Source organism: Pseudomonas syringae, assembly GCF_021605415.1.
Classification (GTDB): domain Bacteria; phylum Pseudomonadota; class Gammaproteobacteria; order Pseudomonadales; family Pseudomonadaceae; genus Aquipseudomonas; species Aquipseudomonas syringae_S.
Genome location: NZ_WKEQ01000013.1, coordinates 1 through 56,397 on the forward strand (window position 1 = coordinate 1; position 56,397 = coordinate 56,397).

At 60.3% G+C, this 56,397-nt stretch carries 54 protein-coding genes and 1 pseudogene (1 of these 55 only partly in view); 30 read left to right on the plus strand and 25 right to left on the minus strand.

What is annotated here, in order from left to right:
• The 5 genes and pseudogenes from GIW69_RS11460 to GIW69_RS11480 all read left to right on the plus strand — a co-directional run.
• Positions 1–180 (plus strand): annotated as a pseudogene (locus GIW69_RS11460) (IS110 family transposase); the annotation flags it as partial.
• 132 nt (positions 181–312) lie between these two features.
• On the plus strand, positions 313–1,110 hold the full coding sequence (locus tag GIW69_RS11465; protein ID WP_236482588.1) for a hydroxymethylpyrimidine/phosphomethylpyrimidine kinase: 798 nt from the start codon (positions 313–315) through the stop codon (positions 1,108–1,110).
• 18 nt (positions 1,111–1,128) lie between these two features.
• Positions 1,129–1,758 carry a thiamine phosphate synthase gene (thiE, locus tag GIW69_RS11470; RefSeq protein WP_236482590.1) on the plus strand — a complete coding sequence of 210 codons (630 nt, stop codon included), beginning with the start codon at positions 1,129–1,131 and terminating at the stop codon, positions 1,756–1,758.
• Between the two features lie 10 nt (positions 1,759–1,768).
• Entirely contained in the window at positions 1,769–3,052 is a 1,284-nt protein-coding gene (hemL, locus tag GIW69_RS11475) for a glutamate-1-semialdehyde 2,1-aminomutase (RefSeq protein WP_236482591.1), read from the plus strand.
• Positions 3,053–3,277: 225 nt separating this feature from the next.
• Positions 3,278–3,832 carry a tetratricopeptide repeat protein gene (locus GIW69_RS11480; RefSeq protein WP_236482593.1) on the plus strand — a complete coding sequence of 185 codons (555 nt, stop codon included), beginning with the start codon at positions 3,278–3,280 and terminating at the stop codon, positions 3,830–3,832.
• A 112-nt stretch (positions 3,833–3,944) separates the two neighbouring features.
• Here the strand turns inward: GIW69_RS11480 and GIW69_RS11485 are convergent, their stop codons facing one another.
• Positions 3,945–4,274 carry a DUF1820 family protein gene (locus GIW69_RS11485; RefSeq protein WP_003185742.1) on the minus strand — a complete coding sequence of 110 codons (330 nt, stop codon included), beginning with the start codon at positions 4,272–4,274 and terminating at the stop codon, positions 3,945–3,947.
• A 132-nt stretch (positions 4,275–4,406) separates the two neighbouring features.
• Between GIW69_RS11485 and miaB the strand changes: the two genes are divergently transcribed.
• The 5 genes from miaB (at position 4,407) to lnt (ending at position 9,834) form a co-directional block, all read left to right on the plus strand.
• The gene (miaB, locus tag GIW69_RS11490; RefSeq protein ID WP_236482596.1) at positions 4,407–5,735 is read left to right on the plus strand and encodes a tRNA (N6-isopentenyl adenosine(37)-C2)-methylthiotransferase MiaB; all 1,329 of its coding nucleotides are present in this window, start codon (positions 4,407–4,409) and stop codon (positions 5,733–5,735) included.
• Positions 5,736–5,962: 227 nt separating this feature from the next.
• The gene (locus GIW69_RS11495; RefSeq protein WP_236482597.1) at positions 5,963–6,970 is read left to right on the plus strand and encodes a PhoH family protein; all 1,008 of its coding nucleotides are present in this window, start codon (positions 5,963–5,965) and stop codon (positions 6,968–6,970) included.
• Positions 6,963–7,457: an rRNA maturation RNase YbeY gene (gene ybeY, locus GIW69_RS11500; RefSeq protein WP_236482599.1), complete on the plus strand. Its 495-nt coding sequence runs from the start codon at positions 6,963–6,965 to the stop codon at positions 7,455–7,457. Before GIW69_RS11495 ends, ybeY begins: the two co-directional genes overlap by 8 nt.
• 5 nt (positions 7,458–7,462) lie before the next feature.
• Positions 7,463–8,302, plus strand: coding sequence for a CorC family transporter (locus GIW69_RS11505; RefSeq protein ID WP_236482600.1), 840 nt, complete (start codon positions 7,463–7,465; stop codon positions 8,300–8,302).
• Between the two features lie 8 nt (positions 8,303–8,310).
• Entirely contained in the window at positions 8,311–9,834 is a 1,524-nt protein-coding gene (gene lnt, locus GIW69_RS11510; RefSeq protein WP_236482602.1) for an apolipoprotein N-acyltransferase, read from the plus strand.
• Positions 9,835–9,900: 66 nt separating this feature from the next.
• Here lnt and GIW69_RS11515 read toward each other — a convergent pair whose 3' ends face one another.
• Complete coding sequence (locus GIW69_RS11515) at positions 9,901–10,662, minus strand: YdcF family protein (protein WP_236482604.1); 762 nt, start codon at positions 10,660–10,662, stop codon at positions 9,901–9,903.
• Positions 10,663–10,768: 106 nt separating this feature from the next.
• Positions 10,769–11,092: a hypothetical protein gene (locus GIW69_RS11520; protein ID WP_236482606.1), complete on the minus strand. Its 324-nt coding sequence runs from the start codon at positions 11,090–11,092 to the stop codon at positions 10,769–10,771.
• A 368-nt stretch (positions 11,093–11,460) separates the two neighbouring features.
• On the opposite strand from GIW69_RS11520, the gene leuS reads away from it, so the two are divergent.
• The 5 genes from leuS (at position 11,461) to GIW69_RS11545 (ending at position 17,562) form a co-directional block, all read left to right on the plus strand.
• The gene (gene leuS, locus GIW69_RS11525) at positions 11,461–14,067 is read left to right on the plus strand and encodes a leucine--tRNA ligase (RefSeq protein WP_236482608.1); all 2,607 of its coding nucleotides are present in this window, start codon (positions 11,461–11,463) and stop codon (positions 14,065–14,067) included.
• Between the two features lie 87 nt (positions 14,068–14,154).
• Positions 14,155–14,760: an LPS assembly lipoprotein LptE gene (locus GIW69_RS11530; RefSeq protein ID WP_236482610.1), complete on the plus strand. Its 606-nt coding sequence runs from the start codon at positions 14,155–14,157 to the stop codon at positions 14,758–14,760.
• A 39-nt stretch (positions 14,761–14,799) separates the two neighbouring features.
• Complete coding sequence (gene holA, locus GIW69_RS11535) at positions 14,800–15,837, plus strand: DNA polymerase III subunit delta (RefSeq protein WP_236482612.1); 1,038 nt, start codon at positions 14,800–14,802, stop codon at positions 15,835–15,837.
• A 176-nt stretch (positions 15,838–16,013) separates the two neighbouring features.
• A complete protein-coding gene (gene arfA, locus GIW69_RS11540; RefSeq protein ID WP_047602548.1) occupies positions 16,014–16,178 on the plus strand; it encodes an alternative ribosome rescue factor ArfA in 165 nt (54 codons plus the stop codon).
• Between the two features lie 61 nt (positions 16,179–16,239).
• Positions 16,240–17,562, plus strand: a complete 1,323-nt coding sequence (locus GIW69_RS11545; protein WP_236482614.1) for a lytic murein transglycosylase — start codon at positions 16,240–16,242, stop codon at positions 17,560–17,562.
• Between the two features lie 109 nt (positions 17,563–17,671).
• On the opposite strand, the gene GIW69_RS11550 is transcribed toward GIW69_RS11545, so the two are convergent.
• From GIW69_RS11550 to GIW69_RS11610, 13 genes are all read right to left on the minus strand, one after another.
• Positions 17,672–18,622 carry an LD-carboxypeptidase gene (locus GIW69_RS11550; RefSeq protein WP_236482615.1) on the minus strand — a complete coding sequence of 317 codons (951 nt, stop codon included), beginning with the start codon at positions 18,620–18,622 and terminating at the stop codon, positions 17,672–17,674.
• A gap of 174 nt (positions 18,623–18,796) precedes the next feature.
• Positions 18,797–19,795, minus strand: a complete 999-nt coding sequence (gene lipA, locus GIW69_RS11555) for a lipoyl synthase (RefSeq protein WP_161986515.1) — start codon at positions 19,793–19,795, stop codon at positions 18,797–18,799.
• Between the two features lie 25 nt (positions 19,796–19,820).
• Positions 19,821–20,468 (minus strand): lipoyl(octanoyl) transferase LipB, encoded by a 648-nt coding sequence (gene lipB, locus GIW69_RS11560; RefSeq protein WP_236482617.1) that lies wholly within the window; start codon positions 20,466–20,468, stop codon positions 19,821–19,823.
• The gene (locus tag GIW69_RS11565) at positions 20,468–20,743 is read right to left on the minus strand and encodes a DUF493 domain-containing protein (protein ID WP_236482619.1); all 276 of its coding nucleotides are present in this window, start codon (positions 20,741–20,743) and stop codon (positions 20,468–20,470) included. The genes lipB and GIW69_RS11565 overlap by 1 nt, the downstream gene beginning before the upstream one ends.
• 85 nt (positions 20,744–20,828) lie before the next feature.
• Entirely contained in the window at positions 20,829–21,986 is a 1,158-nt protein-coding gene (locus GIW69_RS11570; RefSeq protein ID WP_236482621.1) for a D-alanyl-D-alanine carboxypeptidase family protein, read from the minus strand.
• A 189-nt stretch (positions 21,987–22,175) separates the two neighbouring features.
• Positions 22,176–23,186, minus strand: coding sequence for a septal ring lytic transglycosylase RlpA family protein (locus GIW69_RS11575; RefSeq protein ID WP_236482623.1), 1,011 nt, complete (start codon positions 23,184–23,186; stop codon positions 22,176–22,178).
• Positions 23,186–24,196: a lytic murein transglycosylase B gene (gene mltB, locus GIW69_RS11580; protein WP_236482625.1), complete on the minus strand. Its 1,011-nt coding sequence runs from the start codon at positions 24,194–24,196 to the stop codon at positions 23,186–23,188. Before mltB ends, GIW69_RS11575 begins: the two co-directional genes overlap by 1 nt.
• A 17-nt stretch (positions 24,197–24,213) precedes the next feature.
• Positions 24,214–25,317: a rod shape-determining protein RodA gene (gene rodA, locus GIW69_RS11585; protein WP_236482804.1), complete on the minus strand. Its 1,104-nt coding sequence runs from the start codon at positions 25,315–25,317 to the stop codon at positions 24,214–24,216.
• Between the two features lie 31 nt (positions 25,318–25,348).
• A complete protein-coding gene (mrdA, locus tag GIW69_RS11590) occupies positions 25,349–27,244 on the minus strand; it encodes a penicillin-binding protein 2 (RefSeq protein WP_236482626.1) in 1,896 nt (631 codons plus the stop codon).
• Positions 27,245–27,254: 10 nt separating this feature from the next.
• Positions 27,255–27,722 (minus strand): 23S rRNA (pseudouridine(1915)-N(3))-methyltransferase RlmH, encoded by a 468-nt coding sequence (gene rlmH / locus GIW69_RS11595; RefSeq protein ID WP_003185785.1) that lies wholly within the window; start codon positions 27,720–27,722, stop codon positions 27,255–27,257.
• A gap of 9 nt (positions 27,723–27,731) precedes the next feature.
• Positions 27,732–28,226 carry a ribosome silencing factor gene (gene rsfS, locus GIW69_RS11600; protein ID WP_236482628.1) on the minus strand — a complete coding sequence of 165 codons (495 nt, stop codon included), beginning with the start codon at positions 28,224–28,226 and terminating at the stop codon, positions 27,732–27,734.
• Between the two features lie 70 nt (positions 28,227–28,296).
• Positions 28,297–29,019 carry a nicotinate-nucleotide adenylyltransferase gene (gene nadD / locus GIW69_RS11605; RefSeq protein WP_496570912.1) on the minus strand — a complete coding sequence of 241 codons (723 nt, stop codon included), beginning with the start codon at positions 29,017–29,019 and terminating at the stop codon, positions 28,297–28,299.
• Entirely contained in the window at positions 28,988–30,259 is a 1,272-nt protein-coding gene (locus GIW69_RS11610) for a glutamate-5-semialdehyde dehydrogenase (RefSeq protein ID WP_236482632.1), read from the minus strand. Before GIW69_RS11610 ends, nadD begins: the two co-directional genes overlap by 32 nt.
• 177 nt (positions 30,260–30,436) lie before the next feature.
• Here GIW69_RS11610 and GIW69_RS11615 point away from each other — a divergent pair, with 177 nt between their 5' ends.
• Positions 30,437–31,132 carry a DNA-3-methyladenine glycosylase gene (locus GIW69_RS11615; RefSeq protein ID WP_236482634.1) on the plus strand — a complete coding sequence of 232 codons (696 nt, stop codon included), beginning with the start codon at positions 30,437–30,439 and terminating at the stop codon, positions 31,130–31,132.
• 56 nt (positions 31,133–31,188) lie between these two features.
• A complete protein-coding gene (locus GIW69_RS11620) occupies positions 31,189–32,505 on the plus strand; it encodes a bifunctional DedA family/phosphatase PAP2 family protein (protein ID WP_236482806.1) in 1,317 nt (438 codons plus the stop codon).
• A 39-nt stretch (positions 32,506–32,544) separates the two neighbouring features.
• On the opposite strand, the gene GIW69_RS11625 is transcribed toward GIW69_RS11620, so the two are convergent.
• Together GIW69_RS11625 and GIW69_RS11630 are read right to left on the minus strand one after the other, a co-directional pair.
• Positions 32,545–33,102, minus strand: coding sequence for a hypothetical protein (locus GIW69_RS11625; RefSeq protein ID WP_236482635.1), 558 nt, complete (start codon positions 33,100–33,102; stop codon positions 32,545–32,547).
• Positions 33,103–33,140: 38 nt separating this feature from the next.
• Entirely contained in the window at positions 33,141–33,371 is a 231-nt protein-coding gene (locus GIW69_RS11630) for a hypothetical protein (protein ID WP_236482638.1), read from the minus strand.
• A 291-nt stretch (positions 33,372–33,662) separates the two neighbouring features.
• Here GIW69_RS11630 and GIW69_RS11635 point away from each other — a divergent pair, with 291 nt between their 5' ends.
• Together GIW69_RS11635 and GIW69_RS11640 are read left to right on the plus strand one after the other, a co-directional pair.
• Positions 33,663–36,803, plus strand: coding sequence for a calcium-binding protein (locus GIW69_RS11635; protein ID WP_236482640.1), 3,141 nt, complete (start codon positions 33,663–33,665; stop codon positions 36,801–36,803).
• 43 nt (positions 36,804–36,846) lie between these two features.
• Positions 36,847–38,541: a hypothetical protein gene (locus tag GIW69_RS11640; protein WP_236482641.1), complete on the plus strand. Its 1,695-nt coding sequence runs from the start codon at positions 36,847–36,849 to the stop codon at positions 38,539–38,541.
• 39 nt (positions 38,542–38,580) lie between these two features.
• On the opposite strand, the gene GIW69_RS11645 is transcribed toward GIW69_RS11640, so the two are convergent.
• Genes GIW69_RS11645 through GIW69_RS11655 form a run of 3 tightly spaced genes read right to left on the minus strand, consistent with a single transcriptional unit; the run spans position 38,581 to position 40,261 of the window.
• The gene (locus GIW69_RS11645; protein ID WP_236482643.1) at positions 38,581–39,171 is read right to left on the minus strand and encodes an LON peptidase substrate-binding domain-containing protein; all 591 of its coding nucleotides are present in this window, start codon (positions 39,169–39,171) and stop codon (positions 38,581–38,583) included.
• Between the two features lie 11 nt (positions 39,172–39,182).
• Positions 39,183–39,899, minus strand: coding sequence for an LrgB family protein (locus GIW69_RS11650; RefSeq protein WP_236482645.1), 717 nt, complete (start codon positions 39,897–39,899; stop codon positions 39,183–39,185).
• Complete coding sequence (locus tag GIW69_RS11655) at positions 39,899–40,261, minus strand: CidA/LrgA family protein (protein ID WP_236482647.1); 363 nt, start codon at positions 40,259–40,261, stop codon at positions 39,899–39,901. The genes GIW69_RS11650 and GIW69_RS11655 overlap by 1 nt, the downstream gene beginning before the upstream one ends.
• Positions 40,262–40,520: 259 nt before the next feature.
• Here GIW69_RS11655 and GIW69_RS11660 point away from each other — a divergent pair, with 259 nt between their 5' ends.
• The 3 genes from GIW69_RS11660 to GIW69_RS11670 all read left to right on the plus strand — a co-directional run bounded on the left by GIW69_RS11660 (position 40,521) and on the right by GIW69_RS11670 (position 43,474).
• Positions 40,521–40,976 (plus strand): MaoC family dehydratase, encoded by a 456-nt coding sequence (locus tag GIW69_RS11660; protein ID WP_236482650.1) that lies wholly within the window; start codon positions 40,521–40,523, stop codon positions 40,974–40,976.
• A gap of 101 nt (positions 40,977–41,077) precedes the next feature.
• Positions 41,078–42,805 (plus strand): C13 family peptidase, encoded by a 1,728-nt coding sequence (locus GIW69_RS11665; protein WP_236482652.1) that lies wholly within the window; start codon positions 41,078–41,080, stop codon positions 42,803–42,805.
• A gap of 27 nt (positions 42,806–42,832) precedes the next feature.
• Positions 42,833–43,474 (plus strand): oxidoreductase, encoded by a 642-nt coding sequence (locus GIW69_RS11670; protein ID WP_236482654.1) that lies wholly within the window; start codon positions 42,833–42,835, stop codon positions 43,472–43,474.
• Positions 43,475–43,608: 134 nt separating this feature from the next.
• Here GIW69_RS11670 and GIW69_RS11675 read toward each other — a convergent pair whose 3' ends face one another.
• From GIW69_RS11675 to GIW69_RS11690, 4 genes are all read right to left on the minus strand, one after another.
• On the minus strand, positions 43,609–43,893 hold the full coding sequence (locus GIW69_RS11675) for a YceK/YidQ family lipoprotein (protein ID WP_236482656.1): 285 nt from the start codon (positions 43,891–43,893) through the stop codon (positions 43,609–43,611).
• Positions 43,886–44,518, minus strand: a complete 633-nt coding sequence (gene ubiX / locus GIW69_RS11680) for a flavin prenyltransferase UbiX (protein ID WP_236482658.1) — start codon at positions 44,516–44,518, stop codon at positions 43,886–43,888. Before ubiX ends, GIW69_RS11675 begins: the two co-directional genes overlap by 8 nt.
• The gene (gene mpl, locus GIW69_RS11685; RefSeq protein WP_236482660.1) at positions 44,515–45,864 is read right to left on the minus strand and encodes a UDP-N-acetylmuramate:L-alanyl-gamma-D-glutamyl-meso-diaminopimelate ligase; all 1,350 of its coding nucleotides are present in this window, start codon (positions 45,862–45,864) and stop codon (positions 44,515–44,517) included. Before mpl ends, ubiX begins: the two co-directional genes overlap by 4 nt.
• 68 nt (positions 45,865–45,932) lie before the next feature.
• Entirely contained in the window at positions 45,933–47,864 is a 1,932-nt protein-coding gene (locus GIW69_RS11690; protein ID WP_236482662.1) for a sigma-54-dependent Fis family transcriptional regulator, read from the minus strand.
• 350 nt (positions 47,865–48,214) lie between these two features.
• Between GIW69_RS11690 and exaC the strand changes: the two genes are divergently transcribed.
• The 8 genes from exaC to ppa all read left to right on the plus strand — a co-directional run.
• Positions 48,215–49,735, plus strand: a complete 1,521-nt coding sequence (gene exaC / locus GIW69_RS11695; protein WP_236482664.1) for an acetaldehyde dehydrogenase ExaC — start codon at positions 48,215–48,217, stop codon at positions 49,733–49,735.
• A 226-nt stretch (positions 49,736–49,961) separates the two neighbouring features.
• Complete coding sequence (eat, locus tag GIW69_RS11700; protein WP_236482666.1) at positions 49,962–51,332, plus strand: ethanolamine permease; 1,371 nt, start codon at positions 49,962–49,964, stop codon at positions 51,330–51,332.
• A gap of 114 nt (positions 51,333–51,446) precedes the next feature.
• Positions 51,447–52,841 carry an ethanolamine ammonia-lyase subunit EutB gene (locus GIW69_RS11705; RefSeq protein WP_236482667.1) on the plus strand — a complete coding sequence of 465 codons (1,395 nt, stop codon included), beginning with the start codon at positions 51,447–51,449 and terminating at the stop codon, positions 52,839–52,841.
• An 8-nt stretch (positions 52,842–52,849) separates the two neighbouring features.
• Complete coding sequence (eutC, locus tag GIW69_RS11710; RefSeq protein WP_236482669.1) at positions 52,850–53,674, plus strand: ethanolamine ammonia-lyase subunit EutC; 825 nt, start codon at positions 52,850–52,852, stop codon at positions 53,672–53,674.
• 116 nt (positions 53,675–53,790) lie between these two features.
• Positions 53,791–54,252: a GNAT family N-acetyltransferase gene (locus GIW69_RS11715; protein ID WP_003228592.1), complete on the plus strand. Its 462-nt coding sequence runs from the start codon at positions 53,791–53,793 to the stop codon at positions 54,250–54,252.
• A 222-nt stretch (positions 54,253–54,474) separates the two neighbouring features.
• Positions 54,475–55,131, plus strand: a complete 657-nt coding sequence (locus GIW69_RS11720) for a DedA family protein (RefSeq protein ID WP_236482671.1) — start codon at positions 54,475–54,477, stop codon at positions 55,129–55,131.
• Positions 55,132–55,135: 4 nt separating this feature from the next.
• On the plus strand, positions 55,136–55,948 hold the full coding sequence (locus GIW69_RS11725; protein WP_236482673.1) for a M90 family metallopeptidase: 813 nt from the start codon (positions 55,136–55,138) through the stop codon (positions 55,946–55,948).
• Between the two features lie 112 nt (positions 55,949–56,060).
• Positions 56,061–56,397 carry the 5' portion of an inorganic diphosphatase gene (gene ppa / locus GIW69_RS11730; protein ID WP_003205933.1) on the plus strand. Its footprint extends 191 nt past the window's final position, so 337 of the gene's 528 nt are visible here — the first part of the coding sequence; it begins with the start codon at positions 56,061–56,063; the stop codon falls past the right edge of the window.

The window sequence follows — 56,397 nt, forward strand, 5'->3', positions numbered from 1 at the left end:
CCAGGCCTGGTTGCGTTGAAGCATAACCAGGCGATCATCGCCATGAAGGATCGCCTGAAGGCCAACGGCAAGGCTCCTAAGCAGATCATCTGTGCAGCGATGCGCAAACTGCTGCACTTCGTATACGTAGTGCTCAAATCGGGTCAACCATATGACCCAAATCTTGCAGTTGCGCGGTGAGATTTAAGACGGTATCTACAAGGTATCGGCGCCGACACAATCTACTGTAGCTGCCGAAGGCTGCGATCTTTTGATCTTCGTTATCAGGCGCCCACACCCGAAAAAACATGTTTGGTGGTAAGCTCGCGCACCATGAATATCTATAGCTCACGCCCCGTTGTCCTCTGTCTTTCCGGCCACGACCCCAGTGGTGGCGCCGGTCTGCAGGCAGATATCGAAGCCCTGCTCGCTCAGGGTTGCCATGCGGCTCCGGCCGTCACTGCACTGACCGTGCAAGACACTGTCAACGTCACTGACTTCCGCGTCCTCGACCGTGAGTGGGTGATGGCGCAAGCCAATGCCGTGTTCAACGACTCCGAAGTTGCTGCCGTCAAACTGGGCATGCTCGGTTCGCTGGAGATGGTCGACACCGTCGTCGAGCTGCTGTCGGCGCACCCGCACTTGCCGGTGGTCTGCGACCCGGTGCTGCGCGCCGGCGGCGGCGGTCGCCTGGGCAAGGACGAAGTCGGCTACGCCATGCGCGAGCGACTGCTGCCGCTGTCGATCATCGCCACACCGAACCTTCCCGAAGCGCGGATCCTCGCTGAACTGCCTGAAGGCACCGCAGACGAGTGCGCTGAAAAACTCCTGCCCTTCGTCAAAAACCTGCTGATTACTGGCGGGCACGGCGATGAAACCGAAATCCACAATCGCCTGTACAGCCGCGACGGCCTGCGCGAAACCTTCTATTGCCAGCGTCTGCCCGGCAGTTATCACGGTTCCGGCTGCACGCTGGCCAGCGCCCTGGCCGGTCGTCTGGCGCAGGGCGAAAATCTCGCCAGCGCCGTGCGCAGTGCCCTCGATTACACTTGGCGTACATTGCGCGATGCCGAACAACTGGGCAAAGGCCAGTTTGTGCCGCGTCGCTTGCCGCTGGATTTTTGCTCGTAACGCGATGAGGCCTGTCCAATGAAACTACGTGGCCTGTATGCCATCACCGACAGCGAATTGCTGGCCGGTAAATTTCTGCCGTATGTACAAGCGGCGCTGGACGGTGGCGTCACCCTGCTGCAATACCGCGACAAAAGCAGCGACGAGGCCCGCCGTCTGCGCGAGGCCGAAGCGTTGCGCGATCTGTGCGAGCGCTACAAGACGCAACTGATCATCAACGATGACGCCGAACTCGCCGCGCGCCTGAACGTCGGCGTGCACTTGGGCCAGACCGACGGCCCGCTGTCGCCGACCCGCGCCCTGCTCGGCTCCAAAGCGATCATCGGCTCGACCTGCCATGCGCAACTGGCGCTGGCCGAGCAAGCGGCCAAGGAAGGCGCGAGTTATGTCGCCTTCGGCCGCTTCTTCAATTCGAACACCAAACCCGGCGCACCGACCTGCAGCCTTGATCTGCTTGATCAGGCACGCCGTACGCTGCACCTGCCGATCTGCGCCATCGGCGGCATCACCCTCGACAACGCCGCGCCACTCGTCGCCCATGGTGTCGACCTGCTCGCTGTTGTCCACGGCCTGTTCGGTGCCGACAGCACCGCCGAAGTGACCCGCCGCGCCCGCGCCTTCAACGAATTGTTCAAATCTGAAATTTGAGAGCCCGATCATGTCTCGTTCCGAAACCCTTTTTGCCAACGCCCAGAAACACATTCCCGGTGGCGTGAACTCGCCGGTTCGCGCCTTCAAAAGCGTCGGTGGCACACCGCTGTTCTTCAAACACGCCGAAGGCGCCTACGTCACCGACGAAGACGACAAGCGTTATGTGGATTACGTCGGCTCCTGGGGCCCGATGATTCTCGGCCACAGCCATCCAGACGTGCTGGACGCGGTGCGCAATCAGCTGCAACACGGCCTGTCCTACGGCGCGCCGACCGCCATGGAAACCGAGATGGCCGACCTGGTCTGCTCGCTGGTGCCGTCGATGGACATGGTGCGCATGGTCAGCTCCGGCACCGAAGCGACCATGAGTGCGATTCGTCTGGCCCGTGGCTTCACCGGTCGCGATAGCATCATCAAGTTCGAAGGCTGCTACCACGGCCACTCCGACAGCCTGCTGGTCAAGGCCGGTTCCGGCGCATTGACCCAAGGCGTGCCAAGTTCGGCCGGCGTGCCGGCGGCGTTCGCCAAACACACGCTGACCCTGCCATTCAACGACATCGATGCCGTTGAAAAAATGCTCGCTGAAGTCGGCCAGGAAGTGGCGTGCATCATCGTCGAGCCCGTGGCCGGCAACATGAATTGCGTACCACCGGCGCCGGGGTTCCTCGAAGGCTTGCGTAGCCTGTGCGACAAACATGGCGTGGTGCTGATTTTCGACGAAGTGATGACCGGGTTCCGCGTTGCCCTCGGTGGTGCTCAAGCCCACTACGGGGTGAATCCGGATCTGACCACCTTCGGCAAGATCATCGGCGGCGGCATGCCGGTCGGCTGCTTCGGCGGCAAACGCGAAATCATGGAGCGCATCGCGCCGCTGGGCCCTGTCTATCAGGCCGGCACGCTGTCGGGCAACCCGTTAGCGATGGCGGCCGGTTTGACTACCCTGCGCCTGATCAGTCGCCAGGGTTTTCACGCCGAGCTGACCGACTACACCACTCGCCTGCTCGATGGCCTGCAACAACGCGCCGACGCAGCGGGTATTCCGTTCGTGACCACACAGGCCGGTGGCATGTTCGGCCTGTACTTCAGCGGCGCCGACGACATCGTCACCTTCGAAGACGTCATGGCCAGCGATGCTGCGCTGTTCGGCCGCTTCTTCCACCTGATGCTGGACGGTGGCGTGTACCTGGCGCCGAGCGCCTTCGAAGCCGGTTTCACCTCGATTGCCCACGGCGAAGTCGAGCTGAAGCTGACTCTGGACGCTGCTGAACGCGCCTTCGCTGCGTTGAAATAATCGCTGCGCCGCTGACGTCGGCCATTGCCGGCGTCAGCATTCACCTACATCCAAAGGCTTTTTCCGACACCGTTGCGATAAATTGCCCCTGAATCGGGCGATATGTTTCCCATGCAGCAGAAAATCGAGTAAAGACTTTGTAAGGTTGGCCCCGCTTATTTCATAATGCGCGCTAATTGGATCCCTCGACGGGTCCGCGCGCCCTTCAGAGGTAAGTCGATTCCCATGAACCGCACCGGCCGCACCCTTGCATTGGGCTGCCTGTTGCTCCTTCAGCCCCTGCTCGCGCATGCACAAGCAGGCGGCAACTCGTTGTTGATCCCGGCGATGGGTCGTTGCACCCTCAATACTCAGCCGCAAGACGTCACGCAGGCCCTCGCTGCCTGCCAGAAAGCGGCGGATGAAGGGGATGCGCAAGCGCAATACGAGTTGGGTGAGTTCTACTACGAGGGCAAAAACGCGCCACGCGACCTCAATCAAGCCCTGAGCTATTTCGAAAAGGCCTCTCTGCAAGGCCACGCCCAGGCGCAATTCAAGCTCGGCACCATGTTCTTCCACGGCGAAGGCGTGCAGGCCAACAATGTTCAGGCATACATCGTCTTGAAGATGGCGGCGGTCAACGGTGCCGAAGAGGCGCTGGACACAGCCGACGAAGTCGCCGAGAAAATGCCTCGCGAAGATCTCGAGACTGCCACGCAGGTGCTCGGCCAGATCTTCCGTAAATACCTGATGGAATTGCAGAGCGCTGACGGGCGTACGCCGTTTGCGCCATTGCCCTGACCTCTGCATCAACGTGACCGGCCCCTTCGCGAGCAGGCTCGCTCCTGCAATGGGAATGCGTTTCCCTGCAGGAGCGAGCCTGCTCGCGATTGAGGCGCTGCGGTCTTGAGCCTTACTTCTCAGGCATCGGCATCGGAAACGGCATCACATTGCCGACCGCGCCACGGGCTTCGCTGATTTTCGGTGTACCCAGACGCTCGACCTCGTCGATACGCACGATCGAATGCATCGGCACAAAGCTGCGCACCACGCCCTCGAACTGCGCCTTGAGCTTCTCTTCGCTCGGGTCGACGACCACCTGCGTGCGCTCGCCAAAGACGAATTCTTCCACTTCCAGAAAACCCCACAGATCACTTTGATAGATCTGCTTGGCGTACATTTCGAACACCTGGCCCTGGTTGAGAAAAATCACTTTGTAGATTGGAGCTTCGCGTTTGGTCATGGCGGGCGGACAACATCGGGGTAAAAATGAGGGCGCGAACTATAGCATAGCCGCCGGACGCGCAACGGTAGGAACCTGAGGACATGTTCCCTATAATGCGCGGTTCTTTGAACCACGTGACGACCCTATTCCATGGCCAAGAAGCTTTACATCGAAACCCACGGTTGCCAGATGAACGAGTACGACAGCTCGCGCATGGTCGATCTGCTGGGCGAACATCAGGCCCTGGAAGTCACGGCGCGCGCCGAAGACGCCGACGTGATCCTGCTCAACACCTGCTCGATCCGCGAGCGCGCCCAGGATCGCGTGTATTCCCAGCTCGGCCGCTGGCGCGAGCTGAAACTGGCCAACCCGGACATGGTGATCGCCGTCGGCGGTTGCGTGGCCAGCCAGGAAGGCGCGGCGATCCGTGATCGCGCACCGTACGTCGACGTGGTCTTCGGCCCGCAGACGCTGCACCGCCTGCCGGAAATGATCGACACCGCGCGCATTACCAAACTGCCGCAAGTCGACGTTTCGTTCCCGGAAATCGAAAAATTCGACCACTTGCCCGAGCCGCGCATCGATGGCCCGAGCGCCTATGTATCGGTGATGGAAGGCTGCAGCAAGTACTGCACGTTTTGCGTGGTGCCTTACACCCGAGGTGAAGAAGTCAGCCGACCGTTCGACGACGTGCTGGCCGAGATCATCCACCTGGCCGAAAACGGTGTGCGTGAAGTGACGCTGCTGGGCCAGAACGTCAACGGCTATCGTGGCCTGACCCACGACGGGCGCCTGGCGGATCTGGCGGAATTGATCCGCGTAGTGGCCGCCGTCGACGGCATCGACCGTATTCGTTACACCACGTCGCATCCGCTGGAATTTTCCGACAGCCTGATCCAGGCCCACGCCGATGTACCGGAGCTGGTGAAGCACCTGCATTTGCCGGTGCAATCGGGTTCGGACCGGATTCTCGCGGCGATGAAACGCAACCACACGGCGTTGGAATACAAATCGAAACTGCGCAAATTACGCGCCGCTGTTCCAGGCATCAGCATCAGTTCGGATTTCATCGTTGGATTCCCGGGTGAAACCGAGAAGGATTTCGAACAGACCATGAAGCTGATTGCCGACGTCGGTTTCGATTTTTCCTACTCGTTCGTCTACAGCCAGCGCCCCGGCACGCCGGCCGCCGACCTTGCCGACGAAACACCGGAGGCGCTGAAAAAAGAACGGCTGAACGCTCTGCAACATCGTTTGAACCAACAAGGCTTCGAAATCAGCCGACAGATGGTCGGCTCGATCCAGCGGATTCTGGTCACCGATTATTCGAAGAAAGACCCGGGCGAGCTGCAAGGGCGCACCGAGAATAACCGTATCGTCAACTTCCGTTGCGACACGCCTACGCTCATCGGCCAGTTCGCCGACGTGCACATCGACGCGGCGCAACCGCACTCGCTGCGCGGCTCGCTGGTGCAATAGAGCCTTTCAGAAACAATGCAGAATATGTGGGAGCTGGCTTGCCAGCGATGACGGTGTGGCAGGCAACATCATTGCCGGACTTGTTGGCCTCATCGCTGGCAAGCCAGCTCCCACAGTGACTGCATTGTTCTCGAGAATGGCGTCATCCATTTAAGTGCTTTCGCCCCCAGGCCTCTGGCGTTATCCTTCATTTCATCCCAATTGCCTAAGGGCGGCTAAATACGACCTTGAACGCATCTATAGAACCCCATCGTTTCATGCTTGAGCCCTTTGAGGCTCGCCGCTTCGCTAATCTGTGCGGGCAATTCGACGAGCATTTGCGCTTGATCGAACAGCGCCTGAGCATTGAGATCCGTAACCGCGGAAACCAATTCGAGCTGATCGGCGACCCCAAACACACCACCTCCGCAGAAAACCTGCTGCGCCGCCTGTACCGGGAAACCAAGGGTACCGAGCTGTCGCCGGACATGGTGCACCTGTTCCTGCAGGAATCAGCCGTCGTCGAGCTGGACAATCACGCCCCTGCCGAAGCCTCCGTCGCCCTGCGTACCAAAAAAGGCATGATTCGCCCTCGCGGCCTGAATCAGTTGCGCTACGTGAAGGAAATCCTCGGCAACGACATCAATTTCGGCATCGGCCCGGCCGGTACCGGCAAGACCTATCTGGCTGTCGCCTGTGCCGTGGACGCGCTTGAACGCGAGCAGATCCGCCGCATCCTGCTGGTGCGTCCGGCGGTCGAGGCGGGTGAAAAACTCGGCTTCCTGCCTGGCGACCTGTCGCAGAAGATCGACCCGTACCTGCGCCCTCTCTACGACGCGCTCTATGAAATGCTCGGCTTCGAATACGTCGCCAAGCTGATCGAACGTCAGGTTATCGAAGTTGCGCCGCTGGCCTACATGCGCGGCCGTACGCTGAATAACAGCTTCATCATTCTCGACGAAAGCCAGAACACCACGGTCGAGCAGATGAAAATGTTCCTGACCCGGATCGGCTTCGGCTCAACCGCCGTCATTACCGGCGACATCACCCAGGTCGACCTGCCGCGCGGCACCAAGTCCGGGCTGCACCATGTGATCGAAGTGTTGAAAGACGTACCGGGCATCAGCTTCACGCATTTCATGCCCAAGGACGTTGTGCGTCATCCATTGGTGCAACGCATCGTCGAAGCCTACGAGCGCTTCGAAACTCGTGTGGCCGACGAAGCTTCCGCCAAGGAAAGCCGCCGCGATGCTTGAGCTGGATCTGCAAATCGCCACCGAAGCGTGCGCGCCGAGTGAAGCCGACTTCCGCCGATGGTGCGAACTGGCCTTGCGCCAGCGCACCGCCGACTCGGAAATGACCATCCGTCTGGTCAACGAGGACGAAGGCCGCGAGCTCAACCACACCTGGCGACAAAAAGATTACGCAACCAACGTCCTGTCGTTTCCCGCTGACGTGCCGGATGAGTTCCTCGACATCCCGTTGCTCGGCGATCTGGTGATCTGCGTGGCCGTGGTCGAACGAGAAGCCGCCGAACAAGGCAAGGAACTTCAGGCCCACTGGGCGCATCTGGTGATGCACGGCTGCTTGCATCTGCTCGGATACGACCATATAGATGACGACGAAGCCGAAGAAATGGAAGCGCTGGAACGACAGTTGCTTGCCGAACTGGGCTATCCGGATCCGTACGCGGACGACGAAACCGAACCATCCCCTATCGTTACAACAAAGGATTCAGAGTAATCGCTATGAGCGAAGATCGATCGAGCAACGGGCAGAAGTCATGGCTGGGTAAACTGACCCAGGCTTTTGCCCACGAGCCGAAAAACCGCCAGGAGCTGCTTGAGCTGCTGCGCGATGCACATCAGAACAAACTGCTGGACAGCGAAGCGCTGGCCATCGTCGAAGGCGCCATTCAGGTGGCTGACCTGCAAGTTCGCGACATCATGGTGCCGCGTTCGCAGGTGATCAGCATCAAGGCGACACAGACACCCCGCGAGTTCCTTCCGGCCGTGGTCGACTCGGCTCACTCGCGCTACCCGGTCATCGGCGAAAGCCATGACGACGTGATGGGCGTGTTGCTGGCCAAGGATCTGCTGCCGCTGATCCTCAAGGAGAACGGCGACAGCTTCAACATCAAGGATCTGCTGCGCCCGGCCACGTTCGTGCCGGAGTCCAAGCGCCTCAACGTATTGCTGCGTGAATTTCGCGCCAACCACAACCACATGGCCATCGTCATCGACGAATACGGCGGCGTGGCCGGTCTGGTGACCATCGAAGACGTGCTGGAACAGATCGTCGGCGACATCGAAGACGAGCACGACGTCGAAGAAGACAGCTACATCAAGCCGCTGCCCAGCGGTGACTTCCTGATCAAGGCCCTGACGCCGATCGAGAACTTCAACGAGTTCTTCGACAGCGAATTCTCCGACGACGAGTTCGACACCGTCGGCGGTCTGGTGATGAGCGCGTTCGGACACCTGCCCAAACGCAACGAAATCACTGAAATCGGCGCCTATCGCTTCCGCATCCTGAACGCCGACAGCCGTCGGATTCACTTGCTGCGTCTGACACCTATCGCTCGCTAAGGACTGAAATGCATCGTCTGACCCGCCCCGGCTGGCCCGGTAATCTGCTGGCCGTGGCGGCCGGTGCAATCACCACTTTCGCCCTCGCCCCCTTCAACATCTGGCCGCTGGCATTGCTGGCGGTCGGCCTGTTTTATGCCGGGCTGCGCGAGCTGAGCCCGCGTCAGGCGCTGGGCCGTGGCTGGTGCTTCGGTTTTGGTCTGTTCGGCGCCGGCACCAGCTGGATTTATTACAGCATCCACCATTTTGGCGGTGCCTCGGTGCTGCTGGCCGGGTTCCTGATGCTGTTGTTCACGGCGGCGATTGCCTGGTTTTTCGCCCTGCCCGCCTGGCTGTGGGCGCGCTGGCTGCGGCGTAACGAGGCGCCAGTGGCCGATGCACTGGCATTTGCTGCACTGTGGGTCGGTCAGGAAGCATTTCGTGGTTGGTTTCTTACCGGTTTCCCTTGGTTGTATTCCGGTTATAGCCAACTCGATGGCCCGCTGTCGGGACTCGCGCCGGTGGGTGGCATGTGGCTGGTGTCGTTCGTGCTGGCGCTGACCGCGGCGCTGATTTACAACGCACCGCGCTTGTTGCGCAATGGCCGCAAAGGTTTTGTCGCGGCTGGCGTCTTGCTGCTGATCGGGCCGTGGGTGGCGGGCATCGCGCTCAAGGGCCACGCCTGGACCAGCCCGGCAGGGCCGGCCCTGAGCGTCGCCGCCATTCAGGGCAACGTCGCCCAGAGCATGAAATGGGATCCTGCGCAGCTCAACGCGCAACTGGCGATGTACCGCGACCTGAGTTTTCGCTCCAAACCAGTGGATCTGCTGATCTGGCCGGAAACCGCCGTGCCGGTGCTCAAGGAGTCAGCCGAGGGTTACCTGAGCATGATGGGTAACTTCGCCGCCGAGCGGAAATCGGCGCTGATTACCGGTGTGCCGATTCGCCAGGTGGTGCATCAGGAAAGACGCTTTTTCAACGGCATTACCGTGGTCGGCGAAGGCGATGGCACGTATCTGAAGCAGAAACTGGTGCCATTCGGCGAGTACGTGCCGTTGCAGGACATCCTGCGCGGGCTGATCGCGTTCTTCGATTTGCCGATGTCCGACTTCGCACGCGGCCCGGCGGATCAGGCACTGTTGCAGGCCAAGGGCTACCAGATCGCGCCATTCATCTGCTACGAAGTCGTCTATCCGGAATTTGCCGCCAGCCTCGCCGCCCGCAGCGATCTGTTGCTGACCATCAGCAATGACACCTGGTTCGGCACTTCCATCGGCCCGTTGCAGCATCTGCAAATGGCGCAGATGCGAGCACTGGAGGCGGGCCGCTGGATGATTCGCGCCACCAACAACGGCGTGACCGGTCTGATCAACCCGTTCGGGCAGATCACCGAGAGCATTCCGCAATTCGAGCAGGGCGTGCTGTACGGCGAAGTGGTGCCGATGCACAACCTGACGCCGTACCTGCAATGGCGTTCATGGCCGCTGATTATTCTGTGTCTGGTGCTGTTCGGCTGGGCGCTGATGGCGAGTCGGATGTCCAAAACCGTCTAAGCCAAATAGATCGCAGCCTGCGGTCAGCTTCTGCAGGAGCTGCCGAAGGCTGCGATCTTTTGTTTTTCAGCGATAAAACATCGAATACCCGACCTGCCCCACCGCCTCGTTCAACAACTGCCCGCTCTGCCAGATCGACTTGAATTCCGGCATCCAGCCGCCCAACGGCCTTGCATTGTCAGTACCGAGAAATCCTACAGGCGCCGGCACCACATCAAATCCGGCCTGCTGAAAACTCCACACCGCACGCGGCATATGCCAGGACTGGGTCACCACAACGACACGCTTGATCCCCTGCGGCAACAGCAGGTCGGCAGTGAATTTCGCGTTTTCCCATGTCGTCCGGCTCGCGCCCTCCTGCCAGCGCACGGTCACGCCAAAATCATCGCGCAGCGAATCCGCCATCAATTTCGCTTCCGTCGGCGGCGTACCGTAATGCAGGCCACCGCTGGTGAGAATGGGCAAACCGGACGCCTTCGCCAGCCGCGCTGCGTAGCGCTGCCGCTCCAGCCCTACACCCGTCGGCTGATCCTCTCCCCAGGCCAGATCACCTCTTTCACGCCCCGATCCCAACACCACGATCGCATCGGCACGTTGCGCCAGCGTCGCCCATTCTTCCCGGGCCAGCGGCGGTTCACGCTCGAGCGCCTTGGCGCCCCACTGAACCACCACCGGCAAGCTCATCAGCCAGAACCCGCCCAGTCCGAGGGCGAAAAGCAGTCCGGCCAAGCGTGGGCGGGAGCGGCGTAGCCACCAGGCCGCCAGCAACAACAGCAAGAGAATGCCGGGCGGCAATAAAAGTTGTTTTATGAAGTAACGAAAAGGCATCGGGGCATCTCCAAAATGCCCCGAAGCCTAAATGGGTTAATGCTGTGCTTCAACAGTAGGTGGGATCCCTTTTTCAAAGGACCCATTTCAATGACCTGCCATGCGCTTACTTGGCCTGCAGCGAGCGGGCTTTCTCTACTTCTCTGCGCGGCGCCTTGTCCTTGAGCCAGATGACCTTGGCTGAATGTGCTGCGTCGAGTTGCTTCACTGCTTGCGACAAGCATCCCTGCGTTTCACGTTCGCTACGATCCAGATAGGCCTTGACCAGTTTGAACTCGGCGGGGCTCAAGCCACGCAATTCCAGTTCCAGGGGGCGCTCATCGCGCAGCCGGCCAGCGGTTTTTGCAGCGTCCAGGGCCACGCCCAGACGATCGATCAACCTCTCGTACAACTCGGGTGTCGTTACATTCTTTTGCCGTGACTCAACCATCCCTCACCTCATTGAAGATAAGACTCACTCCCCAGTTAGAGCTTAGCCTCGCAGAGCAAACCGGCTGTGCGCCGCGACAAACGGCCCCGCCATGGCTCCCTCGGGATGTAACCCATAAGCACACCGGCCCCCTGTAGGCGTTGCCGAAGGCTGCGATCTGCTGAACTTGAAAAGCCACATCAAAAGATCGCAGCCTGCGGCAACTCCCGCACGGATCGGGGTTGGGCATTGCAATCAGGGTTTCCCTAGGCCAAGCGCGGTCATGTATGCTACGGCGCTTCCTGTAACTCCACTTCCAGCTCTTCCGGGCCACCCGGAATGTCGCGTTGAAGAGGATTAGGCCACCCCTATCCAGTACAAAAGTAGCCATGCACGAACAATATCAGCCCCGTGAAATCGAAGCCGCCGCCCAGTCGTTCTGGGACGAGCAAAAGTCCTTTGAAGTCAGTGAACAGCCAGGCAAGGAGACTTACTACTGCCTGTCGATGTTCCCTTACCCCAGCGGCAAGCTACACATGGGGCATGTGCGCAACTACACCATCGGCGACGTGATCTCCCGCTATCAGCGCATGCTCGGCAAGAACGTCCTGCAACCGATGGGTTGGGACGCCTTCGGCATGCCGGCGGAAAACGCCGCGATGAAGAACAACGTGGCGCCCGCCAAGTGGACTTACGAAAACATCGCCTACATGAAAACCCAGCTGCGCAGCCTGGGCCTGGCGGTGGACTGGTCGCGGGAAGTGACCACGTGCAAGCCAGATTACTACCGCTGGGAACAATGGCTGTTCACTCGCCTGTTCGAAAAAGGCGTGATCTACCGCAAGAACGGCACCGTGAACTGGGATCCGGTGGATCAGACCGTTCTGGCCAACGAGCAAGTGATCGACGGTCGCGGCTGGCGCTCTGGCGCGCTGATTGAAAAACGCGAAATTCCGATGTACTACTTCAAGATCACCGCCTACGCGGATGAACTGCTGGAGAGCCTCGACGAGCTGACTGGCTGGCCTGAACAGGTCAAAACCATGCAGCGCAACTGGATCGGCAAGTCGCGCGGGATGGAAGTGCAGTTCCCATACAACGTCGATTCCATTGGCGCAGCCGGCACCCTCAAAGTCTTCACCACCCGTCCGGACACCCTGATGGGCGCGACCTATGTCGCTGTCGCCGCCGAGCACCCGCTGGCCACCCAGGCTGCGCAGAACAATCCCGAGCTGCAAGCGTTCATCGCTGAATGCAAGGGTGGCAGCGTCGCCGAAGCCGACGTCGCCACCCAAGAGAAAAAAGGCCTGCCGACCGGCCTGTTCGTCGAGCACCCGCTGACCGGCGAAAAACTGCCGGTGTGGGTCGCCAACTATGTGCTGATGCACTACGGCGACGGTGCGGTGATGGCCGTTCCGGCTCACGACGAGCGGGACTTCGAGTTCGCCCACAAATACAAGTTGCCGGTCAAATCCGTGGTGCGCACCAGCTCGGGTGATACCCATCCTGAGCCATGGCAAGACGCCTACGGCGAACACGGCACTCTGATCAATTCCGGCGACTTCGACGGTCTGGATTTCCCAGGCGCGTTCGACGCCATCGAAGTCGCCCTGATCAAGAAAAACCTCGGTGCTTCGCGCACCCAGTTCCGCCTGCGCGACTGGGGCATCAGCCGTCAGCGCTATTGGGGCTGCCCGATCCCGATCATTCACTGCGACACCTGCGGTGACGTGCCGGTGCCGGAAGACCAGTTGCCGGTCGTACTGCCCGAAGACGTGGTGCCGGACGGCGCCGGTTCGCCATTGGCACGCATGCCGGAGTTCTACGAATGCAGCTGCCCGAAATGCGGCCAGCCTGCCAAGCGTGAAACCGACACCATGGACACCTTCGTCGAGTCTTCCTGGTACTACGCCCGTTACGCCTCGCCGCATTTCGAGGGTGGCCTCGTCGAAAAATCCGCCGCTGACCATTGGCTGCCGGTGGATCAGTACATCGGCGGTATCGAACACGCGATTCTTCACCTGCTCTATGCGCGCTTCTTCCACAAGCTGATGCGCGATGAAGGCCTGGTGAGCTCCAACGAGCCGTTCAAGAACCTGCTGACACAAGGCATGGTGATTGCCGAGACCTATTACCGTCGTGAAGCCAACGGTGCCTACACCTGGTTTAACCCGGCAGACGTGGAACTCGAACGCGACAGCAAAGCCAAGGTCATCAGCGCCAGGCTGATCGCCGACGGCCTGCCGGTGGAAATCGGCGGCACCGAGAAGATGGCCAAGTCGAAGAACAACGGTGTCGACCCGCAGTCGATGATCGATCAGTTTGGCGCCGACACCTGCCGCCTGTTCATGATGTTTGCCTCGCCGCCTGACATGAGCGCGGAATGGTCCGACTCCGGCGTCGAGGGTTCGCACCGTTTCCTCAAGCGCGTCTGGCGTCTGGCGCAAGCCCACGTCACTCAGGGTCTGCCGGGGAAACTGGACATTGCCGGCCTGAATGACGAGCAGAAAGTCGTTCGCCGCGCGATTCACCAGGCCATCAAGCAGGCCAGCCATGATGTCGGCCAGAATCACAAATTCAACACGGCAATCGCTCAGGTGATGACGCTGATGAACGTGCTGGAAAAAGCCGCGCAAGGTACCGAGCAGGATCGCGCCTTGATACACGAAGGCCTCGAAACTGTCGTGCTGCTGTTAGCGCCGATCACTCCGCACATCAGCCACGAACTGTGGAATCAACTGGGTCACGCCGACCCTGTGATTGACGCCGGCTGGCCGGTACTGGATGAAAGCGCATTGGTGCAGGACAGCCTGACGCTGGTCATTCAAGTGAATGGCAAACTGCGTGGCCAGATCGAAATGCCGGCCAGCGCCACACGAGAAGAAGTCGAAGCCGCCGCCCGCGGCAATGAAAACGTGCTGCGTTTCGTCGATGGCCTGACGATTCGCAAAGTGATCGTGGTACCAGGCAAACTGGTCAACATCGTCGCCAGCTAATTGGATCGGGCGTCAGGCTTGCCTGGCGCCATGTAAAACCTTCCGGGCCGCATGACCGGCCCACCTGGTTTCAAGGGGAGCAACAAGATGATCAAACGTAATCTGCTGGTGATGGGCCTCGCCGTCCTGTTGAGCGCCTGCGGTTTCCAGCTGCGCGGCACCGGCACGACTGAACTGACGATCAAGGAGCTCGATCTGAGCGCCCGCGACGCCTACGGTCAGACCGTTGTCCAACTGCGTCAGATCCTGGAATCCAGCGGCGTCAAGGTTTATACCGGTGCGCCTTACAAACTGTTCCTGGCCAGCGAGCAGGAAAACCAGCGCATCCTTAGCTACGCCGGTGCCGGTCGTACGGGTGAGTATCAGGTCAATACTGTCCTGAGCTACGACATTCGCGGCGAGAACAATCTGCTGCTGCTGAGCGACAAGCTCGAAGTGCAGAAAGTGTTCATTCACGACGGCAACAACCTCGTCGGTTCTGACCAGGAAGCCAACGATGCGCGTCGCGAGTCGCGTACCGAGTTGGTGCAACGCATGATGCTGCGCCTGCAACAACTGACGCCAGGTCAGCTTGATACCTTGCAGCAAACAGCCAATGCCCGCGCCAAGGCAGAAGCCGATGCGCTCGAAGCGGCGCAAAAGGCTGAAGCGGAAACTCCGCGTCAGTCGCCGCTCGAAATTCCGCAGCAGTAAGACGCACGGGGCGCTCAGGCGCCCCGTTCGCCCTTTCCTATGAAGCTCGCTCCCGCCCAACTCGCTAAACACCTGCAAGGCGCACTGGCGCCGGTCTACATCATCAGCGGCGATGACCCGCTGCTGTGCCAGGAAGCCGCCGACGCCATTCGCAGCGCTGCGCGTCAGCAAGGTTTTGATGAACGTCAGGTTTTCGCCGCCGATGCCAGTTTCGACTGGGGCACGCTGCTGCTGGCCGGTGCCAGCATGTCGCTGTTCGCCGAAAAGCGCCTGCTGGAACTGCGCTTGCCGTCCGGTAAACCCGGCGACAAAGGCGCTGCCGCACTGATCGAATATTGCTCACGTCCCGCCGAAGATACGCTGCTGCTCATCAGCCTGCCCAAGCTCGATGGCAGTGCGCAAAAAACCAAGTGGGGCAAGGCTCTGGTTGAAGGCCAGCAGACTCAGTTCGTGCAAATCTGGCCGGTGGATGCCAATCAGTTGCCGAGCTGGATCCGCCAACGGCTGTCACAGGCCGGACTGGCGGCGACGCAGGACGCGGTCGAACTGATTGCGGCGCGCGTGGAAGGCAACTTGCTCGCAGCGGCGCAGGAAATCGAAAAGCTCAAGCTGATGGCTGACGACGGGCAAATCACCGTCGAAACCGTGCAGGCCGCCGTGGCCGACAGCGCGCGTTTTGACGTATTTGGTCTGACCGACGCCATCCTCAACGGCGAAGCCGCCCACGCGCTGCGCATGCTTGAAGGCTTGCGCGGCGAAGGCGTCGAACCGCCGGTGATCCTGTGGGCTCTGGCTCGGGAACTGCGCTTGTTGGCGAATATTTCGCTGCAGTACAGCCAGGGCACGCCGCTGGACAAAGCGTTCAGTCAGGCTCGTCCGCCGGTCTGGGACAAGCGCAAGCCGCTGGTGAGCAAAGCCTTGCAACGCTACTCGGCGCAACGCTGGGCGCAGTTGCTGCTCGAAGCTCAGCGCATCGATGCGCAAATCAAGGGCCAGGCGGCGGGTTCGCCGTGGATGAGCCTGAGTCGATTGTCGTTGTTGATGGCCGGTCAGCGCATTTCACTTCCCGCCGAATAAGATCAAAAGATCGCAGCCTGCGGCAGCTCCTATACAGACCCTGTAGGAACTGCGGCACGCTGCGATCTTTTGATCTTTTCTTCCTACACGTCACGCCTGCATTTGCACTATGGACAAGCGCACGACTTCGGCCGATGATTTCCCCCGCAAAATCCACCCAATCAAGAGAATCCCTCATGAGCAAAAAGCCATCAAAACATGGCCCCAACAAGGCCAAATCCATCATCGCCCAACCCCTGTTCCGCAGCCGCCAGGAACGGCCCACCAAGGGCAAAGGCAGCTACCGCCGCGAAGCCTTCCAGTCTGACAACTGGGAGGCTTCTTACTTTCTGGCGGCTTAAAGCAGAACCCCCCTTCGACATGTTAAGGTCTGCACCTGATTCGTATCCTCTGGACCTGTGCATGCCCCTTCGTCTTTCCCATCGTTGGCCCGTTCGCCAACTGATCGCTGCTTCCAGCTTCGTACTGCTTGTCGCCTGCGCGGAAAAACCCACCGCTGCCGACGCTCAACCGCTGCAAACCGCCCCCGTCTCTACAGCCCCGGCAATCATTCCGCCAGTGGTGCCGACCGGGGACAACCTGGATATCCAGCCAACCCAGACCTTCGCCGAATGGCAGGCGGGTTTTCGCAAGGATGCCCTGACCGCCGGGATTCGCGCCGATCTGTTTGATCAAGCATTCGCCGATGTCAGCTTCGATGCCAGCGTAATCCGCGCCGACCGCAGCCAGCCGGAATTCTCGCGCCCGGTGTGGGAATACCTCAATGGCGCCCTCTCACCGCTGCGGGCGCGCAAGGGCCAGGCGTTGATCGGCCAGTATTCCGACATTTTGCAAAGCATCGAGCAGCGTTACGGCGTTGATCGTCAGGCACTGGTGTCGGTGTGGGGCATGGAGAGCAACTTCGGCCAGTTCCAGGGCAGCAAGTCGGTGATCAATTCGCTGGCGACCCTCGCTTATGAAGGACGCCGCCCGGGTTTTGCTCACGCGCAATTGATCGCCGCTTTGCAGATCCTGCAACAGGGCGACATCACGCCGGACAAGATGCTCGGTTCCTGGGCCGGCGCCATGGGCCAGACCCAGTTCATCCCGACCACCTACAACACCCACGCCGTCGATTTTGACGGCGATGGCCGGCGCGACATCTGGGGCAGCCCTGCCGACGCCCTGGCCTCGACGGCGCACTACCTGCAGAGCTCCGGCTGGCAGCGCGGTCAGCCGTGGGGTTTCGAGGTGGTGTTGCCAGGCAGCTTCAACTACGTGCTGGCTGATGGCGTGATCCGCAAAACCGTCAACGAGTGGCGTCAGTTGGGCGTGAACTTGCCCAATGGCGCGCAGGTACCGGCCGGATCCGAACAGCTGTCCGCTGCACTGCTGCTGCCGGCCGGTTATCGCGGCCCCGCGTTCCTGGTGCTGGACAACTTCCGGGCGATCCTCAAGTACAACAATTCATCGTCTTATGCGCTGGCGGTGAGTCTGTTGTCCGAACGTTTCAGTGGCGGTGGTTTGATCAACGGCACCTGGCCGAAAGATGATATGCCGTTGAGCCGCACCGAACGGATCGAACTGCAAAACCTGCTAAGCGCGCGCAATTACGATGCGGGCGCGGCTGACGGGATTATTGGTGCGAATACCCGCAAAGCGATTCGCAGTGCACAGCAATCGCTTGGCTGGCCGGCGGATGGCTACCCCACGCACAAGCTGCTTGAGAGTTTGCGTTCGCAGTAAAGCATCGCGAGCAGGCTCGCTCCCTAAGTTGACCGAGTTCCTTCATGAAAACACGGTCAAATGCGGGAGCGAGCCTGCTCGCGATGATTGATTAACTGGCGACGAATATTTAGCGCCTGATCACCACATCCTGCTCCAGCATCAACTCCTTCTTCCCCGAATCCAGCCGTACCAGCGCGCCCATCGGTAACGTCAGGTTCGGATCGCAATGCCCACTGCGCCAGCCGGACAGCACCGGAACCCGCAACGGGGCGAAGGTCTGCTTGAGCAAGCGGTTCAGCGCCTCGCCGTCCACCCCTGCCACGTCCCCGACCAACACCCCGCGCAGCTTGTGCAACACACCGGCCAGGCGCAGTTGCGTCAGGAAGCGGTCGATGCGGTACAGCGGCTCGTTGATGTCCTCAATAAAGAGGATGACGCCTTCGGCATCGATCTCGAACCGAGTCCCCATCACGGCTGAAATCATCGCCAGGTTGCCGCCGAGCAGACGCCCATGAGCAATTCCTGGTTCAACCGTGGTCAGCGGATGCGCCGCCGGATGACTGATCACACTGCCGGCTTTCAGCTGCCCGCGCAGCATGGCGAAAAACGAAGTCACTGTCGGCGGCTCCTTGTCGCCGAGCAAGTCGGCATTGAGCAGCGGCCCGTGAAAGGTCACGAACCCGGCATAGCGGCTGATCGCCAAGTGCAACGCCGTGATGTCGCTGTAGCCGATGAACGGCTTGGCATGGCGATTCAGCAGGTCGAAATCGATCTGGTCGAGCAAACGAGGCGTACCGTAACCGCCGCGAAGGCAGATGATTGCATCCACTTGCGGATCGGCGAACGCCGCGTGCAGATCATTGAGCCGCACCTCGTCGCTGCCGGCCAGATAGCCTTCCTTCTCATACACACCGGGAAACACACGCAACTCATGGCCTCGTGCGCGCATCCACTGCACGGCCTTATCGGTATCGAGCGCAGCGGGGCCAGCAGGCGCGATGACGCCGATCAGCCCCTCGGAGGGCAGCGCCGGCACGGGCCGGTGAGGAATAAGCGTGTGGGTCGGTCGAACGGTCATCCATGAATCTCCCTGCGAAAGTCTTGCGCACACAGTAGTCAGGAACGGGAACAAACAAAAGAGGGGCAGCGCCCTCACCGCTTGCGGGAAAAGGTGATGCCGCCTGTAGGCCAGACAAAAAAATACCCGCCGGGCATTGAAGCCTCGGCGGGCATTTCTTGGTTCAGCGCCGGATCAGGAACCGAGCAGCTCGGCCTTGACCAGTTTCGCCTGCTCGTCGGCGTGGTACGACGAACGCACCAGCGGGCCGGACGCCACGTTCTTGAAGCCCATCTTGTAACCTTCCTCGGCGAACCAGGCGAAGGTGTCCGGATGCACGAAACGCTGCACCGGCAAATGGCTGCGGGACGGTTGCAGGTACTGGCCCAGGGTCAGCATGTCGATGTCGTGCTCGCGCATGCGTTTCATGACTTCGATGACTTCTTCATCGGTCTCGCCCAGACCCAGCATCAGGCCGGACTTGGTCGGAATGTGCGGCATCATCTGCTTGAAGCGTTGCAGCAGGGTCAGCGACCACTGGTAATCCGAACCCGGACGCGCAGCCTTGTACAGGCGCGGCACGGTTTCCAGGTTGTGGTTGAACACATCCGGCGGCTCGGCAGCGGTGATTTCCAGGGCGACGTCCATGCGGCCACGGTAGTCCGGGACCAGGGTTTCCAACTGCACGTTCGGCGACAGCTTGCGGATCTCGCGGATGCAGTCGGCAAAGTGCTGGGCACCGCCGTCGCGCAGATCGTCGCGGTCAACCGAGGTGATCACTACGTACTTGAGTTTGAGGTCGGCGATGGCGATGGCCAGGCTTTCCGGTTCATTGACATCCAGTGGCTTCGGACGACCGTGGCCGACGTCGCAGAACGGGCAACGACGGGTGCAGATGTCCCCCATGATCATGAATGTCGCGGTGCCGCCGGAGAAGCACTCGCCCAGGTTCGGGCAGGACGCCTCTTCGCAGACGCTGTGCAGCTTGTGCTTGCGCAGCAGGCTCTTGATACGGTCGACTTCCGGCGATACCGGGATGCGCACCCGGATCCAGTCGGGCTTCTTCGGCAGTTCGGTGGTCGGAATGATCTTCACCGGGATGCGTGCAACCTTCTCGGCGCCGCGCAGCTTGACGCCGGCTTCAACCTTGGGACGCGGGGCCGGGCGCTCGGTCACGTCGAGCGTCGGGATCATGGTTTGCACTGCATCAGTAGTCATATCAGTCGATTCCGCCCGTGAGGGTCGTCTGCTCAGCATAGTCGAGGTGTTTGACGAGCTGCGCGCGCAGCCGGGCACTTACCTCGGCAAATTCAATCGATCCTGCATGCTCGCTTAGCTGGGTCATCGCCAGCCCGGCATAGCCGCAGGGATTAATCCGTCGAAACGGTTCCAGGTTCATATCCACGTTCAGGGCCAGGCCATGAAAGGAACAACCGTGGCGAATGCGCAAACCCAGAGAAGCGATTTTTGCGCCATTGACGTAGACGCCGGGGGCGTCAGGCTTGGCCGCTGCGGTCACTCCGTAGCTGGCCAGCAATTCGATCAGGCATGTTTCCATGCGGCTGACCAGGTCACGCACGCCGAAACCCAGCTTGCGCACGTCCAGCAACAGGTAGGCGACCAACTGGCCAGGACCGTGATACGTCACTTGCCCGCCCCGGTCGACCTGAACCACTGGAATATCACCCGGCAGCAACAGATGCTCGGCTTTGCCGGCCTGCCCCTGGGTGAATACCGGCGGATGCTCCACCAGCCAGATTTCGTCGGCGGCATCGCTGCCGCGTTCGTTGGTAAAACGTTGCATCGCGTGCCAGACCGGCTCGTAAGCCATCTGGCCGAGCTCGCGAAAGCCCAGCACGCCAGGCATCACAACACCATGTGCACGAAACCGGTGGCGCGCAGTTCGCTGTTGATGTCGTACAACTGCTCTTGACCGGTCGCGACGATGTGCAACTGAATCGTGGTGTATTTACCGTTGGTGCTCTGACGTTCGTCGACGCGCTCATCGTTGATGGTCGCGTGTTTCTTGACGATGTCGATGATCTTGTCCTTGTTGCCAACTCCGGTATCGCTGATCACCTTAACGGGATAATCCGTCACCGGGAATTCGATCTTTGGCGCCTTTACTTCGGTATCGGTCATGGCGTAACGGCCTCGTAAGCGCAAGCCGTGATAACACGCATGGCCCCGCACCGGATCGGTGCGGGGCCATGCAGGTCAACACAAATCAGTTGAACAAGCCGTAGAAGAATAGACGGATGCTATCCCACATGCGACGGAAGATACCACCCTCCTCGACACCATCCAGAGCGATCAGGTCGGCGCTGTGCACGACTTTATCGTCCAGTTTGACTTCGACTTTACCGATCACGTCGCCCTTGGCGATTGGCGCGATCAGTTGCGGGTTCATGGTCATGCTGGCGGCAAGCTTCTTCAACTGGCCCTTTGGCAGGGTCATGGTCAGGTCTTCAGCCAGGCCGGCCTTGACTTGATTGGTGGTGCCTTTCCAGACCGGCGCTTGCGCCAGCTCAGTGCCCTTCTGATAGAAGGTCTGGGTTTCGAAGAAACGGAAACCGTAGGTCAGCAGCTTCTGGGTTTCAGCGGCACGGGCCACTTCGCTGTTGGTGCCAAACACCACGGCGATCAGGCGCTGGCCATCACGTACAGCCGAAGACACCATGCAATAACCGGCTTCTTCGGTGTGACCGGTTTTCAGACCGTCGACGGTCTTGTCACGCCACAGCAGCAGGTTGCGGTTAGGTTGCTTGATGCCGTTCCAGAAGAACTCTTTCTGCGAGTAAATCGCGTAGTGAGCCGGGTCTTCGTGGATGATCGCACGGGCCAGGATCGCCATGTCGTGAGCCGACGAGTAGTGCTCAGGGTTTGGCAGACCGGTCGGGTTCATGAAGTGGGTATTGGTCATGCCCAGTTCGGTGACCGTCTTGTTCATCAGGTCGGCAAAGGCGTCTTCGCTGCCGGCGATGTGCTCGGACAGCGCGACGCTGGCGTCGTTGCCGGACTGGATGATGATGCCGTGCAGCAGATCGCTGACGGTCACTTGCGAACCGACTTTGATGAACATCCGCGAACCGCCGGTGCGCCAGGCGTTTTCGCTGACGGTCACAGGGTCATTCTCGCCGATCTGGCCACGACGGATTTCCAGCGTCGCAATGTACGCGGTCATCAATTTGGTCAGGCTGGCCGGTGGCAAGCGCTGATCACCGTTGTTCTCCACCAGCACGTTGCCGCTGCTGGCGTCCATGAGTACATAGGATTTGGCGGCCAGTTGTGGTGCCGCTGGCATCATCTCGGCCGCGAACGCGGCAGGCGAGAGGAGCAGCGGAACTAGCAGGAATAGTCGTTTGGCAAAGGTAGTGATGTTCATCCGTCTCTCGAAATCGCTAATGGAAACTTGCCCGCAGGCAAAACTATTCAGACAGCCTTCTGATGAGCTGTCGCGTGTTCAGTTGCTCACTCCGGTCGCCCTTTGCCGGGCTTTTGTTTTTCGAAGAGCCCACAACCTGGTTCATCCCCCAATCGCTGATGAACCGTCAATCAAGTCTTACGTGTTGCTTTATTCAGTGACCACACTTGGCGAGCCAAGGTTGGCCAGGCGCACGCTGTTCTGCACCTGCTGGATTTCACCCGGCGAACCGATCGGCCCCAGACGCACCCGATGCAGGGTTTGCTGATTGCGCACGATCGAGCTGATGAACACCGGAGCGCTCACCATCCCGCTGAGTTTGGACCTCAGCAGTTCTGCAGCGTCCGGGTTGGCGAACGCGCCCACCTGCAGATACTGGCCAGACGCTGGTGCAGAAGCGTTTTTTTTTGCATCAACCTGCACGGGCACAACGGCGGCGGCATGTTGCTGCGGCGGTGGCGTCCATTGTTCGACGGTGCCCGTCGACGCGGTAATCACCGGCGCGGCATTTTGCGCCACTTTCGGCTCGTTGAGCATCAAAGGCGCCGGACGGCCCTTGGCGGCCCACCACTGTTGCGGGTCGATGCCTTCGACCTTGACCCGCGCGGTGCCGGTTTCGGCATAGCCGAGCTTCTTGGCGGCGGCGTAGGACAAATCGATGATGCGATCCGAGTAGAACGGCCCACGGTCGTTGACCCGCAGGATCACCGTGCGGTTGTTGTCCAGGTTGGTCACCCGCACGTAACTCGGCAGGGGCAATGTCTTGTGCGCCGCGCTCATGCCGTAAAGGTCGTAGACCTCGCCGTTAGCGGTGTTCTGGCCGTGAAACTTGGTGCCGTACCAGGACGCCGTGCCGGAAGCGACGTACGTCTTGGATTCCTGCAACGGAAAGTAGGTCTTGCCCAGCACGGTGTACGGATTGGCCTTGTAGGCGCCGGTGTGCAGGGTCGGCGTGGCGTCCGGAATGCGCGACACATCGACGTCCCACCACGGCGCGCCATCCTTGTGAGCCCGGTTAATATCCAGCCCCGGTTGAGCGCGCACGGCGGTCGACGATGACTTCTGGGCCGGCGAGCGGCTGGTCGAGCAACTGGCGACCAGCACCGCCAACGCGGCGAATGCCACCAGCTTCAGGGGTTTACTCATAGGCAGTGCCCGCATTACTTGACGCCCCGTGCTTGGACCAGCTGTTCAGACAGTTGATGTACGGCCATGGCGTACATCACGCTGCGGTTATATCGCGTGATCGCGTAAAAATTCTTCAGGCCCATCCAGTATTCAGGGCCATTCTCGCCTTCGAGGCGAAATGCGGTGACCGGCATGTCATCGCGCAGCGCATCATGACTCGACCAGCCCAGCGCTCGCAACTCCCCGACGGTTTTCGTCGGTTCGATGCCAGTGGTCAAGCCTTCGTCAACCTGCTCGCCACGCGCATCGGCGCGGCTGACCACAGGTTCTCCGGCGACCCAGCCGTGACGCTTGAAATAACTGGCGACGCTGCCGATGGCATCGTCCGGGTTGTTCCAGATATTGATGTGGCCGTCGCCGTCGAAGTCCACCGCGTAGGCGCGAAAACTGCTCGGCATGAACTGCGGCAAGCCCATCGCTCCGGCGTAAGAGCCTTTGAGGGTCAGCGGATCGACCTGTTCTTCACGGGCCAGCAGCAGGAACTCACGCAGTTCTTTGCGGAAGAATTCGGCACGGGGAGGATAGTCGAAACCCAGTGTGGACAAGGCATCGATGACCCGGAAATTGCCGGTATTGCGTCCGAAAAAGGTCTCGACGCCGATGATCGACACAATGACCTGGGCCGGAACACCGTATTCCTGCTCGGCACGGGCCAGCGTAACCTCGTGCTGGCGCCAGAAATCGACACCACGGGCGATACGCGCATCGGTGATGAACATCGGCCGATATTCTTTCCATTGCTTGACCCGCTCGGCAGGCCTGGAAATGGCGTCAAGGATCGACTGCTTGCGCTCGGCCTCACGGAACACACCCATCAGTTGCTCACCGGCGAAACCATAATCGCGGGTCATTTCACCGACGAATTCGGCCACCTGGGGCGAGCCTTCGTACTCGCCGGCCAGCGCTTCCTGCACGCTGCCAAGGATGCCTACCAGGCCGACCCACGGCGCATGTCGAGTCGCCCAGCCACGCATTACTTGCATTGAACTCTTCACCTTATTCAAACCTGTGCGATCCACTTGCGATGGGTATGGATCGACATCAAAACCCCAAACGCTGACAGTAGCGTCACCAGCGAAGTTCCTCCGTAGCTAATGAACGGCAACGGCACCCCCACGACAGGCAACAGGCCACTGACCATACCGATGTTGACGAAAACGTAAACAAAAAATGTCATCGTCAACGCACCGGCCAGCAATTTGCCAAACAAAGTCTGGGCCTGAGCGGTGATTACCAGCCCACGTCCAATCAACAACAGATAAATCAGCAACAGCGCGCAAATGCCCACCAGGCCGAACTCTTCGCCGAGCACCGCGATGATGAAGTCAGTATGACTTTCCGGCAAAAAATCCAGATGTGACTGGGTGCCGAGCAGCCAGCCCTTACCGAACACACCGCCGGAACCGATGGCGGCTTTCGACTGAATGATGTTCCAGCCAGTGCCCAGCGGATCGCTTTCGGGGTCGAGGAAGGTCAGGATTCGCTGTTTCTGGTAGTCGTGCATGATGAAAAACCACATGGCCACGGCCACAGGCACGGCGGCGGCGAGCACGCTGAGAATCCAGCGCCAGCGCAGCCCGCCCATGAACAGCACGAAGGCACCGCCGGCCAGAATCAGCAACGAGGTGCCAAGATCCGGCTGGCGCACGATCAGCGCGAATGGCACGCCGATCAGCAACAAGCTGATCCCGACATGCTTGAGTTGTGGCGGCAGAGTGCGTTTTGACAGATACCAGGCGATCGTCGCCGGCATCAGGATCTTCATGAACTCCGAGGGCTGGAAGCGGATCACCCCCGGAATGTTGATCCAGCGGGTCGCGCCCATGGCGTTGTGACCCATGATATCCACGACCAGCAGCAGCACCACGCCGACCACATAGCCCAGCGGCACCCAGCGGGCCATGAAGCGCGGCTCCAACTGGGCAATGACGATCATCGACACCAGGCCGATGCCGAACGAAGTGGCTTGTTTGGCCAGCAGATCCCAGCTTTTGCCACTGGCCGAATACAGCACGAAGAGACTGCCGGCGGCCAGAATCAGCAACAGGATCAGCAGCGGGCCATCGATGTGAATTCGTTGCAGCAGGGTCGCGCGGCGGCGCATCACATCCTCACTGGAGAGCATGCGATCAAAGTTATTCATCACGGGCCGTGGCCTCCGCACTGATTGGGCCGGCGTATTCGGCCTTCAATCGTCCATCCTGATCCAGAAGCCAGGCGTCCATCACCTGACGCACGACCGGTGCGGCGACGCCGGAACCGGACTCGCCGTTCTCGACCATCACCGACACCACGATTTTCGGGTCATCCGCCGGCGCAAAGCCGACGAACAAAGCGTGGTCACGATGGCGCTCCTGAACCTTGGAGCGGTCGTATTTCTCGCCCTGCTTGATGGCCACGACCTGCGCCGTGCCCGATTTGCCGGCGATGCGGTACTGCGCGCCGATCGCCGCTTTGCGCGCGGTGCCACGGGCGCCGTGCATCACTTGCTGCATGCCGTGGTTGACCTTGGCCCAGTCAGACGGGTCGCGCAGGATGATGTCCGGCATCGGGTTTTCATCCACCGGTTTCACACCGTCAAGACTCCTGGCCAGATGCGGCCGGTTCCACACGCCCTTGTTTGCCACCAGCGCTGTGGCTTGGGCCAGTTGCAACGGGGTCGCCTGCATGTAGCCCTGACCGATCCCCAGAATCAGGGTTTCGCCCGGGAACCACGCCTGCTTGCGGGTCGCACGCTTCCATTCACGGGAAGGCATCAGGCCTGACGACTCTTCGAACATGTCCAGCGAGACTTTCTGGCCGATGCCGAACTTGTTCATGTAGGCCGACAGCCGATCGATGCCCAGCTTGTGCGCCAGGTCATAAAAATAGGTGTCGTTGGAACGCATGATGGCCGTGTCGAGGTCGACGAAGCCGTCACCGGTGCGGTTCCAGTTACGGTATTTGTGGTCGTAGTTGGGCAGCATGTAATAGCCCGGGTCGAACACCCGGCTCGACGCCGTCACCACACCGGAATCGAGACCGGCGATGGCCACCGCCGGTTTGATCGTCGAGCCCGGCGGATACAGGCCGCGCAGCACGCGGTTGAACAGCGGCCGGTCGATGGAATCACGCAACTCGGCATAAGCCTTGAAGCTGATCCCGGTGACGAACAGGTTCGGGTCGAAGCTTGGCTGACTGACCATCGCCAGCACTTCGCCGGTGCTCGGATCGAGCGCAACCACCGCGCCACGACGCCCGCCCAGCGCAGCTTCGGCGGCTTCCTGCAATTTGATGTCCAGGCTCAGGACGATGTCCTTGCCGGGAATCGGATCGGTACGCTTGAGCACGCGCAAGACGCGCCCCCGGGCGTTGGTTTCGACTTCTTCATAACCCACTTGACCGTGCAGCTCCGGCTCGTAGAAGCGCTCGATGCCGGTCTTGCCGATGTGGTGGGTGCCGCTGTAATTCACCGGATCAAGGGACTTCAGCTCTTTCTCGTTGATCCGCCCCATGTAACCCACCGAATGCGCAAAATGCGCGCCCTGCGGGTAATGACGCACCAACTGAGCGACAACTTCTACCCCCGGCAACCGGAACTGGTTCACCGCGATCCGGGCGATCTGCTCTTCGGTCAGCTCGAACAGGATCGGCACCGGCTCGAACGGCCGACGCCCCTGGCGCATGCGCTTCTCGAAGATTCCCCGATCTTCCGGCGTCAGCTCCAGCACTTCGACGATGACGTCGAGCACTTGCTGCCAGTCGCCGGAACGCTCACGGGTCATGCTCAGGCTGAAGCTGGGCCGGTTGTCTGCCACTACCACGCCGTTGCGATCAAAGATCAGGCCACGGGGCGGCGGAATCGGCTGGACATGGACGCGGTTGTTTTCCGACAGCGTCGAGTGATAGTCGTACTGGATCACCTGAAGGAAATACAGCCGCGCGATCAGTACACAAATGAGTGCCACCACCGCAATTGCACCGAACACGACGCGGCCACGCACCAGACGGGCGTCTTTTTCGTGGTCCTTGATGCGGATCGGCTTGGACATGAGGGCTGGATTACTTGTGGTAAGGGTGACCGGACAACACAGTCCAGGCACGGTACAGCTGTTCGCCGATCAGGATCCGCACCAACGGGTGCGGCAGTGTCAAAGGCGACAACGACCAACGCTGATCGGCGCGGGCACAGACTTCCGGCGCCAGCCCTTCCGGGCCGCCGACCATGAAATTGACCGTGCGCGAATCCAGCCGCCAGCGATCGAGTTCGACCGCCAGTTGCTCGGTGCTCCAGGGCTTGCCGTGGACTTCGAGGGTGACGATCCGCTCGTTGGGCCCGACCTTGGCCAGCATGGCTTCGCCTTCCTGGCGGATGAAGCGGGCCACGTCGGCGTTCTTGCCACGGGTATTGAGCGGAATTTCCACCAGTTCAAGCGCCAGCTCGGACGGAAGACGCTTGGCATATTCATGCCAGCCTTCTTCCACCCATTTCGGCATGCGGGAACCGACGGCGATCAGTCGCAGTCGCACAGCGATCCCTTACAGCTGGTCTTTGTTGAGCTTGGTGAAATGCTCGTGAGTGTTTTCCGGGCTGTGGTGCTTGGCATCGGCCGCACGGCTCTGCTCGGCGCCGGCCCACAGGCGTTCCAGGTCGTAGAACTGACGTGCCGAAGCGGTCATCATGTGCACGATCACCAGATCGAGGTCGAGCAGTACCCAGTCGCTGTCGCCCTTGCCTTCTTCGCCCAGCGGCTTGGCGCCGTTCTTTTTGACTTCTTCGCGAACCTTGTCGAGCATCGCGTTGATCTGGCGGTTGGAGGTACCGGTCGCGATGATCATGTAGTCAGTGATGCTTTGCTTGTCGCGCACATCAATGACCTGAATGTCTTGCGCCTTGACGTCTTCCAGGGCAGCCACGGCAAGCTTGACCAGCTCGTCGCCCTTGAGCGGCTCATGGGTGTTGACCGGCTCTGGCAGCGGCGCACTCTTGAATGTGCCCTTGCGCTTTACTTTAGCTACGTCTTTGTCAGTCATATAAAACTCGTTTTGCTCATGTATTCGGCGTCTCGTCACACGGTGATCGTGTTACTTGAGCACGCCTTGTTCAGTTCGACGCACGATACAGATCGTGCGCATCGATGTAGGCCAGGACCGCGTCGGGCACCAGGAAACGTACCGACTTACCGCTGGCCAGCAGTTGACGGATCTGGGTGGCGGAAACCGCGAGCGGCGTCTGCCAGACGAATGCAATCTGTCCGCTCGGCCCTTTCAGGGCCAGCGGGTCGCTCACCGAACGCGCTGCCAGCAGGTTGCGCAAGGCATCCGGCGGCTCGCTGTCGGCGTCCGGGCGCTGTAGCACCAGGATGTGGCAATGCTGGAGCAACTCTTCCCAGCGGTGCCAAGTGGGCAAGCCGCAAAATGCGTCCCAGCCCAAAAGCAGAAAAACCTGGGTCTCGGCGGCCAGTTCGGCACGCATCAACTCCAGGGTATCAATGGTGTAAGACGGCTTGTCCCGCTGCAATTCACGGGCGTCCACCACCAGCGGCGGCACTCCGGCCACCGCGCATTCGACCATCGCCAGCCGATCCTGCGCCGACACCTGCGGCGTACCGCGATGGGGCGGCCGCGCGCTGGGCAACATGCGCAGCTCATCAAGAGCCAGCGCTTCGGCGACTTCCAGTGCGCCGCGCAAATGGCCGACATGCACCGGATCGAACGTCCCGCCCAGTACGCCGATGCGTAGGGGCCGGGGTTCGCTGCCCGATGGCGGCGTGGTCAAGTCAAGGTCGGTCAAGTCAGACCGTCGCCTGGCCGCGCAACTGGCCATCACCGACCACGATGTACTTCTCGCAGGTCAGCCCTTCAAGACCCACAGGTCCGCGGGCGTGCAGCTTATCAGTAGAAATGCCGATCTCGGCACCCAATCCGTATTCGAATCCATCGGCGAAGCAAGTCGGGGTGTTGATCATCACCGACGCCGAGTCCACTTGCGCCACGAACTGGCGGGTGTCGGCGAGGTTTTCGCTGACAATCGAGTCGGTGTGATGGGAGCCGTAACGGTTGATGTGTTCGATCGCCTGATCCAGACCATCGATTACACGGATCGACAAGATCGGCGCCAGATATTCAGTGCTCCAGTCATCTTCGGTGGCAGCAATGGCTTCGATGATCGAGCGAGTGCGCTCGCAACCGCGCAGTTCGACGCCCTTTTCGCGGAACTGGGCGGCCATCGACGGCAGGAAATCCTTGGCGACAGATTGATCGACCAGCAGTGTTTCCATCGCGCCGCAGATACCGTAGCGGTAAGTTTTGGCGTTGAACGCGATGCGCTGGGCTTTCGGCAGATCGGCATGGGCGCTGACGTAAACGTGGCAGATGCCGTCCAGGTGCTTGATCACCGGCACGCGGGCATCGCGGCTGATCCGCTCGATCAGGCCACGGCCACCGCGCGGCACAATCACGTCGACGTACTCGGGCATGGTGATCATGGCGCCAACGGCGGCACGGTCTGTGGTTTCCACCACTTGCACCACGGCGGCTGGCAACTCGGCTTCGGCCAGACCGCGCTGGATGCAGACGGCGATGGCGCGATTGGAGTGAATCGCTTCGGAGCCGCCGCGCAGGATGGTCGCGTTGCCGGACTTCAGGCACAGGCTGGCGGCGTCGATGGTCACATTCGGCCGGGACTCGTAGATGATTCCGATCACGCCCAGCGGCACGCGCATCTTGCCGACCTGGATACCGGATGGGCGGAAGCTCATGTCGCGGATCGCGCCGACCGGATCCGGCAGCGCGGCGACCTGGCGCAAACCGACGATCATGCCGTCGATGCGCGCCGGGGTCAGTTCCAGACGTTCCAGCAATGCGGGCTCCAGACCATTGGCGCGGCCGGCGGCCAGATCCTGTTCGTTGGCTGCGGCGAGCTCGGCGCGAGACGTGTCCAGGGCATTGGCGGCAGCGAGCAGGGCGCGGTTTTTCTGCGCAGTGCTGGCACGGCCGATAACGCGGGAAGCTTCGCGGGCGGCGCGACCCAATCGGGTCATGTAGTCAAGAACGGACTCAGTCATGGTCTGCTGGGGTCTTGGCAAAGAGGAAAGCGGCAGATTATAGCTGTCGCGTCCCGGGACTAACAGCGGTGACGGGCGGATGGTCGAAATGGACGTCGATTTGCCAACGTTCAGGCGTAATTAAGCTATGGATTGTTATCATCACGGCCTCATCATCGCGGATAAACACTGCTCGCCATGTCCGACCTGAACGTTAGCGCTTCTCCCGCGCGCCTGCCTGTGGGGCTGGCGGATGCTTTTTTCGACCGCGACGCCCAAGTGCTGGCGCGGGATCTGCTCGGCAAAGTCATTCGCCACCGGGTCGGCGACCTGTGGCTCAGCGCGCGGATCATCGAGACCGAAGCCTACTACTTCGAAGAAAAAGGCAGTCATGCCTCCCTTGGCTACACAGAAAAGCGTAAGGCTTTGTTTCTGGATGGCGGCCACATCTATATGTATTACGCCCGGGGCGGCGATTCTCTGAATTTCAGTGCCCAAGGCCCGGGCAATGCCGTGCTGATCAAATCCGCTTACCCGTGGGTCGATGAAGTCAGCGGCGAGGCCAGTCTGGCGCAAATGCTCTTGAACAATCCCGACGCTCAGGGACGACCGCGCCCGTCGCAGAAACTCTGTGCCGGCCAGACGTTGTTGTGTAAAGCGCTCGGCTTGAAAGTGCCGATGTGGGACGCCAAACGCTTCGACCATGAGCTGCTGTTAGTAGAAGACGCAGGGCCGGCACCAGGCCACATCATTCAAACTACGCGGCTGGGCATTCCCTTTGGCCGCGACGAACACCTGATGTACCGGTTTGTCGACGCGGCGTACGCCCAGTGGTGTACACGGAACCCGCTACGCCGGGGTCAGGTCGAAGGTCGCGATTATTTTTTGCTGTAACGCAATCCCCCTTCGGCAGCGCCTACAGGGTTAATCATTGAATGGAGTTTTTCGGTATGGGCCAATGGCTCGATAGCGTGACGGGTTGGCTGGCGGCCAATCCGCAGTGGCTGGCGGCGGCAGTGTTTCTCGTCGCCTTTGTGGAATGCCTGGCGATTGCCGGATTGATCGTGCCCGGAACGGTGTTGATGTTTGCCGTGGCGGTGATGGCGGGCAGCGGTGCGCTGTCGTTGAGCGAAACGTTGCTGCTGGGGTTTCTCGGAGGGATCCTCGGCGACGTCGTCTCTTACTTGGTGGGCCGTCACTTTCACCAAAACATCCGACGCCTGCCAGGCTTGCGTCATCATCCGGAATGGATTGCCGGCGCCGAGTCCTATTTCCAGCGTTATGGCATCGCCAGCCTATTGGTCGGGCGCTTTATCGGGCCATTGCGGCCGATGCTGCCGATGGTGGCCGGCATGTTCGACATGCCGTTCCTGCGCTTCGCTGCTGTCAGCCTGCTGGCCGCCGCCGGTTGGAGCCTTGCGTACTTGCTGCCAGGCTGGGCGACCGGTGCCGCGATTCGCTTGCCATTGCCTGAAGGGTTCTGGGCTGAAGCAGGCATTGTCGCTGCGGCCATTGCCCTGATGGTCGGTATCAGCGCGAACAGCAGCCTGCGCCGCCATCGCCGGGCAACGATCTGGATCAGCAGCATGAGCCTGTTGATCCTGATCGGCCTGTTCATCGGTTATCCGTACCTGACCGCGCTGGATCAAGGCGTCATGACCCTCGTCCAGGAGCATCGCAGCCCGGCGCTCGATGAAGTGGCGGTCGTGCTGACGCTGATCGGCGAATTCCGCAACATGCTGCTGTTCAGCGCACTGCTCACCGCCTTATTGCTGATGTGCCGGCAATGGCGGCAAGCGCTGTTCGTCGGTGGCACCTTGCTCGTCACGGCGATGGCCAACACCGGCACTAAGATGTTTTTCGCCCGGGTACGTCCAGAAGTGCTGACCGATCCGTTGACCAGTTACAGCATGCCCAGCGGTCATGCGTCGGGATCGTTCGCGCTGTTCCTGACGCTCGCCGTGCTGGCCGGGCGCGGCCAGCCACCACGGATGCGCCTGACCTGGCTATTGCTCGGGTGCCTGCCGGCGCTGTCGATTGCCTTGTCGCGGGTTTATCTCGGCGCGCATTGGCCGACCGATGTGCTGGCCGGCGCCATGCTCGCCGCGTGTGTCTGCGCCGCCGGCCTGTGGCTGAGCCAGCGTCGCGCACCGCTTGAGGCGATGCCGTTCAAGGTCTGGTGGCTGATTCTGCCGGCACTATTGGCGATGTTCGGCTTTTTCGTCTTGCGCCACTTACCGCACACGATGCTGCGTTACGCCTATTAGCACTGCAACCTATGACTTCGGCGCAGGTACACGCCGAAGTCATACTTTTCTGAGAACGAACGTGCAAGGCAACCCATTAAAAGCATGGTGAACCGTCTTGTTGGGATTTGCGTCCATGAAAAACCTGACGCTATTTTCATCACCCAGATACAACCCCCTGTTTCTTTCTTCACTGACCCACGAGAGTGACATCGGACTGAACTGAAAATCCTTGGCCGCCGTCAACTTTCCGTAAGTATTTTCCAGAGAGAAGTAACTTCCCAGGGTTTTCGTCCCCTGCGCCACTCTTAGCGCTCTCGGTTCTCCACTCATTTCAAGATGCCAGCCAAAATAGGCTCCCGGCGTTCTTGCATAAATGACATAGCGATTATTGTCCGGAACGAACTCCAACAATAACGGTGTTGCTTCATCGTCATCCGCGAGTGTCACGATTGGCCCACTTCGCGGATTATTGATCGCTATTTCTGCCTCAAGGCGTTGCCTTGTCGTCAATCGCGGACGCAGCAAGCGTTGTTCCATCACATATTTGTTTAACATCAACGGTATTCCGTTAACAAACAGCGTGGCCATGAACGGATCTATTTTATTACCTGCCATAACTACTTCCTTACTTACAAGTCCATTTGTAATACCGCTCAACCAACTGAAATACCCGCCGTCACGCCTGAGGATACCTGCGCTGAAACACTTGCCGCAGGCGCGCCCTTTACGCGCCTGCGTTTGCGTCGCTCAATGATTGCCGAATCAGCGTAATACCCGGCCGCTTCAACAATATTGTCGGTATTCGGATCCGTACTGGCGTATTTGAGAATATAGCGCCCGACAATGTCATCCCAAAAAGCCCATTCATCTTCATATATTTTCATGACCACTCCATTCGAAAAAACCAGCTCGCACTTCACGCTAAGTTGGAAAAACACAAAAAACAAACGCAAACCCATACAAAACAAGACTACACATCCGGACAAATAAACGTCCTGAACACTTGCTCGTCGCCATGCCAAATTAGATGACGACCCGGCCACCCAACAACGCACGAGCATGTTTTTGTGACTAATTTATCTACGAATGACAATCAGGCAATACAGTTGGTATCGCTTGTCAGGATTTCCGATATTGAAACGCCGTCTATTTCGGAAACAATCGATAATCCCCCGATGACAGGCAAGCCCCCTTCGCTGCGCAAGCTCGACAAACTCTTCGGCCCACTGCAAATCGGCGAAATCGCCGTCAGCCGTCGCGAGCTACAGGCGCTCGGCGGCAAATTCAACGGCGAGGCCATCAGTGCCGCCAATACTTATTTCTCGGAGCCTGGCCAGGACTTCATCGATGGGCTGTCGTTTGACCCGGTCAAGGTTGAGCACCGGATCAAAACGGCGAGTACGCAAGACAGCGAACTGATCACGACCCTGTTGTATGAAATCGCCACCCATCGCTCGGTGGACAGCGCGCCCCTGATGCGCCAGTTGCCGGCCGGCGCCGCTGCTGTGGAGATCAACAAAGTCGCCGGTTTGCTCAACTCCATCCAGCGTATCGATATCCACAGAAGTCCGTTGAGCGACCACTTACCGAGCTGGGTCGATAAAACCAAGAGTCGCGCCATGACTGGAATGGGCGTCGGCATGCAAGCCTATGGTTTTTACAGCGCCTATGTCGGCGCCGTCGATGCGTTGAAAAAAGGCGAGCTGGGCGAAGTGGCGATCAACGTCGGCGGTGCGGTGGCCGAGATAGGTTCACTGACCCTGGAATATTCCCTGAGCAAAGCCGGCGAGAAGATGATCCGCAATGGCATGACGACCTTCCAGCAGTTCGGCAAAACCACCACGGGACTGAGGTTGAGCCGAGGCGCGGGGCTGATCGCCAGCGCGCTGACGCTGCCGTTCGATTTGTACACCGCGATCACCGCGTTCAACGATGCAGCCAAGGCGCAAGGCAAAGCCGCGCAGGATCTCTACGTCACCGGCGGCCTCAGCGTATTCAGCGCGAGCCTGTCGCTGATGCTCGGCGGCGCGGCGCTGCTGGGGTTCAAGGCTGCCGGCCCGATCGGCATTGCCGCTGCGGCCATCATGATTGTCGGCGCGAAGATATACGCCGCCGCCCGCCAAGTGGATGACATCGACGACTACATCGAACTGAGCGTGCACGAGCGCTGGCGCGCGGGCTGGTTCGCGTTCACCGGACAGAGCCAGGATCAGGAATTGATGGATCGCTTCACCATCGCCAAAACCTGGAGCGATTACGCCAAGGCCTTGGAAAGCAAAAGCATCGGCTGGCTCAACAAGGAGCTCAAGGAAAGTGTCGAGGCGGTGGTGAACGGTCGTTTCGAAGTGACGATGCAACCCACGCGGATCTACAAGTACCGGTGGGACGAGGCACTGGGCGAGTCGTCGTTCACCACAACCAACATGCCAGCCATCCTCGAAGTCGATGACGATTACGATGCCACCCAAGGCCTGCCGTCCGGCGATACACGCGTCATTAACGGGCAGGCCGGTGCTGACAAGGGTGTGCTCTGGCAACTGGGCGGCGGCAACGACACGGTGAAGGGCCTCAAGACCAAGCCGAATTTTTTCAATTATGGCGCCGGCAAAAAAGGCCTCACGGGGGGCGAAAAGGATGACACCTTCGTCTTCCAGACCGCATCCGAGACGCTCGAGACAACCCCAAGCGGTGACCGGGTCAGTGCATTGCGAGGCGGCGACGGTAATGATCTTCTGTGGCTGCAGGGCAAACACTCGCGCAAAGATCATGGCGCGAACGTGCCTCCCTACCTCGGCTACGACATCGACCTGAACCTGGGAAAGATGAGTCTGCGCCCGGCCGACCAAACGGCCGAACCGGTGCTGCACACGCGGCTGGAAAGCATCGAAAAAGTCGAAACACTGGCCGGTGCGAAGAACCGCGTGACCGGCTCGGACAGGAATGAAGTGATTGCCGCCAATGGCGAGGACGTGATCGACGCCGGCGCCGGTGACGATCATGTCTTGACTCGAGGCAGCCACGTCATCGTCAACGGTGGCAGCGGCGCCGATGCCTATACGCTCGATCCGATGAGCAATTTCGTCTCCATCACAGAAGACGGCCAAGAGCAGAGCACGGTGTATCTGGGCGTGCCGCTCGAATCCATTCAGAGCTGGCGACTTACCGGCGACGCGCTGGTGATCGAATCGCTGCGTGACGATCATCCGCAAACCGCACAACGCCGACTGGCGATCGAATCGGTCTACGAAAGCCGTGATGGCGAACGGTCGCTGCATAACGACAAGTGGCTGTTCATCACCACCGATGGCTATCACCTGCAACCGGACTGGCCGCAAGCAAACGCCACCTTCACTGATCAGCCAGTCAACCTCATTGTCGTTAAGCCAGGCAATGCCAAGGCGTCCCCCGCCCTGCTGAATGGCCAACCGGAAAACATTCCCAAAGGCTTGAACTCGTTTTACTACGTCTCCCGCGCAACCCGACAGGCGACGGTCGTTGCGCGCCCTGAGGCGAAGGTGTGCAGAACTACGCTTTACCTGGATTTCGACAGCGCGGAAATCGCCGAGGTCCGGTTCATTTATGTCGTCGAGTCGACAGTACAGGGGGCGTTCAAAGTGCTCGGCTACGATCGCAGCCATTTCACGCTGACCTTCAAAGGAGGCGGCATGGTGAGCCTTCATGGCGGCATGTCCGAAGATACAAGCAAGAAAACCAACAGGGGCGCTGGCATTCTCGCTGGGCCGTGGGCAATCAATCACGAGTTCATTCTGGTGATGCGCGACGGTGTTTCCTACCGCCTCGATTACCCGGCGAACAACTACGCTGACGATGCCGCCCACAGCGGATACCGCTCAATTCAAAGCCCCACCTCATTGCGCGAGCGCGCCGGTAAATACCTGTTCGTCAAACCTTCTCGCGAAAAACGCGTACTCAAGCGCACCCCGCAACGGATCGATTTTGAGGTAGCGGCGCACAACGCGATGTATTGGCTTGAGGGACGCTCGGCGACTTATGAAATCTATCCGGCCAGCAATACCCGCATCGAACTGTCGACTGCAGCCGAAGACGCGGAACGTTCAGGCTCCAGCACCTGGAACATTCATCTGGGCCACCTCACGGAGCGGATCAGCCACGCCGACCTGAGCTTGAGCGACAATTTGCTCAAGATCGGCAGCATCCACGTTCAACTGCCGGACAGTAACGATCCGCTGCTACCGCTGGAAACCGTCACCGTCGTCCTCGCATCGGGCGATCGCTACGAGGTCGACGCCCTGTTTGAATTGATCACGCCCGTCGACGCACCAACCGAATTTTGAACACCCCGTCCAACCCGCCGCTCAATCGTCAAGGAATGACACGATGCGACCTAAACCACCCGTTACTCAGAACCCGCCCCGGATCACTCAGCCAACGGCCATCACCCCGCCCCACGGGCGACCGGACGGCGAAGCACCACTGGTGCGCCCGCCGCAGCCAAGCCATGCCACGCTGCGGCCCGGTGCAACGCCAGACATCAATCTTCACGGTTCCGCCGATCAACCTGCCGCCGGTACTTCGACTCGCTCAGGTGTGGCAATCACCGATTTGCCGGACTTTGTGACGAATCAATCCGGACTGACGCCGCCACTGAACCGTTATCTGCTCAAGCCCGCCATGCTGCGCGGCCTGCAACCGGCCGATGACGAAGGATTTCGCTACATCGTCGGGCGCAAGTTCGTCGATGTGAAGGATGTTGGCACCGTCTATGTCGAGTACGACGCCAGCGTTGAGGCGTATCGGGCGATGGATCTGTACAAAAAACTGCCGTCGGGCCCTGCGCTTTACAAAATCAGCGGTGAAGCGACGTGGAGTGCCGAAAAGCCGGGTACCAAACGCCCGCATCCGGATGGCGTCGGCATCAGCGACCCGCAGGCAAAACGAAGCAAAGCCATAGACCTGAATAAATTGCGAACCGAACTGAACAACGATTTGCTGCCACGGCTGTTTCCCGCAGAAACATCCGACCAAATCGCCCAGCGCTTGCGTGATTTCAACTTGTCGCCGGAACAACACGAGCGGCTTCGTCAGGATCTGCTGAAGGAATTGCGCATCCCGCAATGGGCCGAGCAACACAAAATCCTGTCGCTTGATGCCGACGCCACTGATCGCTTCGATCACCTGCATGCCGAAATCGAACCGCTGATATTGCATTTGCGCAACGGCACGGCCACAAACCGTGGCCTGACGGATTTTGAAGACAGCGTCAGCAGAGCGTTTCTGGACGCGTTTCTGGTCAAGCTGGGTTATCGGCGCAACAAGAACGATTGCCTGTACCGCACCGACATTCCCGGGTTGTTCCGCGCCGACGAGCGCACCCCGTTTGAGCTGGATGACAGTGGCCGGATGCTGCCGCGCATGAAGCATCCGCCGGGCGCAACCAGCGAAAAACCGATCAGCGCCACCATCAGTCTGGACTCGGTCAAAACTTACGCCAGCGGTACGCCCGATCCGCAATACCTGACCTACAACAGTCAACGAAACAAATACCCGGGGAAGAGTCCGGATGATTCCGACGACGGCTCAAGCTCGGACAGCAGTGAAAGCTCCGAGAGCGAATGGTCGGACTCCGCCGTATCGCTGGATTCGGAGCGAAATTACGAGACCACCCGACACAATCAGAAGGTCATCTTCACCTACGCCATCGACACGCGAGGCATGGAAGTGGTGTTGGCGGAAGAGAACATTTTTTTCAATCTCGGGGCGCAGCGCAGAGGCGCGTGGTTTCCGGAGGATGACCTGGAGGCGCTGATCTCTGCGTCCAGAAGCGGTATCACCACTGATCGCATCTGGCTGCTCGACTCCAGCCTCACGCGGGGAGCGAAAATCGACGATGTCGTCGCTCAGGCTGAAACCGGCTTTTTACGCAACAGCATCGAGGACAGAACCCACGCCGGCTCCCGCAACCAACACGAGTATGACGCCTTGATCGACGCGGCCGCCGACGCCGGCAAACCGATCCTTGATCTGCCAGCAGGCAGGCCCTGGTTCGCTAACGACATTGTCTGGCCCGAATAAGCAGCTCTGACGAGGTCGAGCGATGCCGCCTGCCCCGTCCTAGGCGAATAACTCGCCCTGCAACTCATCGAGCAGCGCCTGGATCGCATCCAGTCGCTGCTGCGGGTCATCCAGTTGCAGCAGATCGAGTTTGTCTTCTTCGGCAAACGGCAGCAGATACGCCAACTGATTGGCCAATGACTGCTGCCCTGTCGCTTCGATGCCCATGTGCAGCGCTTCGACCATCGGGTGTTCGGCGAGGGCCGTGAGCAATGCGACCAGATCGGCATCCTCGTCCTGCAGCGGCTGCTCGGGCTCGTCTTCCAGCCACTCGACATCGGCGACCATCAATTGATCGCGCAGAACCTCGGTACGCAGGACGTTGAAGCGCCGCCCGCCCTGCACGCGAATCCCCAGCAAACCGTTTTCCTGCTGCTGGAAATCGATGATCCGTGCCTCGCAACCGACCAGCGCAAAACCTTCCGGCGCGGCGCCGACTTCGCTGCCTTCAAGAATGCATACCACGCCAAATCCGCCGCCCTGCTTCATGCAGCGGCCGATCATGTCCAGGTAGCGCGCTTCGAAGATCTGCAAATCCAGGTTGCAGCCGGGAAACAGCACTGTGTTCAACGGGAAAAGCGGCAGGCTCATAGACATTTTCCTTAGACCACCATCGACACCGCCAACGGCAGGAATACTGCCGTGGCCACGCCCATCAAACTCATCGCCAGCGCCGCGAAGGCGCCGCATTCATCGCTTTCCTGCATCGCCACCGCCGTGCCGACCGCGTGGGCCGTCATGCCCAGCGCCATGCCGCGCGCCTCGGGGCTGTGCACGCCGAGTCGGGTCAGCAGCGTCGGGCCGAAGATCGCGCCGATCACCCCGGTGATCAACACGAACACCGCCGCCAGCGCCGCAACGCCACCAATCTGCTCCGCCACCAGCATCGCAATCGGCGAAGTCACCGACTTCGGCGCCATGGTCATCAATATCATGTGTTCAGCGCCAAACGACCAGCCCAGCGCCACACCCATGCCGGTGGCGACGACGCCGCCTATCACCAGCGTAGTAAAAATCGGCCAGAACAATTGGCGGATGCGTCGCAGGTTCAGATACAACGGCACGGCCAGCGCCACGGTGGCCGGGCCGAGCAGGATGCTGAGGATCTCGGTGCTCTTGCGGTATTCGGCGTAACTCAAGCCGCAACCCACCAACACACCGATCACCAACAGCATGGAGACCAGCACCGGTTGCAAAAAGATCCAGCGGGTTTTCTCGAATGCCGCCAGCACCAGTTGATAGGCGCCAAGGGTAATGCCGATGCCGAACAGCGGATGATGGATCACCGAAGTCCAGGCGCCTTGCCAGTCAAACAGCATCAGGAGTCCTCCGAGCGCGGCGCGTGCCGCTTGACCATGCGCTGCATCAGCACGCCCGCGAAGGCCATCGACAGAATCAGTGACAACACCAGCGCGCCGACAATTGCCCAGAAATCGGCGGCAATGTCCTTGGCGTAGACCATCACGCCCACCGCCGGCGGCACCAGCAGCAACGGCAGATAACGCAGCAGACTGCCGGCCGCAAGATTCAGCGGCTCGCCGACCTGGCCGCGCACGATCAGGAAGGCCAGCAACAGCAGCAGGCCGATAATCGGCCCCGGCAGCACCGGCAACAGCAAATGATTGAGCGCCGTGCCGAGCAATTGGAACAGCACCAGCATGGTCAGGCCACGTAACAACATCCGACATCTCCTGTAAAAGGCGCCGCACATTATAAGCATGTCGGGCCAGCGCTCACCCACCTCCACCGTGCAGAGCTGCCGAACGCGCCCGAGCCTGCGGCAGCTCCTACAAAGTCCCTGCACGCCTATGCATCGGCATTCGCCAAAAGCATGGTCGGTTGACCGGAGCAAATCGCCATGTTGATCTACAGTGGTTCGCAGGATGGACGAATCCGTCCACTCAAAAACTATAAAACCGATGAACCCAAGGAGAGTCTCAATGCCCTATGTTCCCGTTGCAGAGCTCAAAGATTATGTCGGCAAGGAACTCGGACGTTCCGAATGGCTCACCATCGATCAGGAACGCATCAACCTGTTCGCCGAAGCCACCGGTGATTATCAGTTCATCCATGTCGACCCGGTCAAAGCCGCGCAAACCCCGTTTGGCAGCACCATCGCCCATGGCTTTCTGTCGTTGTCGCTGATGCCGAAATTGATGGAAGACATCCTGATCCTGCCCGAGGGCGTGAAGATGGTCGTCAACTATGGCCTGGACAGCGTACGTTTCATTCAACCGGTCAAGGTCAATTCCAAAGTGCGGCTCAAGGTCGACATGAATGAAGTGACTGAGAAGAAACCCGGCCAATGGCTGCTCAAAGCCACCGCCACGCTTGAGATCGAAGGCTCGGACAAACCGGCCTATATCGCCGAACCGCTGTCGCTCTGCTTCGTTTAAGCCTCTGGATGCGAAGCGGCGCACGCTGTTTCGCATCAGCTCTCTATATATGCGACGCATAGCTGCGGCATACTCGGTCGCCTAATTGCCCGGATCCCGCTATGCGCTCACTCGCCGCCCTTGCTCCCATTGCCCTGTCCCTTTTGCTCACCGCGTGCGGCGACGGCGAATCGCTGTTGCCCCCGGACGCGCGCCTGCCCGACGGCGGACGTTATCGCGGAGAACTGGTCGACGGCTTGCTGCAAGGCCAGGGCCGCGTCGATTATCCCAACGGCAGTTGGTACGCCGGGCAGTTCGACAAGGGGCAATGGCACGGTCAGGGCGAATGGCACGGCAGCAATGGCGAGGTCTATCGCGGGCAGTTCCAGCAGGGGTTGTTCGACGGCCAGGGCACGCTGACCACACCCGGCAGCAGCTACACCGGCGGCTTCAAGCTCGGTCGGCGCGACGGCGAAGGCACCCTCAAAGAAAACGCCATGAGGTATCGTGGCGAATTCAAGGCTGACCAATATTCCGGACTTGGCCGCCTCGAACTTGATGACGGCAGCTCGTATCAAGGCCAGTTCGCCCACGGCAAACCCAATGGTGAAGGCCAGCGTGGCGATGCCAGCGGCAATTCTTTCACCGGGCATTTCGTCAACGGCCAACTGGAAGGCAACGGCACGTTCAACAGCGCCGACGGCGACATTTATGTAGGCGGTTTCAAGAACAATCAACTGCACGGCAAGGGGCGCTACGAAAACGCTGACGGCGATGTCTGGCTCGGCCAGTTCAAGGAAGGCGCACTGACCGGCAAAGGCGAACTGATTGGCGCTGACGGCAGCCATTACATCGGCTCGTTCACGGACTGGCGTTTCAGCGGCCAGGGCCGTTTGAACCTGGCCGATGGCAGCTTCTATGTCGGCGGATTCGACAACGACACCTATTCGGGACGCGGCACCTTGGTGTTGACCGAAGGCACCGTGCTCAGCGGCACCTGGATCAATGGCCAGCGCGTGCGTGACGCCGACGGCAAATTACTCCCCGACACCCTCGAGATCGGGCTGCTGGCCCAAGGTCATCTACTCGAAGACGCATTGGCCAGCCTGCCGGCCTCGACGCCTGCGGTGGAGTTGTACACATTGACCCTCGGCGGCGATGGCAAGCAAAGCGTGTTCCTGCGCGAATCCGACTTCGTCGCCAACATGCTCGCCAGCCGTTTCGGCGCCTATGGCCAGATTCGTCTGGTCAACCATCGCGATCACCTCGGCGACCGGCCGATGGCCACCCGCGAGAATTTGCGTCGTGCAGCGCTCGCGCTGGCCGAGCGCAGCGGCCCTGAAGACTTGCTGTTCATCTACCTGACCAGCCACGGCACCGCCGAACATGAACTGGTGCTCGACCAGCCGCGCATGGAACTGGCCGACCTGCCCGCCGACGAACTCGCCGCCGTGCTGGCGCCGCTGAAAAACCGCGACAAGGTTATCGTGATTTCCTCGTGCTATTCCGGGGGCTTTATCCCGGCGCTGAAGGACGAACGCACGCTGATCATGACCGCTTCGCGCGCCGACCGCGTGTCCTTTGGTTGCTCGGAAGAAGCCAACTTCACTTACTTCGGCGACGCTCTGTTCGCCCAGGCGCTGAATCAGACCGACGATCTGGAGCAAGCCTTCAAACTGGCCAGGGCCACCGTCGCCGAGCGAGAGCTGGCGGACGGCTTCGAGGCCTCGGAGCCACAAATCTGGGCGTCAAAAACCGTGTTGTCACACTGGCAATTGTTGCGCAAACAACAAGCTCGAAAAGCTTTGCAAAGTGCCGCGTTGAACGACGGGACGATAAAGAGCAACTAAGCTGAACAGTATCAAGGGAGAGACACTATGTACTTGACGCCTCAGCATGTATTGCTTGCCGGAGCCACGGGGCTGACCGGGGAACATCTACTCGACCGGCTGCTCAACGAGCCGACCATCACTCGTGTTCTGGCGCCTTCACGCCGGCCGCTGGCCGAACATCCGCACCTGGAAAACCCGGTGGGTGATCCACAGGTGTTTCTGCCGCAGCTCGATGGCCGCGTCGACATCGCCTATTGCTGCCTCGGCACTACGATCAAACAGGCCGGCTCGGAAGCAGCGTTCCGCGCTGTGGATCTGGACATGGTCGTGGCGTTCGCCAAGCGCGCGCGGGAAATGGGCGCACGGCACCTGATCGTCATCAGCGCGATAGGCGCCGATCCGAAATCCTCGATTTTCTATAACCGCGTCAAAGGTGAGATGGAGCAGGCGCTACGCGCTCAGGACTGGCCGCAGTTGACCATTTGCCGGCCGTCACTGCTGTTGGGCGAACGCACCGAGCCGCGCTTGGCCGAACAGGTCGCCGGGCCCTTGTCGAAATTGATTCCCGGCAAATATCGCGGCATCGAAGCCTGCCAACTGGCCCGCGCAATGTGGCGTCTGGCGCTGGAAGAACAGGATGGGGTACGGGTGATCGAGTCGGATGATTTGCGCAAATTGGGTAAATAGATGGATGCCGCCCGGGCTGGCGCCATCGCTGGCAAGCCAGCCCCCACAGGATTTGTGAGTGAACAAACTTTAAGCGTACAACCCCGCCCCTTTGTAGGAGCCAGCCTGCTGGCGATGGAGTGCGCAGCACTCCCTTACAATCCCCCGGTCGCCTGAAAACTCACGCCGATCACCGTCAATAACGACAAAGGCAACAACAGCGTATCCAGCAGCGCACTGGCCGGCAGATCCACTCCGGGATAACTCGGCGCTTCAGCGCCGAACCGATCCATCGCGCAACAGCCGCCATTCATCGCATACAGATCCAGCCGCGTCCCGGCATACACCACCGGCGCGCCGGGTTTCGCCGCGTCGAGGGTGCGCGCCGTGGCGCAACCGGTCAGTTGCAGCGCCAGCACCATCGCCAGCAGTTTATTCATCGCTGCTCAAATGGTGCTCGCCCCAACGCGGCAGCATGTCCTGGGGAATGCCGAGCAGATTGAGAATCCGCGCCACGACGAAATCGATCAAATCATCAATGGTCTGCGGCTGGTTATAAAACCCGGGCGAGGCCGGCAGGATGGTCACGCCCATGTTCGACAGCTTGAGCATGTGTTCCAGATGAATGCTCGAATACGGCGCTTCGCGCGGCACCAGAATCAACTGGCGGCGTTCCTTCAACGTCACATCGGCGGCCCGCTCGATCAAGTTATTGCAGGCACCGGTCGCAATCGCCGACAGCGTGCCCGTGGAACAGGGCACCACCACCATCGCGGCTGGCGCCCCGGAACCCGAGGCTACCGGCGACATCCAGTCCTCCTTGCCATACACGCGGATCTGCCCGGCGGCGGCCCCGGTGTACTCGGTGAGGAACGCCTGCATCATCTGAGGTTTGGGCGGCAGCGAGACGTCGGTCTCGGTCGCCATCACCAACTGCGCGGCTTTGGAAATCAGGAAGTGCACTTCGCGATCTTCGCGCACCAGGCAATCGAGCAGGCGCAAGCCATACTGGGCGCCGGACGCGCCGGTCATCGCCAGCGTGATGCGTTCCGGGCCGTTGTTCATTGCAGCGCCTCGGCAAGTTTGCCGTGCAGGCCGCCGAAACCGCCGTTGCTCATGATCACCACATGAGTGCCGGGCTGGGCCTGGCTCTTCACGCGCTCGATGATGCCTTCAAGGGAATCGCTGACAATCGACGGCACGGTGCACAGCGCGGCGGTGCCGGCCAGATCCCAGCCGAGGTTGGCCGGGGCGTACCAGATCACCTGATCGGCATCGACCACACTTTCCGGCAAACCGTCACGGTGCGCGCCGAGTTTCATGGAGTTGGAACGCGGCTCGATGATCGCGATCAGCGGTGCATCGCCGATGCGTTTGCGCAGCCCATCAAGGGTGGTGGCGATGGCGGTCGGGTGGTGCGCAAAGTCGTCGTAGATGGTGATGCCGCGTACTTCGGCGACTTTTTCCATGCGGCGTTTGACGTTCTTGAACGCGCTCAACCCGGCAATACCCAACGATGGCACGACGCCAACATGACGTGCAGCGGCCAACGCGGCCAGGGCGTTGGCGACGTTGTGCTGACCGGTCAGATCCCACTCGACGGTGCCTTGGGAAACGCCCTCGAACATCACTTCAAATGCCGAACCGTCTTCGCTGAGCAACTTGACCTGCCATTGACCGCCGGCGCCCGTGGTCTGTACCGGCGTCCAGCAACCCATCTCGATCACTCGTTGCAAGGCAGGCTCGGTGGTCGGATGGATGACCAGGCCTTCGCTTGGAATGGTGCGCACCAAGTGGTGGAATTGCCGCTCGATGGCCGGCAGATCGGGGAAGATATCGGCGTGATCGAACTCAAGATTGTTCAGGATTGCGGTGCGCGGACGGTAATGAACGAACTTCGAACGCTTGTCGAAGAAGGCACTGTCGTACTCGTCAGCCTCGATCACAAAGAACGGGGTGCCGCCCAGACGCGCGGACACCGAGAAATTCTGCGGCACGCCACCGATCAGGAAACCCGGGCTCATACCGGCGTGTTCCAGCACCCAGGCAAGCATGCTGCTGGTGGTGGTCTTGCCGTGAGTGCCCGCGACGGCGAGCACCCAGCGACCTTGCAGTACATGATCGGCCAGCCATTGCGGGCCGGAGACGTACGGCAGGCCTTTGTTCAGCACGTATTCCACCGCCGGGTTGCCACGGGACATGGCATTGCCGATCACAACAAGATCCGGCGCGGGATCCAGTTGCGCCGGGTCGTAACCCTGCGTCAGCTCAATGCCTTGGGCTTCAAGTTGCGTGCTCATCGGCGGATAGACATTGGCGTCGGAGCCGGTGACGTGATGGCCCAGCTCTTTGGCCAAAACCGCCATCGAGCCCATGAAAGTCCCGCAGATACCCAGAATATGAATGTGCATAGTCGACCTCGTAAAACATGGCCGCAGGTTAGCGTAGGGAGGGGAAAATCGCACTCTTTAGGTGTGTCTCACACAATCCCTGTAGGAGCGGTACGGGTGATTCCGTGCTTGCGCAGTTTTCTATAGAGGGTATTGCGGCTGACGCCCAGTTGATTGGCGGTATGGGTCATGTGCCACCGCGTCTGCTCCAGCGCATCGAGCAGCGCTGAGCGCTCGGCATCTTCCAGCGGATGTTCAGACGCAGCAACTTGCGCAACGACCGGCCGCGCCTGACGAATCATTACCGGCAAATCCTCCAGCCCAATCACCCCGCCGTCACACAACGCCGCCAACGTACGCAACACATTGCGCAACTGCCGCACGTTGCCGGGCCAACTGAACGCCAGCAATGCCTGACGCGCCGCTTCGTCAATCACCAGCGTCTCGCCACCCGCCTCTTCGGCCAGCAGAAAATCCAGCAGCTGCGATTTGTCTGCACGCTCACGCAATGCCGGCAATGCCACTTCCAGCCCGTTGAGCCGGTAATAAAGGTCTTCGCGGAAACTGCCGTCCTCGACGCGCCCCAGCAAATGACGGTGGGTCGCGCTGATGATGCGCACGTTGACCGCTTCAGGCTCGCCGCCGATCGGCACCACTTGCCGATCTTCCAATACCCGCAACAATCGGGTCTGCAGGGCCAGCGGCATGTCGCCGATTTCATCAAGGAACAATGTGCCGCCGTCGGCCTGCTGCAGCTTGCCGCGCATGCCGTCCTTGCGCGCACCGGTGAAGCTGCCGCCGCGATAGCCGAACAGCTCGCTCTCGATCAGGCTTTCGGGAATCGCCGCGCAATTGAGGGCGACGAAGGCTTTGCCTGACCTTTGGCTGGCATTGTGCACGGCTTTGGCGAAGGCTTCCTTGCCGGAACCGGTTTCGCCATTGATCAGCAGCGGCACGTCACGCTCGAACACGCGCAGGGCTTTGCGGAAGTCGGCCTGCAGTTCGGGGTCATCCAGGCAAATCCCCGGCAGACGCGGCGCTTCGGCGGCGACCGGTAAACGTGCCGGCTGAATCGGCGAGGGTCGACGCGCTTCACCGCGCAACACAGCAAACAAGTGCCGACCGTCGCGGGTGCGCAGCGGCCAACTGGCGCTGGCATTGGCGCTGGCCCGACCAAGTAAGTCATCCAGGGAGCAATCGAAAAACGCCTCGACCGGTTTGCCCAGCAATCCGCCGCGAAAGTGCCCGAGCAGGTTCAGTGCGCTCTGGTTGACCGCACTGATCCGCCCTTCCCCGTCGAACGCCAGCAAACCCTCACTGAACAGGCCGACGGATTCGGCTTGCAGATGAAAACGCAGCAACCATTGGTTATCGAAGCAGCGCAGGAAATAACAGCTTTCGATCATCTTCGCCGAAAGGTTGACCAGCGCCATAGTGTGGAACTGGCTCTGGCGCGACACATCATGCCGCGCCGAGGACACGTCGAGCACCGCGAGCAACTCGCCGTGCGGGTCGAACACCGGGCTCGCCGAACAGGTCAGGCCAGTGTGGCGGCCGCGAAAGTGTTCGTCCTGATGGATGGTCAGCGCCTGACGCTCCACCAGACAGGTGCCGATGCCGTTGGTGCCCTCGCACGCTTCGCTCCAGTCGGCACCGAGCCAAAGGCCGGCGCGTTCGAAAATCTTGCGCTCGGCGGGAGCGGTGACGCAGTTGAGGATCACCCCGCGCGCATCGGTCAACAGCACTGCATGACCAGCGCCGGACAGCTGTTGATGCAGGCTGCTCATTTCATTGCCGGCGATCTGCAATACCTGTTGCAAGCGTTCACGACTTTCGAGGACGCGTCCGTGGTCGAGCACGGTCGGGGCGATGGCCAGCGCCGGGTCGAGGTGGTAATCCTCCAGACACCGCAGCCACGACCGGGCAATCGACGGATCCGCCCCGGGGCCATGCAGGTGCGGCTTGCCCTGGGTGGTGGTGAGAACCTGTTGGGCATGGCGACTCAAATGGTTGTCGTGCATTTCTTATTGTTCTCCCCCCCACTGCCGGAGCTGCCGCAGCCTTCGGCAGCTCCTGCATGAACCGGGTTTTCCTGGGCCATCAGTTCATTTGAGTGCCGAGCATCCTCCAGCCGTCGACGCATTGCAATGCTGGCAAGACCACCCGGTCACAGGCTGTGGCGGATACGGTACAAACTGTCACCCAAGCTGTACCGATTACGCGACAGCCGCACTCCGCCCGTCCGACAAAAATTCCTCAAGACCTTGATTTACCAGCCCTGCAAGGCAGTGGCCCGACCTTTGCTCTAAGCTTATAGCAAGCGCACTTGCGCCACTCCCTTATAAGCACAAAAGCCAAGGAGACATTCATCATGCGTTACGCTCACCCCGGTACTGAAGGCGCCAAAGTCTCGTTCAAGAGCAAATACGGTAACTACATCGGCGGCGAGTTCGTCGCGCCTGTCAAAGGTCAGTACTTCACTACCACTTCGCCAGTGAATGGCGAAGCGATTGCCGAATTCCCCCGCTCCACCGCCGAAGACATCGACAAGGCGCTGGACGCCGCCCATGCCGCCGCCGACGCCTGGGGCACAACCTCCGCGCAGGCACGCTCGCTGACGCTGCTGAAAATCGCCGACCGCATCGAACAGAACCTCGAACTGCTGGCGATCACTGAAACCTGGGACAACGGCAAAGCCATCCGCGAAACCCTCAACGCCGACATCCCGCTGGCTGCCGACCATTTCCGCTACTTTGCCGGCTGCCTGCGCGCTCAGGAAGGCAGCGCAGCCGAAATCGACGGCAACACCGTTGCCTATCACATTCATGAACCACTGGGCGTGGTCGGCCAGATCATCCCGTGGAATTTCCCGATTCTGATGGCCGCATGGAAACTCGCGCCAGCACTGGCTGCCGGTAACTGCGTGGTGCTTAAACCTGCCGAGCAAACCCCATTGGGCATCACCGTGCTGATGGAACTGATCGGCGACCTGCTGCCGCCGGGCGTGCTCAACGTCGTGCAAGGGTTCGGCAAAGAAGCCGGCGAAGCCCTGGCCACCAGCAAACGCATCGCCAAGATTGCCTTCACCGGCTCGACCCCGGTCGGCTCGCACATCATGAAGTGCGCCGCCGAGAACATCATTCCGTCCACCGTGGAGCTGGGTGGCAAATCGCCGAACATCTTCTTCGAAGACATCATGCAGGCCGAGCCGACGTTCATTGAGAAAGCCGCCGAAGGTCTGGTGCTGGCGTTCTTCAATCAGGGCGAAGTCTGCACCTGCCCTTCCCGTGCGCTGGTTCAGGAATCGATTTACGACGAATTCATGCAAGTGGTGATGAAGAAGGTCATGCAGATCAAGCGTGGCGACCCGCTCGACACCGACACCATGGTCGGTGCCCAGGCCTCCGAGCAGCAATTCGACAAAATCCTTTCGTACCTGGAAATCGCCAAGGGCGAAGGCGCCGAGCTGTTGACTGGCGGCAAGGTAGAGAAACTCGAGGGCAGCCTGTCGACCGGCTATTACATCCAGCCGACCCTGCTTAAAGGCACCAACAAAATGCGCGTGTTCCAGGAAGAAATCTTTGGCCCGGTGGTGAGCATCACCACTTTCAAGGACGAAGCCGAAGCCCTGGCCATCGCCAACGACACCGAATTCGGCCTCGGCGCCGGCCTGTGGACCCGCGACATCAACCGCGCCTACCGCATGGGCCGCGCGATCAAGGCCGGTCGCGTGTGGACCAACTGCTACCACCTGTATCCGGCGCATGCCGCGTTCGGCGGGTACAAGAAGTCCGGCGTCGGTCGTGAAACCCACAAGATGATGCTCGATCACTATCAGCAGACCAAAAACCTGCTGGTGAGCTACGACATTAATCCGTTGGGCTTCTTCTAAAACCTCTGGGGCGATGCAGTTAATCCTGTGTTGCCCTTTTAATAGCCATCGCTGGCTTGCCAGCGATGGCGCCCTCAATGACACAACCCAATGGTCTGGCCGCTCTGGCACGGCCTTTGCGTACCCGAAATCCACAATCTGCCGCTGCGTGAACAGCACCCATCCACCCCAACCGCTCCATCCGAAAGTCCAAAAAATCGAACAATAAAAAAGACAGCGAGGACTTATGACAACCACCACACAGCTCAAACCCACACTCGGCACCCTGCATTTATGGGGCATTGCCGTCGGCCTGGTGATTTCCGGCGAGTACTTCGGCTGGAGTTACGGCTGGGGCACCGCAGGCACACTAGGCTTTTTGGTCACGGCGCTGATGGTCGCGACCATGTACACGTGTTTTATCTTCAGTTTCACCGAATTGACTACCGCGATTCCCCACGCTGGCGGGCCGTTTGCCTACAGCCGGCGGGCTTTCGGCGAGAAAGGCGGATTGATCGCCGGGATCGCCACCCTGATCGAATTTGTCTTTGCACCGCCGGCCATCGCCATGGCCATCGGCGCCTACCTCAACGTGCAGTTTCCGGAGCTTGACCCGAAACTGGCAGCGGTCGGCGCGTATTTCATCTTCATGACCCTCAACATCCTCGGCGTCAGCATCGCCGCGACCTTCGAACTGGTCGTCACTGTGCTCGCAGTCGCTGAGTTGCTGGTGTTCATGGGCGTGGTCGCGCCGGGTTTCAGCTTCAGCAACTTCGTGCTCAACGGCTGGTCGGGTGCCAACGAGTTCACCCTGGGCTCGATTCCCGGGATCTTTGCGGCGATCCCCTTCGCGATCTGGTTCTTCCTGGCCATCGAAGGCGCGGCCATGGCAGCCGAGGAAGCCAAGGATCCGAAACGTACGATTCCCAAGGCCTACGTCAGCGGCATTCTGACCCTGGTGTTCCTCGCCATCGGTGTGATGGTCATGGCCGGCGGTGTCGGCGACTGGCGGCAACTGTCGAACATCAACGACCCGCTGCCACAGGCGATGAAAGCCGTGGTCGGCAGCAACTCGACATGGATGCACATGCTGGTGTGGATCGGCCTGTTCGGGCTGGTGGCGAGTTTTCACGGGATCATTCTGGGCTATTCTCGGCAGTTCTTTGCGCTGGCGCGTGCCGGTTATCTGCCCAAAGGATTGGCGAAACTGTCGCGTTTCCAGACGCCTCACCGGGCGATTCTCGCCGGTGGCGTGGTCGGCATTGCGGCGATCTACAGCGACGGCCTGGTCAATCTGCAGGGCATGACCCTGACGGCGGCGATGATCACCATGTCGGTGTTCGGCGCCATCGTGATGTACATCATCAGCATGCTCAGCCTGTTCCGCTTGCGCAAAACCGAGCCTGACCTGGAGCGCACCTTCCGCGCGCCAGGCTATCCGGTGGTGCCAGCGATTGCGCTGTTTCTGGCGGTGGTGTGTCTGGTGGCGATGGCCTGGTTCAACCCGCTGATCGGTTGCGTATTCCTCGGGTTCATGGCGGCCGGGTATCTGTATTTCCAGCTGACCGCCAAGCAACGGGCCAATGCCCCGGCCGACGCTATGCTTTCAGGTATTTAACCTTGCCACATTGAAGTGCACACGCCCCATGTAGGAGCTGACGAGTGAAACGAGGCTGCGGCAGCTCCTATAGGGTAGGGTTGATCTGTTTGGTATTCAGGAGAATTTAGCCCCATGGCTGCATTTGCCCATTCTGTCGGCGCCCAGACTTATCGCTTCGACAGCCTCAAGGCCGTCATGGCCAAGGCCAGTCCCGCGCGCTCCGGGGACTTTCTGGCCGGTGTCGCCGCGCTCAACGATGGCGAGCGTGTGGCCGCGCAAATGGCGCTGGCCGACATTCCGCTCACGCATTTTTTACAGGAAGCGCTGATTCCTTACGAATCCGATGAAGTCACCCGCCTGATCCTCGACAGTCACGACAAACAGGCTTTCGCTGCGGTCAGCCATCTCACCGTCGGCGGCTTTCGTGACTGGCTACTCAGCGATGCCGCCGACGAAATCAGCCTGCGCAGCCTCGCGCCCGGCCTGACCCCGGAAATGGCCGCCGCCGTGTCGAAGATCATGCGCGTGCAGGATCTGGTGCTGGTCGCGCAGAAAATCCGCGTGGTCACCCGGTTTCGCGGCACCCTCGGATTGCGCGGGCGCCTGTCGACACGTCTGCAACCGAATCACCCGACCGACGACCCGGCCGGCATCGCCGCGAGCATTCTCGACGGCCTGCTGTACGGCAACGGCGACGCGATGATCGGCATCAATCCGGCCACCGACAGCACCGCGTCGATCTGCGCGATGCTGGAAATGCTCGACGCGATCATCCAGCGCTACGACATCCCGACCCAGGCCTGCGTGCTGACCCACGTCACCACCTCTATAGAAGCTGCCAACCGGGGCGTGCCGCTGGATCTGGTGTTTCAGTCGATCGCCGGCACCGAGGCGGCCAACGCCAGCTTCGGCATCAACCTGAACCTCTTGCAGGAAGGCTATGACGCCGGGCTGAGCCTGAAACGCGGCACCCTCGGGCAGAACCTGATGTATTTCGAAACCGGCCAGGGCAGCGCGCTGTCGGCCAACGCCCATCATGGCGTCGATCAACAGACCTGCGAGGCGCGGGCCTACGCCGTGGCGCGACATTTCAAGCCGTTCCTGGTGAACACCGTTGTAGGATTTATCGGCCCGGAATACCTCTACAACGGCAAACAGATCATTCGCGCCGGCCTCGAAGACCACTTCTGCGGCAAACTTCTCGGCGTGCCGATGGGTTGCGACATCTGCTACACCAACCACGCCGAAGCCGATCAGGACGACATGGACACCCTGCTGACGCTGCTCGGCGTCGCGGGGATCAACTTCATCATGGGCATCCCCGGCTCCGACGACATCATGCTCAATTACCAGACCACCTCATTCCACGACGCGCTGTATGCACGCCAGACCCTGGGCCTGAAACCGGCGCCGGAGTTCGAGCAATGGCTGGCGAACATGGGCATCTTCACGCAAGCGGACGGCAAAATTCGCTTCGGCGACAACCTGCCACCGGCCTTCCGCCAGGCGCTGGCGCACTTGGGATAAACGAGCATATGGATAAACCGCCCATCGACCCACAAAATCCCTGGCTGGCACTGCGCCGCCTGACTCCGGCGCGCATTGCCTTGGGCCGCACCGGCACCAGCCTGCCGACGAGCGCACAGCTGGATTTCCAGCTTGCCCACGCCCAGGCGCGGGACGCGGTACACCTGCCGTTCGATCATGCCGGGCTCGGCGCACAACTGAGCGAACGCGGGCGTGAAACCCTGCTGCTGCACAGCGCTGCGGTGGATCGCAACAGCTACCTGCAACGCCCGGATCTGGGGCGCAAGCTCAGCGATGACTCGGCGCAAGCATTACGTGAATATGCGTTGGCCCATTCGGGCGGCGTCGACTTGGCCATTGTCGTCGCTGATGGTTTGTCGGCGTTGGCGGTACATCGCCACACCTTGCCCTTTCTCACGCGGCTGGAAGAACAAATGGGCACGGATGACTGGTCGGTGGCGCCCGTCATTCTTGTGGAACAGGGCCGCGTGGCCATCGGTGATGAAATCGGCGAACTGCTCGGCGCCAAAATGGTTGTCATGCTGATCGGAGAGCGCCCCGGCCTCAGTTCGCCGGACAGTCTGGGTCTGTATTTCACCTACAATCCGAAGGTCGGGCTCACCGATGCCCACCGCAACTGCATTTCCAACGTGCGGCTCGAAGGCCTCAGTTACGGCATGGCGGCTCACCGCTTGCTGTACCTCATGCGTGAAGCCTGTCGGCGGCAGCTCTCGGGGGTCAGTCTGAAGGACGAAGCAGAGGTTCAGACGCTTGAATCGGACGACGGTGTAGACATGAAAGGAAATTTCCTACTGGATCCGCCCACAACCTGAAGCGTTTCCGCATTGCGTTTCGGCGGCGGTTTCAGGCAGGATCGACGCACGGCCGCCCGGGTTTCCCATCGCCGTCAGCGCACGTGAAGACAGCCACTTGAAGGACGAGACCTAGCATGCGGATTATTCAAGCGACCCTGGAACACCTGGATTTACTGACCCCGTTGTTCGTCAAATACCGCGAGTTCTATGGTTCCTTGCCCTATCCGGACTCGTCTCGGGCATTTCTTGAAAAACGCCTGCGGCGCAAGGAATCCGTCATCTATCTGGCCCTTGCCGACGATGACGACAAAAAACTCATGGGCTTCTGTCAGTTGTACCCAAGCTTCTCTTCGCTTTCGCTCAAACGTGTATGGATCCTCAACGACATCTATGTCGCCGAAGACGCCCGTCGCCAGCTCGTGGCCGACAACCTGATACGCACTGCAAAAAAAATGGCCAAGGAAACCCAGGCCGTGCGCATGCGCGTCTCGACCAGCAGCAACAATGAAGTGGCGCAGAAAACCTACGAATCCATCGGCTTCAAGGAAGACACCGAGTTCAAGAACTACGTGTTGCCGATCAGCGACGAGTTGTAAGCTTTTAAAGGATCGCAGCCAGTGGTGGGCTGCGATCTTTCGCTCTTCACTGACAATTCCTCACACCCGACATTCCCCGCTACAAAACCAACACGCTTTCCAACGTTCAAACCGTATAATGCCGACCTTTCCGGCTTGTAAGAAAAACTACTCCTCTCTGTAGGCTTTCGCGAAGTCATCCGCACAGGCCTGCCGAGTCGGGCCGACACACAGGTGCCACCCATGGATTTCAACCCGCTCGACCTCATTCTGCATCTCGACGTGTACCTCGATTTGCTGGTGAATAACTACGGGCCATGGATCTACGCCATCCTGTTTCTGGTGATCTTCTGCGAAACCGGTCTGGTGGTGATGCCGTTCCTGCCGGGTGATTCCCTGCTGTTCATCGCGGGCGCCGTGGCGGCCGGTGGCGGTATGGATCCGGTGTTGCTGGCGGGGCTGCTGATGCTCGCGGCGATTCTCGGTGACAGCACCAACTATGTGATCGGACGAACGGCCGGCGAAAAGCTCTTCAGCAATCCGAACTCGAAGATTTTCCGTCGCGATTACCTGCAACAAACCCACGACTTCTACGACAAGCACGGCGGCAAAACCGTGACGCTGGCGCGCTTTCTGCCGATCGTCCGTACCTTCGCCCCGTTCGTGGCCGGTGTGGCGAAGATGCCTTACCCGCGCTTCTTCGGCTTCAGCATTCTCGGCACCATTTTGTGGGTCGGCGGTCTGGTGACACTGGGTTACTTCTTCGGCAACGTACCGTTTATCAAGAAAAACCTGTCGCTGCTCGTCGTCGGCATCATCCTGCTGTCGCTGGTGCCGATGATCATCGGCGTCGTGCGCAGCCGTTTCGGCGGCTCCAGCTCCAAAGCCGAATCGCGCTGAACCCATGTGGTCACTGAGCGCCTGGCGTCGCCGGCGCCTCTTGGCCAAGCACCCGATTGCCGACGACCTCTGGCAACGGGTGCGCCATCACCTGAGCTTTCTCGACGGCATCAGTGCCGCTGAAGACCATTGGCTGCGTGAAGCCTGCGTCCTGTTTCTCGAAGAAAAACACCTGAGCGCCCTGCCCGGCGTCGAGCTTCATCAGGAACAACGCCTGCTGCTCGCCGCCCAGGCGCAATTGCCGCTGATGTATCTGGGCGACTTGAACTGGTATCAGGGCTTTCATGAAATCGTCCTCTACCCCGACGACTTCCTCAGCCCTCAGCGCCACCGCGATGCCAGCGGCGTCGAGCACGAATGGGACGGCGAACACAGCGGTGAAGCCTGGCAACAGGGGCCGGTGATTCTCGCCTGGCCGGGCGTGATGGCCAGTGGTGGCTGGGAAGGCTACAACCTGGTCATCCACGAACTGGCGCACAAGCTCGACATGCTCACCGGTGACGCCAACGGTCTGCCGCCGCTGCACGCCGACATGCGCGTCAGCGATTGGGCCGAGGTGATGCAGGCGGCCTACGACGACCTTAACCGCCAACTCGACCACAACCCCGACGCCGAAACCGCCATCGACCCGTATGCGGCGGAAAACCCCGCCGAGTTCTTTGCCGTCACCAGCGAATACTTCTTCAGCGCCCCGGATCTGCTGCAAACCGCCTATCCACAGGTGTACACGCAATTGCAGTTGTTCTACCGCCAGGATCCGCTTGCCCGGTTGTTGCAACTTCAGGCGCAAGACCCGGTCTATCAGGCTCACGACTAAGGCCGGGACGACTTTCGGTGCATGGCATCGGCAGCGGAATGTGCCTATAATCGCCGCCACTTTTTGGTCAATCCGGCCAAGTGTTTTTGGTCAACTACGGGGGCAACGCCCAATGAGCTACAGCAAGATTCCGGCTGGCAAAGACCTGCCGAACGACATCTACGTCGCGATCGAGATCCCGGCCAACCACGCGCCGATCAAATACGAAATCGACAAAGACAGCGATTGCCTGTTCGTTGACCGTTTCATGGCCACCCCGATGTTTTACCCGGCCAACTACGGTTACATCCCGAACACCCTGGCCGACGACGGTGATCCCCTCGACGTGCTGGTCGTGACCCCTTACCCGGTTGCGCCAGGCTCGGTCATCCGCGCCCGTCCGGTCGGCATCCTGAACATGACCGACGACGGCGGCGGCGATGCCAAAGTCATCGCAGTCCCACACGACA

Excerpts from the sequence above, each read along its gene's own strand:
- rodA (WP_236482804.1), bottom strand. The coding sequence starts at position 25,317 with ATGCGCCGCCGCGCGACCCTGCTGCAACGAATTCACATCGATGGCCCG.
- GIW69_RS11705 (WP_236482667.1), top strand. The coding sequence starts at position 51,447 with ATGGCTGCATTTGCCCATTCTGTCGGCGCCCAGACTTATCGCTTCGAC.
- eutC (WP_236482669.1), top strand. The coding sequence starts at position 52,850 with ATGGATAAACCGCCCATCGACCCACAAAATCCCTGGCTGGCACTGCGC.
- GIW69_RS11485 (WP_003185742.1), bottom strand. The coding sequence starts at position 4,274 with ATGACCAAACGCGAAGCTCCAATCTACAAAGTGATTTTTCTCAACCAG.
- GIW69_RS11575 (WP_236482623.1), bottom strand. The coding sequence starts at position 23,186 with ATGCGGGCACTGCCTATGAGTAAACCCCTGAAGCTGGTGGCATTCGCC.
- GIW69_RS11640 (WP_236482641.1), top strand. The coding sequence starts at position 36,847 with ATGCGACCTAAACCACCCGTTACTCAGAACCCGCCCCGGATCACTCAG.
- GIW69_RS11715 (WP_003228592.1), top strand. The coding sequence starts at position 53,791 with ATGCGGATTATTCAAGCGACCCTGGAACACCTGGATTTACTGACCCCG.
- GIW69_RS11660 (WP_236482650.1), top strand. The coding sequence starts at position 40,521 with ATGCCCTATGTTCCCGTTGCAGAGCTCAAAGATTATGTCGGCAAGGAA.
- GIW69_RS11675 (WP_236482656.1), bottom strand. The coding sequence starts at position 43,893 with ATGAATAAACTGCTGGCGATGGTGCTGGCGCTGCAACTGACCGGTTGC.
- nadD (WP_496570912.1), bottom strand. The coding sequence starts at position 29,019 with ATGGCCAGTTGCGCGGCCAGGCGACGGTCTGACTTGACCGACCTTGAC.
- GIW69_RS11545 (WP_236482614.1), top strand. The coding sequence starts at position 16,240 with ATGCCCCTTCGTCTTTCCCATCGTTGGCCCGTTCGCCAACTGATCGCT.
- miaB (WP_236482596.1), top strand. The coding sequence starts at position 4,407 with ATGGCCAAGAAGCTTTACATCGAAACCCACGGTTGCCAGATGAACGAG.
- arfA (WP_047602548.1), top strand. The coding sequence starts at position 16,014 with ATGAGCAAAAAGCCATCAAAACATGGCCCCAACAAGGCCAAATCCATC.
- GIW69_RS11670 (WP_236482654.1), top strand. The coding sequence starts at position 42,833 with ATGTACTTGACGCCTCAGCATGTATTGCTTGCCGGAGCCACGGGGCTG.
- GIW69_RS11655 (WP_236482647.1), bottom strand. The coding sequence starts at position 40,261 with ATGTTGTTACGTGGCCTGACCATGCTGGTGCTGTTCCAATTGCTCGGC.
- GIW69_RS11665 (WP_236482652.1), top strand. The coding sequence starts at position 41,078 with ATGCGCTCACTCGCCGCCCTTGCTCCCATTGCCCTGTCCCTTTTGCTC.
- ubiX (WP_236482658.1), bottom strand. The coding sequence starts at position 44,518 with ATGAACAACGGCCCGGAACGCATCACGCTGGCGATGACCGGCGCGTCC.
- lipB (WP_236482617.1), bottom strand. The coding sequence starts at position 20,468 with ATGCCTGGCGTGCTGGGCTTTCGCGAGCTCGGCCAGATGGCTTACGAG.
- exaC (WP_236482664.1), top strand. The coding sequence starts at position 48,215 with ATGCGTTACGCTCACCCCGGTACTGAAGGCGCCAAAGTCTCGTTCAAG.
- mltB (WP_236482625.1), bottom strand. The coding sequence starts at position 24,196 with ATGCAAGTAATGCGTGGCTGGGCGACTCGACATGCGCCGTGGGTCGGC.
- lnt (WP_236482602.1), top strand. The coding sequence starts at position 8,311 with ATGCATCGTCTGACCCGCCCCGGCTGGCCCGGTAATCTGCTGGCCGTG.
- mpl (WP_236482660.1), bottom strand. The coding sequence starts at position 45,864 with ATGCACATTCATATTCTGGGTATCTGCGGGACTTTCATGGGCTCGATG.
- GIW69_RS11690 (WP_236482662.1), bottom strand. The coding sequence starts at position 47,864 with ATGCACGACAACCATTTGAGTCGCCATGCCCAACAGGTTCTCACCACC.
- GIW69_RS11515 (WP_236482604.1), bottom strand. The coding sequence starts at position 10,662 with ATGCCTTTTCGTTACTTCATAAAACAACTTTTATTGCCGCCCGGCATT.
- ybeY (WP_236482599.1), top strand. The coding sequence starts at position 6,963 with ATGCTTGAGCTGGATCTGCAAATCGCCACCGAAGCGTGCGCGCCGAGT.
- hemL (WP_236482591.1), top strand. The coding sequence starts at position 1,769 with ATGTCTCGTTCCGAAACCCTTTTTGCCAACGCCCAGAAACACATTCCC.
- GIW69_RS11615 (WP_236482634.1), top strand. The coding sequence starts at position 30,437 with ATGTCCGACCTGAACGTTAGCGCTTCTCCCGCGCGCCTGCCTGTGGGG.
- holA (WP_236482612.1), top strand. The coding sequence starts at position 14,800 with ATGAAGCTCGCTCCCGCCCAACTCGCTAAACACCTGCAAGGCGCACTG.
- lipA (WP_161986515.1), bottom strand. The coding sequence starts at position 19,795 with ATGATCCCGACGCTCGACGTGACCGAGCGCCCGGCCCCGCGTCCCAAG.
- GIW69_RS11465 (WP_236482588.1), top strand. The coding sequence starts at position 313 with ATGAATATCTATAGCTCACGCCCCGTTGTCCTCTGTCTTTCCGGCCAC.
- GIW69_RS11720 (WP_236482671.1), top strand. The coding sequence starts at position 54,475 with ATGGATTTCAACCCGCTCGACCTCATTCTGCATCTCGACGTGTACCTC.
- rsfS (WP_236482628.1), bottom strand. The coding sequence starts at position 28,226 with ATGACTGACAAAGACGTAGCTAAAGTAAAGCGCAAGGGCACATTCAAG.
- GIW69_RS11480 (WP_236482593.1), top strand. The coding sequence starts at position 3,278 with ATGAACCGCACCGGCCGCACCCTTGCATTGGGCTGCCTGTTGCTCCTT.
- GIW69_RS11725 (WP_236482673.1), top strand. The coding sequence starts at position 55,136 with ATGTGGTCACTGAGCGCCTGGCGTCGCCGGCGCCTCTTGGCCAAGCAC.
- GIW69_RS11530 (WP_236482610.1), top strand. The coding sequence starts at position 14,155 with ATGATCAAACGTAATCTGCTGGTGATGGGCCTCGCCGTCCTGTTGAGC.
- eat (WP_236482666.1), top strand. The coding sequence starts at position 49,962 with ATGACAACCACCACACAGCTCAAACCCACACTCGGCACCCTGCATTTA.
- GIW69_RS11565 (WP_236482619.1), bottom strand. The coding sequence starts at position 20,743 with ATGACCGATACCGAAGTAAAGGCGCCAAAGATCGAATTCCCGGTGACG.
- GIW69_RS11630 (WP_236482638.1), bottom strand. The coding sequence starts at position 33,371 with ATGAAAATATATGAAGATGAATGGGCTTTTTGGGATGACATTGTCGGG.
- GIW69_RS11505 (WP_236482600.1), top strand. The coding sequence starts at position 7,463 with ATGAGCGAAGATCGATCGAGCAACGGGCAGAAGTCATGGCTGGGTAAA.
- GIW69_RS11645 (WP_236482643.1), bottom strand. The coding sequence starts at position 39,171 with ATGAGCCTGCCGCTTTTCCCGTTGAACACAGTGCTGTTTCCCGGCTGC.
- thiE (WP_236482590.1), top strand. The coding sequence starts at position 1,129 with ATGAAACTACGTGGCCTGTATGCCATCACCGACAGCGAATTGCTGGCC.
- GIW69_RS11520 (WP_236482606.1), bottom strand. The coding sequence starts at position 11,092 with ATGGTTGAGTCACGGCAAAAGAATGTAACGACACCCGAGTTGTACGAG.
- GIW69_RS11650 (WP_236482645.1), bottom strand. The coding sequence starts at position 39,899 with ATGCTGTTTGACTGGCAAGGCGCCTGGACTTCGGTGATCCATCATCCG.
- GIW69_RS11610 (WP_236482632.1), bottom strand. The coding sequence starts at position 30,259 with ATGACTGAGTCCGTTCTTGACTACATGACCCGATTGGGTCGCGCCGCC.
- GIW69_RS11550 (WP_236482615.1), bottom strand. The coding sequence starts at position 18,622 with ATGACCGTTCGACCGACCCACACGCTTATTCCTCACCGGCCCGTGCCG.
- leuS (WP_236482608.1), top strand. The coding sequence starts at position 11,461 with ATGCACGAACAATATCAGCCCCGTGAAATCGAAGCCGCCGCCCAGTCG.
- GIW69_RS11625 (WP_236482635.1), bottom strand. The coding sequence starts at position 33,102 with ATGGCAGGTAATAAAATAGATCCGTTCATGGCCACGCTGTTTGTTAAC.
- mrdA (WP_236482626.1), bottom strand. The coding sequence starts at position 27,244 with ATGTCCAAGCCGATCCGCATCAAGGACCACGAAAAAGACGCCCGTCTG.
- GIW69_RS11620 (WP_236482806.1), top strand. The coding sequence starts at position 31,189 with ATGGGCCAATGGCTCGATAGCGTGACGGGTTGGCTGGCGGCCAATCCG.
- GIW69_RS11570 (WP_236482621.1), bottom strand. The coding sequence starts at position 21,986 with ATGAACATCACTACCTTTGCCAAACGACTATTCCTGCTAGTTCCGCTG.
- GIW69_RS11635 (WP_236482640.1), top strand. The coding sequence starts at position 33,663 with ATGACAGGCAAGCCCCCTTCGCTGCGCAAGCTCGACAAACTCTTCGGC.